We start from the raw sequence: 42,329 nt of genomic DNA, 5'->3' as shown, positions 1-42,329 counted from the left end.
GTTGTGCATCAACCTTTTCATCGCCGGGGCGGCGGATGGTGCCCGCCAGTGCCTCGCTAAAGAGGTGGCTCCCTTCCCGGCGATAGAGCCGCTCGGGGGAGCAGGCGATAAAGGCCTGCTCAGGGGAGAATTGAAAACCGAAGTGGAAGCAGTCCTGAGCGTGGCGGGCCCACTGGTCGAGCATGGCCCAGGGGTTGATATCTGCATCATGGTTTGGACTGGTCAGTATGCTCTCCCGCGACAGCACCACCTTGGGGGTGTGCGCCTGAAAATCAGGGGCGGTGACGCGCTCTACCAGCGTCTGCCACTGGGCGGGGCCGGGGCAATCCTGGCGCTGCCACGGCTGTTTTTGCAGGGCGGGCAGCGGGGCTTCTGGTTGCAGGGCGTCGAGGGCGGCTTCGGCCGCCTGCAGTTCGGCCTCGAGATTGTCGTCATCCAGCCAGAGGTTGAGGCAGAGGCTGACGCACTCGCCACGGCGCACCAGCTCGATGCGGGGCAGTACGAAACGGCAGGGGCCAAACCCTTGCCAGCCGGATTGGGCCGGATCGAACGCCAGTCCGCCATAGTAGCGGGGGCTGTCGTCGTTGGATTGGGCGGTGTTGGTGCAGACTTGGCGTATCTCTTCCGGCGCGGCTAGCTCGTGAATGGCTCCTAGCGCGACATATTCGGGACTCTGCTGGCCACGAGCGTGCCAATAGATGCGGGGATAGAGGGGTTGCGCGGCGAGCCAGCCTAGAAAAGAGTGGACTTCGAGCGCCACTCGTAGCCGCACAAAACCGCTGATCTCGCTGTGACGCAGGGCGTCCAGTTGTTGCTTGATATGAGTCGGAGCCAACATGGATTCTTATCTGAGCCGAATAGTAACGACCGATCCGGGAGGGATTGCGTAGGATTACGCTGATACCTGCGCCGGTTTCAGTGGGTTGATGCCAAAGAACGTTGATTTCCTATATATTGCTGGCCATTCATCCGTGCAAATCGTCTAGGGTGCCGCTCTCTTTGGAGGGCGATTATACCGAAATACCTTTCGATAACCCTTAACCCGATCAAGATCTGATTGTTTGGCCATCACAATATGAAAAATATCCTCGCTATTTGGTTGCTGGCTGCGCGTTTACGAACATTGCCGCTGGCCTGCTCTTCCATTTTGCTCGGCACTGGCTTGGCCGCCAGCCGCGGTGCCTTTGATGGCACCATTATGGCGCTCTCGCTACTGACCGCTATCTTGCTGCAGATCCTCTCCAATCTGGCCAACGATTACGGCGATGCGGTCTCCGGTGCCGACAACGGTGCGCGGATCGGCCCGCAGCGGGCGGTGGTATCCGGCCTTATCAGCAAGCAGCAGATGTGCGTGGCGATGGCGCTGACCGCGCTGGCGGCGGTAGCCAGCGGCCTACTGTTGCTTGGCTATGCTTTCGGTGGCCAGTGGCTGCAGATTTTGGCATTTGTGGCGCTAGGTGGCGCGGCCATCGTCGCGGCGGTGACCTATACCGTTGGCCAGACTCCGTACGGCTATCGCGGGTTTGGCGATATCTCGGTGTTTCTGTTCTTCGGCCTGCTCGGGGTACTCGGCTCCTACTATCTGTTTACCCATGCGTTGGCGTGGGATCTGCTGCTGCCTGCCACCGCCTGTGGTTTGCTGGCGACCGCTGTACTCAATATCAATAATGTGCGCGACATCGAGACCGATGCCGCCAGCGGTAAGATCACCCTGGCGGTGCGTTTTGGCCGCCGCCGTGCCATCGCCTATCACTGGGTCCTGCTGGGCACGGCGTTATTGGTCACCATTATTTTCATTTTGTTGCAGCCAGCCAGCGTCTGGTTGTGGATCTTTTTACCCGCAATCAAGCCGTTGACCGATGCGGCCCGCACCTTGCGCGAGAACTACGATGGCGAGGTGCTGACCGGTGCCTTGAAGAAAACCTCCATCAGCGCGTTTCTGTTCAGCCTGCTGCTCTCCATCGGGTTGGCGCTCTCCTGATGAGCGGCCTGCCTGTTGTTATGTGAAACGGGTTCCCGAGTAGGGAGCCCTTCTTGTGTGCTAACGAGACGTCTTAGCACGAGATAGATAAGACGGGATTGCCACAATGCGTGAGTCGCTCAAACAAAAAATCATTCAGGTATGCCAGCAAAAAATCGCGCAGAAGGGGGGGGGCGGTCGGACTCTCGTTTTATGCTTTTTTTGCCAATCGTAATGACGATCCAGATTTGTTGATGGAGGCCGCGACTTGGTGGATCCAGACCCACAAGCTCGATCACTTCGAGAAGGCACATAGGATTCTTCTGTTAGTCGATAAAGAATGAAAATAGGTGAGATTTATTTGAACGAATCGTTTTTCGTGTTGTTCCCCATCGTCTTTAGCCTGTTGTAAACCACCTATTATGATCAGCTTGGATTTCTAAGCATCGTGCTAAGGGGTCGATAAGGGCTGAAAGAGGTGGTGGGTGGCTGAGTAGGATAGTTTGCTAAAAGAAGGAGAGATTCAGGTTGTTGCTGATGGTTTTGCTGACCCACGACACACTCTTTTTGCTGGAAAATAGACGTGTTCGTGGGTTGTTACACCGATTGCGTTGATTGGCTCAACTAATCGCGGTTATTGCCACCTTGGTTATCATCATAGCGGTTTGTTGCGCCATGAGGGCGTGGCGTCATGGCGACTCTTGGCTTGCGTGCCCGCTGAGCATTAAGGGCAGTGCGACCACTGTGCATGGCGATGGTTGAGATTTTTGCTTTGTACACTAACTGCTGATTGCCATGGGCATCGGTGAGTAGGACGCTGTATTGATCGAAACCACTGATGGTCCCTTCTAGCTTGATCCCACTGACCAGAAAGATCGCAACCTGACTGTGATTTTTGCGTAACCAGTTGAGGGCTGCATCTTGGCCATTCCCGAGGGAGAAGGCTTGCTCAATCGTCGAGTAGCTTGGGGATTCAGTTGTCATAAATTATTGTCCCGCGGAGAAAAGTGGCGTTTGATTGTGCTAAATGACTACCTAGTTGTCAAAGTCATTCTCGTTGACTGGCCGCTTGTGAGAAGATGGAGGCTGGCCGCTGACTGCGACTACTGTAATAATTGTCGCGTCATGCTCTCGACGGGCCTCATTTAGGAATTTGACCTTGCATCCGGTTTCATCCGAACAGCACACCTTTTATACCCATGATGCCACCGCCTGCGAAGAGTGCGATCTGCTTATCCCTGCTACCGCGTTGGCAGTTGGTCAAGATAGCTGCTGTCCTCGCTGTGGCCACACCTTAAGTCGTCATCTCGCTCACCCTGAAAGGCAACCTATCGCGTATGGGATTGCGGCACTGATTATGTTTGTGCTCGCCAACAGCTTTACGTTTATGTCCTTTTCCACCAAAGGGGTGGGGCAGGAGATGAGTTTCATCCAATGTATCTCGACCTTGGTTGACCAAGGTTATCTGTTTCTTGGGGCACTATTAAGTCTGACCCTGATTGGGTTGCCGCTGGTCTATATCGGCTCGATCATGCTGGTATTGTGGCGGGTAGATAAAGAGCTCCACAGCCATGCTTTGCGCTCCCTCGGTCGGCTGTTGTGTCGTATTAAGCCGTGGCTAATGGTGGATGTGTTTCTGGTTGGCGTGTTGATTTCACTGGTCAAGCTTATGAGCATGGCAGATATCAAGATGGGGCTCTCATTTTGGGCATTTGTTGGTTATACCCTGATGCTTATTAAGATGATGGCCTCCTTGGATCGAATGTGGCTGTGGCAGCGTTTGTTTGGCCCAACCCCTGCTCGTGAAGTAACCTCAGATGCCAGCGCCATGGCGTGCGGTTTAGTCGGCTGTCATGTGTGTGGGGCCTTGAGTGACGCGCACGAGCACCTTTGCTCTCGCTGTGGTAGCCACTTACATAGCCGTAAGCCCGGCGGTCTTAATCGCACTTGGGCGCTACTACTCACCGCCAGTATTCTTTATATTCCAGCCAATCTTTATCCGATCATGGACACCGTGTTTCTCGGTGATGACAGCCCTTCCACTATCCTCGGTGGGGTAGTTCTACTGTGGGCCATGGGCTCCTATCCCATTGCTGCAGTTATCTTTTTTGCCAGTGTCGTGGTGCCGCTGGTAAAGATAATGGCGTTATTTTGGCTCTGTTACATGGTGCAGCGTAACCATATCGACTCCCCGCTTGGTAAGCTCAAATTGTACCGAATGACCGAGTTTGTCGGTCGTTGGTCAATGATCGATGTTTTTGTCGTGGCCATACTAGCCGGTCTGATCCGACTCGATAATCTCATGACCATTTATCCCGGCCCTGCTGCGGTAGCCTTCGCCGGTGTCGTATTAATCACCATGATAGCTGCCATGACTTTTGACCCCCGCTTGATCTGGGATCTACAACAAGGAGAACGCGAACGTGAGTGAGCGCAAAAAAAGGTGGAAACCCGGTTCTGATTTTCTGAGCTCGGCTGCCGCAATCTGGATGGTGCCATTGTTAGCATTGTTCATCGGCATCTGGATGCTGTTCCAACACTGGTATTCTCAAGGCCCCAGCTTCACTCTGACCGTCAATACTGCCGAGGGGATTGTGGCTGGCAAAACGGCTATCCGCTCCAGAGAGGTTGACGTCGGCCGTATCGAAACCGTTGAGCTAAGCGATGATTACAGCCATGCGGTACTGCGTGGGCGCCTGACTAACGGTGCTGCCGATATGCTCAAGAGCGATAGTCAATTTTGGGTGGTAAAGCCAAGAGTCGGGCGGGAAGGGGTATCGGGGCTCGGGACGCTGCTCTCTGGTGCCTACATTGAGCTGTCGCCAGGTAAAAAGGGCAAGGCTCGTGACCAGTACACCATGCTGGATAAGCCCCCTCTTGCCTCTTTAGATGCCAAAGGTATTCGACTGGTACTCTCAAGCCATGAGACCCGAGCGCTCGGGGAGGGGGCTCCCATTCACTATCAGGGCTATACCATTGGCCAAATAGAAGAGGCTAAGTTTCTCCCAGAAAAAAGTGAAATGCGCTATCAGGTCTTCATCAAGGCTCCTTATGACATGCTGGTGAATACTAACTCCCGTTTTTGGTTAACCCCTGGGATTGAGGTTTCCATGAGCAGCGAGGGGATGAAAGTGAAGATGGATTCACTAGAGAGCCTGATCGATGGCGGTATTTCAATGGGGCTGCCCCCCGGCTGGTCACCAGGTGAATCGGTCAAGCAGCAAGAAGAATTTACCCTGTTTGAAGATGAGGCGAGCGTGCTCGCGGGTAGCCTTGATCAGTTCATTGATTATGTCTTTTTATTCGATGACAACGTAGCGGGCCTCCATCCTGGGGCTGCGGTGCAATATCGGGGGATTCGCGTTGGGACTGTGATCTCGGCCCCTTATCTTATTGAGGAGAAGAGTGTTCGGGTCTTTCAGAATCGGCAAATCCCGGTGCTAGCGCGTATCGAAGTGCAGCGTCTCTCCCATCGTTACGCGAAAGCGGAAAAAGAGCAGTGGCGCACCCTGTTTAGCAAGCAGTTTAAAGAGGGGCTAAGGGCCAGTCTGAAGACCTCTAGCCTGTTAACTGGGGGCAAGATTATCGATCTGAACTTCTACCCACAGGCACCACAAGCTGAGCTCACTAAGTTAGCGGGTTATCAAGTGTTTCCCACCGTACAAGCCGGTCTCGATCAGATTGAACGCAAGGTCAATATGATCCTCGATAAGTTTGTCGACATGGATATCGCCACGACCCTGAGTAAAGTGAACAGCTCACTGTCCACTTTGGATGGTACGTTGAAGAACATCAGTGCGGTCAGTGCCAACCTGAGTAAATTGACGGGTAACAGTGCGACTCAGCAGTTGCCCACGTCTCTTCATCAGAGCCTCAAGCAACTACAAGAGACGCTGCAAAGCTATGACGAACAGTCACAAACGAATCAGGAATTGCGTCAATCGGTGCAGACCCTTAATCAACTGATGCGTGAGTTACAGCCGCTGGTGCAGTCTCTTAACGAGCAACCCAGCTCGTTAATTTTCGATCGGGCGCATCCTCTTGACCCAGAACCCAAACGAGGCAAACCATGAAAAAACAGCTCTTAAATCTGGGCCTACTGTTGCTGTTGGTCGGTTGTAGCAGTCAGCCGAGCCTGCATTACTATTCGTTAGAGGCAGATAATGCGGTGAGTCATCACTTACCGTTGCAGCCACAGCACCAATTGGTTTTAAAACCAATAAGTCTCTCCGGACAGCTTGATCGCATTAGTCTGGTCTATCAGCTGGAAGGAAAAGAGCTCCATTTCGCGGAATACCATCGCTGGGCCGGTTCGCTGGATGGTCAACTCAATCAACTGACCCTAAATGGGCTATCTAACCGATTGCCGGGCTGGGTTGTACGTCAAGACAGTGCCCGCGAGGGGCCAGTGTTATCCATTCAGGTAACCCAATTCCAAGGGCGCCATGATGGTCGAGCAGTAATCAGTGGGCGCTGGCGACTACAGGATCAAAACGGGGCGGTATTGCGGGATGTCCCTTTCCAGCTGGTGCGGGTCTTGCCTGACGATGGCTATAACGTGTTGGTCAGTGAGCTTGGTCAAGGGTGGCAACAGCTGTTGGAGCAAATCACCGCTGAGCTACTCCGTTTGTCGTGATGGCGGGCATCGGCAACAAGGTTGCCAACGTTCTTAGGTCTCGTTGCTGCGTTAGATTGATCAATCGCAGTGGGTGAAATCAGCATGTTGTGCTGATTTCACCCACTATCTCCTCATCCAGCCACCGCCGTGATAGCTGCTGCACAGGCTTATTGCTGGCGTGACGGGTTAGGGTTCTATTTGGGTTGGGTTGGGTTGGGTTGGGTTGGGTTGGGCAGTGGTTTATTTGCTACACACCTTGCTGAGATAGCAGCGTACCGATGGCGATAACAAGATCGCGAGGTGAAGTGAGATAATCACAGCCTGAGAGGCTTACGGCGTACGGACTAGCGATGGCTGATGTGACCCAAGCTTCTCCTTAATCCGAGAGGTAATTGCAATTAGCGTTTTGCTAACCATTGACTCGGGTTGATAGCTTCGCCTTGGTAGCGAATTTCGAAATAGAGGCCCGGCTTATCTTGGCCACCCGAGTCACCCACTAAGGCAACCGGTTCTCCTTGTTCTACGTTTTGGCCAACTTGGCGTAGCAGTGACTGGTTATGGCCATAGAGGCTCATATAACCACGGCCATGATCGATCACCAGCAACATACCAAAACCATCTAGCCAGTCCGCATACACAATTTGTCCTGGAGCCACCGCCTTGACTTGCGCCCCTTCGCTGGCGCCAATCAGGGTGCCTTTCCATTTGAGCTGAGCCGTGCGTGGCGAACCGTAGGCGATCAAGATCGGTCCCTGCACTGGCCAGCGGAGGTTGCTCGTGGTCTTCAACCCCCGATAACGACCAGTAGTCGTCGTTGCGTCGCGATCGGATTGGCTGCGTGAACCTTCTGATTGGTTTGCCTGCTGTTGGCGCTGCTGTTCCGCTCGGCGCTGGGCCAATTGCTGCTGTCGTGCTTGCTCGGCTTTAAGCTTGGCCAGTCGCGCCCGCTCGCGGCGCTCTTGTTCTTCCCGTTGGCGGCGCAGCTCCTCCAGTCTGGCTTTTAACGCTTGCTCTGCTTTGACCAGCAGGGTCAATTTTTGTTCGTCATTTTGTACCGACAGCTGCAACAGACTGCGCACCTTGGTTCTGCTCTGCTGGCTTGCGAGTAACGTTTGGTGTTGTGCTTGTTGCTCAGTCAGCAGTGTCTGCAACTCATCTTCGGCTTTTTTGGTGGCTTGCTGGTTCTGGGTGAGTTTATGACGGGTTGCCCGCATCGTCTCAATGGCTGCTATGCGCGCCTTGTTAAGGTAGTCGTAGTAATCAAGAGCGCGGCTCAGCTTGGCCGGATCTTGCTGATTGAGCAGTAGCTTGAGGTAGTCATGGTGGCCGGTTTGAAAGGCGCTCTCGGCCTGCTTGGCTAGCAACTGCTTCTGATGGCTAGCTTGTTGTTCCAGCGTCAGCTTGTCTTGTTGCAAGGTCGCCAGCGTCTGCTGGTTTTGCTTGAACTGCTGCTTGGTTTGCTGGAGTTTAGCGGCGGCGGCAGAAATTGCTTGTTCGTCCGTTTTGAGTTGAGCATTGAGCTTGGCCAACTCCTGCTTGCTGAGTTTGATGGTCTGCTGTTGCTCTTTGATCTGGGATTGCATGGCGCCCAGTTGCTGATTGGCAGCAACGACTGGTGTGGCAGTAAATGACAGGCAAAAAAACAGCGCGCCGGCCAACAGGCCGACGCGACTGGTTTTGTGTGAAATAACTTCGCATCCCCGCATGGGGCAGAATTATTTCAGAATCATCAGGGGCTTACCAGTCATTTCCGGCGGCACCGGCAGACCCATCAGGGTCAACATAGTGGGGGCCAGATCGGACAGTTTGCCACCGTCAACTACCTTGGCTTTACGACCGACATAGATGAGGGGCACTGGCAGATTGGTGTGGGCGGTGTGGGCCTGACCAGTCTCTTCGTCCAGCATCTTCTCGGCGTTGCCGTGGTCGGCAGTGATCAGACACTCGCCACCCACGTCGCGCAGCGCATCGGTGACCTGACCGATGCAGTGGTCAACCGCTTCACAGGCTTTGACGGCAGCATCGAACACACCGGTGTGACCAACCATGTCGCCATTCGGGTAGTTACAGATGATGACGTCGTACTTGCCGCTCTTGATGGCTGCAACCAGCTTGTCGGTCAGCTCTTCGGAGCTCATTTCCGGCTGCAAGTCATAGGTCGCCACTTTCGGGCTGGCCACGATCTCGCGATCTTCGCCGGTGAAGCAGGACTCTTCGCCGCCGTTGAAGAAGAAGGTGACGTGCGCGTACTTCTCGGTTTCGGAGATGCGCAGCTGGGTCTTGCCCTGCTTGGCCAGCCACTCACCCAGGGTGTTGACCAGAGCGGTCGGCGGGTAGGCACAGGCAGTTTTGATGTCGGCCGCGTATTCGGTCAGCATCACGAAGTTCAGCTTAGGCTCAACTGCACGAGCGAAGCCGGTGAAGTCGGTGTCAACGAAGGCGCGGGTGATTTCACGGGCACGGTCAGCACGGAAGTTCATGAAAATCAGCGCATCGCCATCAACCATTGGGGCCGCTTCGCCGATACGGGTGGCCTTAACGAACTCGTCATTCTCCTCGCGGGCATAGGCGGCAGCCAGTGCTTCGCTGGCGCTGTTGGCGGTGAACTCGCCCTTGCCCTGAGTCATCAGGTCATAGGCTTGCTGCACGCGATCCCAGCGGTTGTCACGGTCCATGGCGAAGTAACGGCCGATCATGGAGGCGAAACGACCCTTGCCCAGCTTGGCGAACAGGGCATCGAACAGCTCGATAGAGGATTGAGCGGAGCGCGGCGGCACGTCACGGCCATCTAGGAAGGCGTGCAGGTAGATCTTCTCGGCACCACGCTTGGCGGCCATTTCGATCATGCCCATGATGTGCTCTTCGTGGCTGTGGACGCCACCCGGGGACATCAGGCCCATGATGTGAACGGCTTTGCCGTTGCTCACAGCAGCGTCAACAGCCTTGGCCAGCTCGACGTTCTGGAAGAATTCGCCATCCTGGATGTCTTTGGAGATGCGAGTCAGCTCCTGATAGACGATGCGACCAGCACCGATGTTGACGTGGCCCACTTCGGAGTTACCCATCTGACCATCCGGCAGACCGACGTCTAAGCCGGAGCCTGAGATCAGGGTGCTGGTGTAGTCACGGGCCAGACGATCGAGATTGGGAGTCTTGGCGGCAGCGACGGCGTTGTGCTCTTGCTTGGTGCTGTAGCCCCAACCGTCCATGATCACCAGAACCAACGGTTTTTTAGCTGTTGACATAAGGCTATGTCCTCTTGGAGTGGAAGAATGCGGGAAGCGAAACTCGCGTAATATTACTACATCTGTCGTAATAGTCACCTGATCGCCTTGTTTGTGTCAGTCCGTGAGGGGCAATTTTTAGCAACCACAGAACAGGTTGCGACGGTGTGTGCATTTTCTCGATTTGCTGCGATCCCGTTCGCGCTTTACCGCCAAGATGGCTGATTTTCTTACCCCCCCCATGTATACTCTGCCCCTCTTTCGATCTCTGGATTATTGACGAAAATGCAAGAATATATCGATTTTGCGGCGCGTAACCCGCTGCTTAGCGCTGCTTGGTTTGGTTTGGCGGGTGCCCTCATTTACACCACAGTACGTGCACGTTTGTCTCCGGTGAAGTCGGTAAATAACCACGCAGCAACCCTGTTGATTAACCGTGAAAGTGCCGTCGTGCTGGATATTCGCAGTCAGGAAGAGTACGCCAAAGGTCATCTGGCCGGCGCTCAGCATCTGCCGTTTACCCAGATCCAGAGCAATAATCTGGGCACAGTTGAAAAGCACAAAGACGCCCCCATCATAGTGGTATGCGAGTCGGGGATGACGGCTGGTGGAGCGGGTCGCCACCTGAGTAAAGCCGGTTTCAAACAGGTTTATACCCTCAGTGGCGGCATGGCCCAATGGCGTGCAGATAATCTGCCGGTGACCAAAAAGCGCTGATGAAGGGCCTGCGCCCACATACTTTTTTAATTAAAGGAATCAAAGAAATGGCTGACGAAATCAACAACCAAGACGTACAACCAGAGTTTCATATCCAGCGTGTTTATACCAAAGATGTCTCTTTCGAAGCGCCTAATACCCCGCACGTTTTTCAGAAAGAGTGGCAACCAGACATTAAACTGGACATGGACACCAAGACCAATGTGTTGGCGGACAGTGTTTATGAAGTGGTGCTGACCCTAACCGTGACTTGCAAACTGGAAACCGAAACCGCCTTCCTGTGTGAAGTACAGCAAGCCGGTATCTTCACGATCGGTAACCTGCCGGAGCCGCAACTGGCTCACTGCTTGGCTGCCTTCTGCCCGAACATCCTGTTCCCGTATGCCCGCGAAGCCGTGGCCAGCATGGTGAGCAAAGGTTCGTTCCCACAGCTAAACCTAGCACCGGTCAACTTCGATGCCCTGTTTGCCCAGCACATGGCGCAAGCACAGGCCCAGCAGGCGACTGCGGACGCCTGATAATGGCTGATCAGATCGCTATCTCGGTCTTGGGGGCGGGGTCTTATGGCTCCGCTCTTGCCATTTCTCTGGCGCGCAACGGTCATCCGACCCTGCTGTGGGGTCACGACCCCACCCATGTTGCCGAGCTGGAACAAGATCGTTGCAACAAGGCATTTTTGCCTGATGTCCCTTTTCCTGCCGATCTGCAGCTGACTGCGGATCTGCAACGGGCGGTACAAGCTGCCCCCGTGCTGCTGCTGGTCGTGCCGAGCCATGTATTTGGCGATGTGCTGACTCGGATCAAGCCTTTCCTGCGCCCCGATACCCGTATCGCCTGGGCGACCAAGGGTCTGGAGCCGGACAGTGGTCGTCTGCTGCAGGATGTGGCCCGTGAAGTGCTGGGTGACGAGATGCCGCTGGCGGTGATCTCCGGCCCCACTTTTGCCAAGGAACTGGCTGCCGGTCTGCCGACCGCCATCTCGGTAGCTTCCACCCACGACCAGTTTGCCGACGATCTCTCCCATCTGCTGCACTGCGGCCGCTCGTTCCGGGTCTATACCAATCCGGATTTCGTCGGCCTGCAGCTGGGCGGTGCAGTGAAGAACGTCATCGCCATTGGTGCCGGTCTCTCCGATGGGCTCGGCTTTGGCGCCAACGCCAGAACCGCGCTGATCACTCGGGGTCTGGTGGAGATGCAGCGTCTGGGGGCCGCCCTTGGTGCCGATGCCAAAACCTTTATGGGGATGGCGGGGCTTGGGGATCTGGTGCTCACCTGTACCGACAATCAGTCGCGTAACCGTCGTTTTGGGCTCGCGCTGGGCGCAGGTAAGAATGTGAACACCGCCATGACCGAGATAGGTCAAGTGGTGGAGGGGTATCGCAACACCAAAGAGGTGCATCTGCTGGCGGCCCGCTACGGTGTCGAGATGCCCATCTGCGAGCAGATCTTCAAGGTGCTGTACGAGGGGAAGAACCCAAAAGAAGCGGCCATCACCCTGCTGTCGCGAGACAAGAAGGACGAGTAATCGACCGATTGCCCATGCAAAAGGCCCCGCCAGATGGCGGGGCCTTTTCTTTGCTGCAATAGCAACCAATCAGTAGTAGGAGTGGTCGCCGCGCTGGTGCTCGGTAGCGTCTTTCACGCCGTTGAGCTCGCCTGGGAATTTCTCCAGCAGCTGCTTCTCAATCCCCTCTTTCAGGGTGTAATCGACCATTGAGCAACCATTACAGCCACCGCCAAATTGTAAAATTGCGAGCTTGTCGTCGGTTAGCTCGACCAAAGTGACCTTGCCACCGTGACCGGCCAGCATGGGGTTCACTTCGGACATCAACACGTACTCGATACGATCGATCAGCGGTGCATCGTCTGCGACTTTGCGCATTTTGGCGTTTGGCGCTTTCAGAGTGAGCTGGGACCCCATCTGGTCGGTAACGAAATCGATGGTGGCATCGATCAGAAAAGGCGCACTGAGCGGATCAACCAGACAATCGAAGCCACTGAAAGGCAGGTGTTGATCTTCCGGATCGACCGCATCGGGTGGGCAATATGATACGCCGCACTCGGCATTCTGGGTTCCCGGATTGACCACAAACACCCGGATGTTGGTGCCATCAGGCTGTTTTTCCAGCAGTTTACGGAAATGGGCTTGGGCGGCGTCGGAAATGCTGATCATCACTATCCTCATAAACCTGAGTGTACGACTAGGGTATTTATGATAACGCGGTTATTGCTTATTGGGTAGCGCGCCGGCGGTTACTTAGTACGTGCCTGTGTGCGACATACCGCCCACACTTGTACCTTGGCGATGCCGCTCTGGTGAAGTAAGCGGCTGAGTTGACCTGCGGTGGCTCCAGTGGTCACCACATCGTCGAGCAAGGCGACGTGTTGGTAATGATTAGGCTTGATTTGAAACGCTCCCCGGAGATTTTTTCGTCGTTGGCCTGCGTTAAGCTGCGTTTGTTGCGGCGTCGCTCTGATTCGACGGAGTAACTGGTTATCACAGGGAACGCCGATAATATCGCTCAACGCTTGCGCTAAGGCTTGTGCTTGATTGAAACCACGGCGCCACTGACGCCACCAATGTAGTGGCACCGGAATAATCGCTTCAGGTATATCATCCTTATCCAAGTGATCCGCCAGCAATTGGGCAAGCAGCGGAGCTAGTAACACTTGACCTGCGTATTTTAACTGGGGGATCAGCACGGTATAAGGCTGTTGGTAATCGCCGATCACCTGTAAGCGTTGCCAAGGAGGCGTTTTCCGCTGGCAGGCGCCACACACCGACTGTTGCTCTTGTTCTGGCAGTGGCACAGCACAGAGTCTGCATCTGTGCTGGGATTGGTGTAACGCCTGCTGGCACCAATGGCACAATAGCGGCTTGGCGTCACAGGCTTGCTGACAGAGTAAACAGCTACCTTGCCAATCAGCGCGGCTTCCTAGGATCAAACTTGCTTTGCCGAGTAACCGCTTTAACATGCTGATTTCCATAAAGTGAACAGCGGATCTTCAGTCTAGATGAGAGTAGCGGTAGAGCGATTGGGCCAAGGTCCTGACTTAGTTTTGTTACATGGGTGGGGGATGAATAGCGCAGTGTGGCACGGTATCGCCCCCACGTTAGCGGCTAGTTATAGACTGCATCTCATTGATTTGCCGGGGTTTGGCGATAGTTCATTACCAGAGGATGTCAGTTATACCCTGCCTTGGTTAGCACAGCAGGTCATGGCGGTGATGCCTGAACAATCGCATTTGCTTGGGTGGTCGCTCGGTGGGCTGGTAGCTAGCCAGCTGGCATTGCATCAACCTGAGCGGGTTACATCGCTCATCACCATCGCCAGTTCCCCTTGTTTTATGGCTCGTGAACTATGGCCAGGGATAGCGCCCAAGGTATTGGTTGGGTTCAGTGAGATGCTGAAGGGGGATTTTCAGCAAACAATTGAGCGCTTTTTGGCTATCCAAGCGATGGGTAGCGAACATGCTCGCGATGATATTCGGCAGTTACGTCACATGCTGGCTATGCGCCCCGCACCTCAAATCGCCGCATTAGAGGCTGGACTGCGCCTACTGGCTGAAGTTGATCAGCGTGATGCGCTACGAACTCTCCCCCAGCCTTGGCTACGGATCTATGGTCGATTGGATTCGCTGGTGCCTAAAGCGGTGATTCCGCAACTTGATGCGCTCTATCCTTCTAGCCACAGTGAGACTTTGAGTAAGGCCTCACATGCACCTTTTATCTCACATCCTGACAAAATAATTGAAATGATTAAGCATTTTATTGGTTGAAAAATAACCTTTTTGCTTCATAAATGCGTTGGACTGATGGATAATTAGACAGTCTTAAGAGGAGTAATATCATGCGTATTGATTCTGCCTTTAACGCTGGTGTGCAGGGTTTTCAACGTGCGGAGAATATGGCGGATAGTGCATCCAACCAGATAGCTCAACTTGGCACATCGAATGGCAGCAAGGTGCAAGTGACCGATGAGTTGGTTAACTTGAAGGTGGCGGAGATACAGTCCGGCGCAGCCGCCAAGGTAATACAAACAGCCGGTGATATGATGGGAACACTGATCGATATTCGGGTCTGAAATGAGCATCAACGTTACGCTCCCCCCACTGATCCCCAATCAGCTTCATCCGCAGGTAGAGGCGGCGAGGCGTGAGAATAAACAAGCTGAGTTAATCCCACAACCTAGCCAAGGGCAGTCGAGCAGCGGGGAATCACAAATCGGAGCGCAACAAGATAGGCCAAGAGCTAGCGAATGGTTATTTATGGCTCCCCATGCTCAAGCATCGAGTAAGAGCCATTCCTCGTTAGTTGATAGTGCAGAAAAAGATAAGCAGCGCAAGAAGCAACAAGAGTCAAATCAGCAGGGGCAATCTAAAAAACACGGAAGGTCACGTCAGTCATCGTGGGGGCCGGATAATGAGCAATATTCTTTTAATCCTCGTGCGCTATCCCAGCGACAAGACGGCATATACAGTGATGGCTTAGCGGCGCAAGCAGCTGACCCTGTTTTATCGGACAACGCGGTTCTAGTGACTGCGGCCTCTGGGGCGCTATTTCAGGATGCAACATTAGAGTCTGGAACCGAGCGAAATCTAACCGCCAGCATGGGTCAGCCCCCCTCCTCTGACGATCAGCAATCTACGGCATCTAATGTGATGAATGAGGGGATGATTAGTGCATACATGCAGTTACGTAATACGGCTATCTCGACCCGCTATCAACAGAAGGCCCAATCGATAGATGTCCCTCAGTTAAACCTGATCGCCTAACATATCATTTGCCAACCCTGCCCCCTTAAAATCTAACATTCTCGAAATAATCGCCTCCCTTTTTTAAGATCGCCCTGTTACCATCTCTATAAAGCCGTCAATTGTTTCAAGCTATTGACTTGAAACGACTAAGCTTGGATTAAATACAATAAATTGCGCAACCATGGCGGGGTCTGTATGGGCGCATCAAAACAGATGGATTTGACACAAGTGGCACCTCAAGATTTGCCTGTCCAGACCAAGGACGGAAACCATCAGCGCAAGCGTAGATCTTGGTGGCGCTGGCTATTCTGTTTTCTCTTTTTATTATGTTTGGCGGCGGTTATTGCCTTGGTTGGCTACGAGATGAAAACCTCGACCCTGCAGTCGCGGGAAATTTCACGCTATGCTGCCAAGCTGACTTATCAGGTGGAAACTGGGCCTAGTAAACAGATCACCTTCCCTGATGATGGCCCTTTCGATAAGCGGCTTGGCTATGTGCAGCTGCCAATGATGCAGGAGCGCCTATTACAACGAGGCTACCAAATCAGTCAACAAGCCCATTTCTCGGATGAGCTTTATGATTATGCCCGCCGTGGGTTCTTCGTGCCTTATACCGAAAAAGTGCAAGCGGGTCTTACCCTACATGACTGCCGTGCAGAGCCTTTCTATCAATTTAAATACCCGACCCACTACTACCCTGATTTCAGCGCTATTCCCCCATTAGTGATGCAATCACTGTTATTCATTGAGAACCGTGATTTGCTCAGTAATGAAGAGCCCCTTGCTAATCCTGCGGTCGACTGGCCCCGCTTTGCCAAAGCGGCATTGTCACAAGTTGGCAAAGCATTGGATATGCAAGATCAATCTGCTGGTGGTAGCACCTTGGCTACACAGGTTGAAAAGTATCGTCACTCTCCCGATGGGTTAACGCTCTCTCCGACGGAAAAAATTCGCCAAATGGCGTCAGCCAGTGTGCGAGCCTACCGACTTGGCCCTGAAACGTTAGCCGCACGTAAGCTAGTTGCGTGGGCGTACCTCAACTCAGTGCCGCTTTCAGCTGCGCCCGGATACGGTGAAGTGCATGGTTTAGGTGATGGCCTGTGGGTTTGGTTTGGCGCGAATTTCGATGAGGTTAATCGCCTGTTAGATCCGGCCCGGAATCTAAGCACTCCTCTTGCCGAGCAGGGTTTGGCATTACGGCAAGTCGTTTCGCTGATGATTGCGCACCGTCGCCCCTCATACTATTTGGCACAAGGCCGTGATGCGCTGGCAACCTTAACTGATAGCTATCTACGGCTATTTGTGCAGGAGGGGATGATCACCCCACACCTGATGGAAGCGGCCCTTAAGGCTAAAATCAACTTCCGTGATTTTCTACAGTCACCCGCCATCACTAAAGTAAATAATAACAAAGGATTACAGGTCGCCCGCACCCGTCTTAGCAGGCAATTGGGTATCCAACTATATGACTTGGATCGGATGGATTTGACCGCTAACACTAGTCTTAATATGCCACTGCAAAACGAGATCTCACGCTACTTACAGCAGCTAGCAGATCCGACATTTGCCGCTCAGGTTGGGTTATTTGGTGAGCGCTTATTGTCGCCAGAAAAGACGGCTGACGTTCGTTACAGTTTCACGCTTTTCGAAAAATCACCGACTGGTTTCAAAGTCCGAGTGCAGACGGATAATACCGACCAACCTTTCGATATCAATGAAGGTTCTAAATTGGAGTTGGGCTCCACCGCTAAGCTGCGGGTGTTGACCACCTATCTGGAAATAGTTGCGGAGCTGCATGATCGATACGCCCTGATGCCGATTGAAAAACTCCGCCAAATGGCGGCTGCGGCTCAGGACAACTTAACTTCATGGGCTATCGCCTACTTGATGAGGAGCGGTGATAAGAGCTTGCCACTGATGCTAGAGGCTGCACTCGATCGCCAGTATTCGGCCAGCCCCGGTGAGGCCTTCTTCACCGGTGGCGGCATGCACACCTTTAATAACTTTCGAAGAGAGGATAATGGCCGCGTGCCGACGCTAAGAGACTCACTACGTGAGTCAATCAACCTGCCCTTTGTTCGGCTGATGCGCGATATCGTCCGCTATAGCCTGTACAAAGAGGGGAATCGCGCCCAGCTGCTCAAAGATGATAAAGACCCGCGCCGCAAGGAGTACCTAGCCAAGTTTGCAGACAAAGAGGGGCAAACTTACTTACTGCGTTTTTGGCGTAAATATCAGGGCAAGACAGCCGAAGAGCAGCTCGATACGTTTTTTGATGGGCTAAAACCCACTGCAGTCAGGCTTGCTGCCGTGCATCGCTACCTCATGCCTGATGCAGATGAAGCAACGTTTGCCGCGTTTCTTGCCGAACGTTTGCCTCGGGACACCCTCAGCAGTAAGCGGATAAGCCAGCTCTATGACAGCTATGGTCCTGGTAAATATTCACTGCCTGATCAAGGCTATATTGCTCGGGTGCATCCACTGGAATTATGGCTACTCGCCTACTTGAAAGAGTTTGATAAGGCAACCTTCGCCGATGCGGTCGCCGCTAGCCGCGATGAGCGACAAGAAGTCTACAGCTGGTTATTCAAAACGCGGCATCGCAGTGCCCGTGACAACCGGATCCGCACCATGCTGGAGGTCGAGGCGTTCCTCGATATTCATCAACGGTGGGCCCGACTCGGTTACCCCTTTGATCACTTGGTGCCCTCTTTAGCGACGGCGTTAGGAAGCTCAGGAGATCGCCCCGCAGCACTGGCCGAGCTAATGGGGATTATTCAAAATGGCGGGGTGCGTAGTCCCACTCTACGTATTGAGCAGCTCTCGTTTGCCAAAGGCACACCCTTTGAAACCGAATTTGAGCCACTACGCAGCGAAGGCACACGGGTTATGCCGGCCGAAGTCGCGGCAGCCTTGCGCAATGCCCTATCTAAAGTCGTGGAAGGGGGAACTGCGAGACGTCTGGCAGGTATTTTCACTTTGCCAGATGGCACTGTGCTTCAAATGGGCGGAAAAACCGGAACGGGGGATAACCGTATAGAGACCGTTGGCCGTTATGGCAATGTGACGAGTTCCCTTGCTCGTAACCGCACAGCCACCTTTGTCTTCTATCTCGGTGACGACCATTTTGGAACCCTGACCGCCTATGTACCGGGTAGTCAGTCCGATAAGTTCCGCTTCACGTCGGCATTACCCGTTCAGGTGCTAAAAGGCATGGCGCCGTTGCTAATGCCCTATTTGCAGCAGGGAGCCCATACCCAGTGTCTCGCCACGCAATAAACCCGCCATAGCATGATCAGAGTTAGGTCTGCTCGGTACTAAACAAGAAAGAGGGAAGCTCACACGCTTCCCTCTTTCTATGCTGATCCCAGCAAGGCCACTCAGGCATTCAATACAAACTGTTCGATCACTTGGGCTACCCCATCCTCATCATTGCGGGCCGTGATGTGCTGGGCCAGCGCCTTGATTTCATCGGTCGCGTTGCCCATTGCGACCCCAAGCCCAGCATATTCGATCATATGGCGGTCGTTTCCTGCATCACCCACCGCAATCACTTGTGCAGCGCAGATCCCTAAGTGCTCAGCAAGTGCCGCAACACCGGTCCCCTTATTGCTCTGTTTATTCATGAACTCAAGGAAAAATGGTGCGCTCTGCACCACGGTATAACGTTGATATAACTCGGCTGGTAACAGCGAGATGGCGCGGGATAGCGTGCTGGGCTCATCGATCATCATCACCTTCAGGATCTGCTCATCAGCGGCCAAGGTAGCAAAATCCACGAGTTTGATGGGCATCCCGATGAGGCGTGATTCGTGTTCGGTATATGGGCTGATACGGGGGCTGATCAGGCCCTGCGTGACCGAGAAACCGTGGACGTTGACGACGAGTTCATCGGCTAGGCGAGCGAGCGCACTGGCATCTGCACCGGTCAGTAACTGGCTACGAATGATGCGTTGGTCAGCAACCTGTTGCACTAATGCACCGTTGTAGCAAATGACATAATCGTCTCTGCTGATCAGGTCAAGCTCGGCCAGATAACGGGTCATGCCCTCCAGTGGTCGGCCCGAGGCTAATACAACAGTGACGCCTTTGGCGCGGGCAGCGCGGATCGCGGCGTGGGTGCGGGGGGAAATCTGGCCCTGATGATCGAGTAGGGTGCCGTCCATATCCAATGCAATCAGCTTATACATCGCTTGCTACCTGAGGTGTGGCTGGCCCGCCCAATGGGGCCAAGGTGAGGCGAGTGTATCCAAAATTGGCATAAGGATCACGGTTGACCAGCAGGGGCCGTTTTGCTGCTGCTAATAAAACGCCGGTCTATCGCGACCGGCGTGGTTATTGTGGCTTGGTATGCCACGCTATTGCGCAGTGGCTGCAATTATAGGTTGTGCAGTTTTTCTGCCGGTAAGGCCAGCTCATCGTTGTGGTTGATGCCCACCCCTCGATCTAACACTGAGCGGGCAATCGCGTGGGCCTCTTCGAGTGAATGCATGCTGTAGGTGCCGCACTGATATTCGTTAAGTTCCGGAATTTTTCCCTGTTCTTGTACGGCGAGCACATCACTCATGGCAGCCTGCCAAGCTGCACCGACGCGGGCTTCATCCGGTGCGCCAATGAGACTCATATAAAAACCTGTACGGCACCCCATCGGGGAGATGTCGATGATCTCAACCCCGTTGCCGTTCAGATGGTCACGCATAAAACCGGCAAACAGGTGCTCTAGGGTATGGATACCGCGCTCGGAGAGGATCTCCTGATTCGGCACACAAAAACGCAGGTCAAACACGGTAATAGTGTCTTTATTTGGAGTCTGCATGGTTTTTGCAATACGCACAGCCGGTGCGGCCATACGGGTATGATCAACGGTAAAACTGTCCAATAACGGCATTTCTGACTCCTGATTGGGTTACCAGAACCAGCCCCCACGAGCGAGCTGATCCTTGCATTGTCGATACTGGGCGCCGTAGCGTTGGGCGCGAGCCTCTACCTTACGGGAGGTCTTCATCAACCACCCCTTATTGCGGTAAGAGCCGCGCCGATAGCCACCCCACCCTTCGTGATAGTTGAGATATTGGCCATAGGCATCCCACTTAGAGGTGCCGTTGAGCCGTTGAGCCTTATGAGTGTACCAGCCCATGAAGTCGATGGCGTCGGCAAAGTCGTCGCGATCGCTCCAGCTATTGCCCGTCTCACGTTGGTAATCAGCCCAAGTTTCATCTTTCACCTGAGCATAGCCATAGGCTGAACTGGCACGCCCAGTTGGGATGAACAGAAAATACTGCATCGGTGGCTGGGCATCGTGCACAAAAGAGGACTCCTGATACATCATGGCCATCACCACTTGCACTGGGGTGCCCCACTGCTCGTTCATCTTGAGCGCCGCCTTGTGCCAATCGGGCTTCTCGCGAAAGATCTGGCACAGGTTGTCTGGTTGCGCAGGGGGACGGGTACTACAAGCCGTGATACCCAGTAGTAGCACCAATACGACGACCGCGCGTTGCCACGCGCAGGAGGTGAAAACGCGCCGCAATGGGGGATGACGAGGTTGTTGCATCCGGTTAAATCGCGTCTTCGTTCTCTTCGCCGGTACGGATACGGATGACCCGTTCTACCTCACAGACGAAAATCTTGCCATCTCCGATCTTACCGGTGCGGGCGGTGTTCTGAATCGCCTCCAAACACGCGTCAAGGTCTTCGTCCTGCACCACCAGTTCCAGCTTCACTTTGGGCAGGAAATCCACCATGTACTCGGCACCGCGATAGAGTTCGGTGTGGCCCTTCTGGCGGCCAAAGCCTTTGACTTCCGATACCGTCATACCGTTGATACCGATCTCGGCGAGTGCTTCGCGCACATCGTCCAACTTGAACGGTTTGATGATGGCTTCAATTTTCTTCATGGTGACTCCTTACCAGTTCTGTTTACCGAACCCAGAGGTAATAGGGTAGCGGCGATCCTTACCAAAGTTACGGGCTGTGATGCGGGGCCCGACAGCTGCCTGACGACGTTTATATTCATTGAGATCCACCAGTCGGATCACCTTACGTACTACCACCTCTTCAAAGCCTTCAGCCACCAATTCCGCGACCGAGGCATCCTCTTCGACATAGCGCTTGAGGATGGCATCCAAGATGTCGTAGGGGGGGAGGCTGTCCTGATCCACTTGGTCAGGGGCCAGCTCTGCCGAAGGAGGGCGGTCGATCACCCGCTGCGGGATCACATAATCGAGCGAGTTACGGTATTCACACAGTTTGAAGACTAAGGTTTTGGGCACATCTTTGAGTACATCAAAGCCACCGGCCATGTCACCATACAGGGTGGCATAGCCCACCGCCATCTCACTCTTGTTGCCCGTCGTTAGCACGATGCGGCGACGTTTGTTAGACAGTGCCATCAACAGCACTCCGCGGCAGCGGGCTTGCAGGTTCTCTTCGGTGGTATCGCGGGCAGTCCCTGCAAACAGCGGTGCCAGCTGGGCCATGAAGCCTTCGAACATGGGCTCGATGGAGATGATGTTGAACTCCACGCCCATTCGCTGTGCCTGCTCTTTAGCATCTTCTACGCTCATCTGAGCGGTGTAGCGAAATGGCATCATCACTGCCTGCACTTTGTCGGCGCCGATGGCATCGGCCGCGATGGCGAGGGTTAGTGCCGAGTCGATGCCGCCGGAGAGGCCCAGAACGGCACCTTGGAAACCGTTCTTGGTGACGTAATCGCGCACTGCCAGCACCAGCGCCTGATACGTTTCCGCCAGTGGTTCGAGTTGAGCCGCGGGTTCACGCTCTTTTACCGGTTGGCCATCGACAAAGCGCACCAACCCTAGCTCTTCGGCAAATGGAGCCAGCTTATGGGTCAGTTCACCTTGGCTGTTGAAAACCTTGGAGCAGCCATCAAAAATCAGCTCATCCTGGCCCCCTACCTGATTGAGATAGACCAGTGGCAAACCGGTTTGATCGCAGCGGGTGGTCAGTAACTCGCGGCGAATGCACGGTTTTTGTTGATCGTAAGGGGAGGCGTTGAGGGTGAGCAGTAGCTCAGCCCCCGCAGCCTTGGCGGCCAGCGCTGGGCCGGGTTGCCACAAGTCTTCACAGATGAGCAGCCCCAGCTGATGGCCACGAAATGGCACCACGCAGCTCATTGTCGCGGCGCTGAAGTAACGCTGTTCATCAAATACCCCGTAGTTGGGCAAATCCTGCTTGAAGTAGCGGGCGATCAGCCTGCCTTGCTCATAGAGCGAGGCGGCGTTGTAGAGCGCACCCGCTTCACGCCAAGGGTGACCCACCAGAATGGCGCAGTTCCCTTGCCATGCGGCAATGCGAGTCAGCGCGGCATCGACTCGGATCATCAGATCGGCACGTAGCAGCAGATCTTCTGGTGGATAGCCGGTCAGCGTCAGTTCGGAGCAGACCAGCAGGTCGGCACCTTGCTGCTCAGCCTGCGTAGCCGCAGCCAATACCTTGTCACAGTTTTCTTCGATGGCGCCTACCGTCAGGTTTAACTGGGCAAGCATCAGAGAGAGGGCTTTTGCCATGGCGATGGATCTTAAACTCGAAAATGATGGGGAATGATAAAGAAAAGGGGGGCAATCTGCCAGTTTAAGGACTGTTTGCACATTGAGTGGTGCACGGTGGCTTAGATAAATAACCCATATTCAAGAAATGGCCATCGTGACCAATACGGCCGTAGCGTGGTTGAGGCGATACGATGAAGTTGGCGTTTGAGGTTCGGGAGGGATAACACGACAGAGGACGCCTCACTAGGCGTCCTCTGAATGAGACTGACTATTAGCGGGCGTGCGCTACGTTGGCAGCTCGACGGGAGAAAAAGAGGGTATCAGCCAACCCGATCAGCACCATCGAGAGGCCCACTAGGGGAAACACTATGCCAAGTAGGATCAGGACCGTGAGCGCTCCCGCCATGGGGGGGCGAGTGGCAGGCAATGGTGGTGCAGCGAGTCTGCCCTGTGGGCGGCGTTGCCACCAGATCCACAAGCCGCTTACGGCGCTGGCCAGCACCATCAGGCAGATGATCAGCATGGCGAGCTGATGGGGCCAGCCGTAGAGCTTGCCCATGTGCAGCATGACGCCGCTCTCCACCGTCTTGGCGACCGGGCCATAATCCTGCCAGCGCACATCGGCCAGCACCTTGCCGCTGTATTGATCGATATGCAAGGTGGCGTCGTTGCGTGGATCGTCGGCAAACAGGGCGATGGTGTAGACACCGCTGTCGCCGACCGGCGGGGTGATGCTGTAACCCGGTTGGACGCCTCGTTCATTGGCGATCTCGACCACCTGCTGCAGCGCAATACGGTGGCTTGCCATCACCATTCCCTGATGTTCGCCGTGGTTCATGGCACCATGATCGTGCCCCTCATCGACCGGCTGCGAGCTGGGCATGGGGGTGTTCTCCACCGCCCAGGGGACGGTCTGCTCGTGTGCCTGATTCAGGCTACGGGCCAGCGGTGCCGATTTGGGCACCTCGTTCCACATGGCAACGGGGAAGCGGTTCCAGACTGCGGCAAATTGATCGCCCCAGAAACCGGTCCAAGTCATGCCGCTTAGCAACAATAGCAGCAGAAAAGCGGCGCCCCAGAAGCCGACAACGGCGTGCAGATCCCGCCACCAGAGGCGTCCGCGCTGGTTCACTCTGGGCCAGAGGATGCCGCCCACCCCGGGCCCCTTGCGTGGCCACCAGAGGTAGAGGCCGCTTAGTAGCAACACCAGCCCCCAACCTGCGGCCAGCTCGATCAGCCGATCCCCCGTGGTGCCGAGCAGCAACTCGGCGTGCAGGGAGCGGGCTACCGCTTGCAGATTCCATTTGTTGTCCATGGTGCCGAGCAGGGTGCCGGTGGCGGGGTCCATAAACAGTGTGAGCTCATCGCCATGATAGGTGACAACGAATTGGGCGCTGTCATCAGGTGCGGCTGGTGGCAGGTATTTACGCAGGCTGGCATGAGGCATGGCGATCATCGCCTCGGCCAGCAACTGATCGGCACTGAGTGGCTGGTGGACGGGCTCAACCTTCATTAACGCTGAGTACATCAGGTTGTCGAGCTGGGGTTTGAACAGATAGACGATCCCAGTTAGCGACAGCATGATCAAAAACGGTGCCACAAACAGGCCAGCATAGAAGTGCCAGCGCCAGATCCGTTGATAGTAACTTGCTTCCTTTTTGTTCATCTAGGCCCCTTACCGCTGGATAACGTTACTGTTGGTGGAATGTTGCTGAGCGGCGCGGATGATAGCAGTAACGTTTTGTTAACCGCAATCATCCAGCGGGCAGGAATCGAGGGGCAAGGCGATAGAAAAATCGTCGCTAAAAAGCGAAAAATTGGTGCTAAATGCTGCCATATCTCATTATTTTGCTAAAAAAGTTAATGAGAATTGATCTCGGGTAAACGATTAACGATCGCGCCAAGCGGCGATATCTGAACCATCACAGCGTGATCTACTTGGCAATTTTGCGCAAAAGTGAGGGGGCAGATCGTGGTTATTGGTAGTGAGCATTGTCGTAATAGGCTGATTGCTATAGAGATGTAGCCGATTTTATTAAAATATGTATAAAAACGGCGGAACACATGATGGACAAACTGAGAAAACATCTCGGCTGGTGGTTAATGGCGCTGATAGGCGCCTTCTCCCTTGGCTACATTGCCCTCAATCGGGGCGAACAAATCAATGCGTTGTGGATCGTGGTGGCGGCGGTGTGTGTCTATTTGATCGCATATCGCTATTACGGTCTGTTTATCGCACATCGGGTATTGGGGGTCGATGGCACCCGCATGACCCCTGCGGTGCGTCATAACGATGGATTGGACTATGTGCCGACCGATAAAAAAGTGCTATTTGGTCACCATTTTGCCGCTATTGCCGGGGCGGGTCCGTTAGTTGGACCGGTACTTGCGGCCCAGATGGGCTACCTGCCAGGGATGCTCTGGCTGCTGGCTGGCGTGGTTTTAGCTGGGGCCGTGCAAGATTTCATGGTGCTGTTTGTGTCTACTCGCCGTGATGGTCGCTCCATCGGTGAGTTGGTTAAATCGGAGATGGGCAATGTGGCTGGGGTGATCGCGTTGATCGCCACGTTCATTATCATGGTCATCATCCTAGCGGTATTGGCGATGATTGTGGTCAAGGCGCTGACTCACAGTCCGTGGGGCACTTACACCGTCGCCTTCACCATTCCGCTGGCACTGTTTATGGGGATCTATACCCGTTATTTGCGGCCAGGGCGGATCGGTGAAGTGTCGATCATCGGGCTGGTGATGCTGCTGTTTGCTATTGTCTCCGGCGGTTGGGTGGCAGAGAGTGCAACGTGGGCCCCTTATTTTGATTTCGATGGGGTGCAGCTGACCTGGATGCTGGTGGGTTATGGCTTTGTCGCGTCGGTGTTGCCAGTGTGGTTGCTATTGGCTCCCCGTGATTACCTCTCTACCTTCCTTAAAATCGGCACTATTGTTGGGCTTGCTATCGGGATCCTAGTCACCCAGCCGACCTTGCAGATGCCTGCGCTGACTCAGTTTATTGATGGGACTGGTCCTGTTTGGGCTGGGGATCTCTTCCCGTTTCTCTTTATCACTATCGCCTGTGGTGCGGTGTCTGGTTTCCATGCCCTGATCTCTTCTGGCACCACGCCTAAGATGCTGGCCAATGAAGATCAGGCTTGCTTCATCGGCTACGGTGGCATGTTGATGGAATCCTTTGTCGCCATCATGGCGCTGGTTGCGGCCTGTGTTATCGATCCGGGTGTCTACTTTGCCATGAACAGCCCGTTAGCGGTGTTGGCGCCGGCAGGCACTGCGGATGTGGTGGCCTCTGCCGCGGCAGTGGTGAGCGGCTGGGGTTTCCAGATCACCCCAGAGACCTTGACGCGCATCGCGACCGAGGTGGGCGAGCAGAGCATTATTGCCCGTGCTGGTGGGGCGCCGACTTTGGCGGTGGGGATGGCCTACATCCTGCACGGCGCCCTAGGTGGGCTGATGAACGTAGCCTTCTGGTATCACTTCGCCATCTTGTTTGAAGCCTTGTTTATCCTCACCGCGGTGGATGCTGGTACTCGGGCTGCCCGTTTTATGCTGCAAGACCTGCTGGGGGTCATCTCACCCTCCCTCAAACGCACCGACTCTCTGCCGGCTAACTTGTTGGCAACGGCGCTGTGCGTGCTAGCGTGGGGTTACTTCCTCCACCAAGGGGTGGTCGATCCGCTCGGCGGCATCAATACCCTGTGGCCGCTATTTGGGATTGCCAACCAGATGCTGGCTGGGATGGCGCTGATGCTCTGTGCCGTGGTGTTGTTTAAGATGAAGCGTCATGCGTACGCGTGGGTGGCGTTGTTACCGACCTCTTGGTTACTGTTGTGCACCATGACGGCAGGGTGGCAGAAGGTGTTTAGCGATAACCCGAAACTGGGTTTCCTCGCCATTGCTAACAAATTTCAGGGAATGATCGACAGTGGCGCCATCCCGCCCCAGTATACCGAGTCGCAATTGGCCCAACTGGTGTTCAATAACCGGCTCGATGCTGGTCTCACTCTGTTCTTTATGGTGGTGGTCGTGGTGCTGGCGCTGTTCTCTCTGAAGACCGCACTCAAGGCGTTACGCCATGAGCAACCGACCGCTAACGAGACACCTTATCAGCCGATGCCCAGTCACCTCGACGCAGGCGCAGCGCCGACGCGAGCCCATTAATCGGTATGGGCCCCGCCAAGGCGGGGCCCTGTTGGAGGCATTATGTTTGATACTCTCGCCAAGGCGGGCAAATATCTGGGGCAGGCCGCCAAGCTGATGGTCGGTGTGCCCGATTACGACAACTATGTGCAGCACATGCGGTTGACTCATCCCGAGCAATCCCCCATGAGCTACGAAGCATTTTTCCGCGAACGCCAAGATGCCCGCTATGGCGGCAAGAATGGCGGGCGCTGCTGCTAGATAGGAATCATCATGACAGAGGCGATAGCGGTCACCCTGTTGACCGGTTTTCTTGGCGCCGGTAAAACCACGCTGCTCAACTATTTTCTGCGCCATCATCGGGGGGCGCCGCTGGCGATCTTGGAAAATGAATTTGGCGGCGCCAATATCGATGGCGCGCTGATTGAGGGCGGGGAAGGGGTCAGCGTGGTTGAGCTTGGCAACGGCTGTGTCTGTTGCAGCGTGCGGGGGGAGTTTGCCACGGCACTCAGTGATCTACTGGATCGCCGCGCGCAGGGTGAGATTGCCTTTGAGCGGATCATCATCGAGGCGACCGGGTTGGCCGATCCCGGCCCCATTATCCAGACCTTTTTTGTTGATGAGCGGCTGCGCGAGGCGCTGCGTCTTGATGCGGTGATCACTCTGGCTGATTGCCAGCACATCGGTCAGCAGCTTGACGAGCACCCCGTGGCGGCGGCCCAACTGGGTTTTGCCGACCGGATTTTACTCAGTAAATGCGATCGGGTGGATGATGCGACCCGAGAGGCGGTGGTAGCTCGCCTGCAACAGATCAACCACAAGGCGGAGATCCTCGATGTTCTGCATGGGGAGTGCCCGTCATCCCTGTGGCTCGATCTGGCCGCGTTTACCCTCAGTGACGAGCTCCCCGTTTATCGCGGGTTGCGCATCGTGCGTGCCAGTGGCAGCGTATTTGCCCCCTTATCGGGACAAGCGCGCTCTTGGCATGACACTATCACCGCGCATCTGCTGGAGGGGGGATTGCTGGATCTCAAACAGATTGGTGCCTTTATGGAGCAGTGTATCGATCAGCATGGCAACGACATGCTGCGCTACAAGGGGATACTGGCCATTGCTGGTGAGCCGCGTCGTCTGATCGTGCAGGGAGTGCATAAGGTGGTGGGGTTTGATTATGGCTCGCCCTGGGGCGATCAAACGCCTCGCTCCACGCTGGTGATCATCGGTCGGCATCTGCCGCTTGCCAACTTGCGCGCCGAGTTTGCTGCGACCGAGGTGGACATCAAGATTAGCTTAACGTGATTAACCAGCGCTCTCGCTCATCAAGGCAATCGGGCTCACCCATTTCAAATTCGCGGCAGATCAGGGGCCGCACTTCATAGATGCGGCACATCATGGTGTTGCGGTCGAGCGCCGCACACCAACCATCGTCTAAGCGGCGCATCACTGGCACCTCGCCTTCCCGCTCTTCGATGTAACGGTCTGGTACGCCGGTATCGGTAAACAGCATCACTTCTAGGCGACAACAGCAGGCCTCGCAGTTCTGGCAGCTGGCGGTAGTATCAATGGGTTGAGTCATAGGACCTATCTTGCCGGTTGGCTGGGGTTGATCAGGTAAAGAGAGCCTGTTGGCTGTGCTGGACATAATAATGAGACGTTACCTTCCCGTCGCGATGTTACTGGGTGATGCTGCATAGCAGGGTGGTAGCCAAATCACGCTCTTGCCACAGGGTTGGATATTGCACTAACTGCTCTTTAAATGCTTTAGGTTGTCGTTTGAGCTGATATTCCAAGCGCAAGGCGGTACGCTGGTCACTCACCTGCTGTTGCCAGACCAATTGTAGCGGCCCTTTACCCCGCAAAGCACGGGCCCCTTTGCCGCGCTGATGCTGACCGAGCCGCCGCATGGGATCAGTACTGATCCCGGTGTAAAGCAGGCCTGTAGCGGTGCGTACCATGTAGATAAACCAAGGGCGCAGTAACGTAACAGTCACATTTTCTGACGTCGATTTTCTCATTCGATGTGGATGTGCCAAACTCAAAAACAGGCCAAGGGGGTGCAATGAACGTTTGGTGCGCTTTGCTTATTTACTGTCTATTGTCATCCTGTGTCTCGGCACAGACGCTGCGGCTATACGACTACCATCAACATCCCCCCTTCAATACTGATGATAATACCGGCCTTAGCCATGATTTAGTTGCCTATCTTAATGAAAAATTGCAAGGAGAACCGCGGCTAGAGCTGTGGCTAGTCAATCGCGCCAGATTAGCGCAGGAGATGGCTGATCCGGTATTTAATGGCATGGTGGCTTGGGTCAACCCAGCATGGGTTGGCGATCCTGCTGGTGAGCGCTTTTTATGGAGCCGTCCAATCATGCACGATACGAATGAGCTACTCTCGGGATTGGCCACCCCCATTACTTATCACGGGCCAGAGTCCCTTAAAGGCAAGTCATTCGGTGGGATCGAAGGCTATCGCTACCAAGGTATTGATGAGGCCGTTGCCCAAGGCACCCTCGTCCGGCATGACGCTAAAAAGGTGAAAACTAACCTCAATCTATTAATGCGAGGGCGGATTGATGCCACCTCCGTCAACGGCTCAGCCTTAGGTTTTTTCATTAGCTCAGCCCCCTATCAAGGTGCATTTTTTGTCTCACCCCTCCCACAGTCCCGCTTTACCCGCCATCTATTGCTCGCTAAATCCCATGCAACCTTGCAGGCACGCTTAAACATCATTGCGGATCGCATGGAGAGTGATCCTGTATGGCAGGCCATTTTGGCCAAATATCACATCACACCGTAACTGTGGTTTTAAAGCGATGCAGCGGCAGTAAACTAGCCAGCAACCCTGCCCATACGAAGAGGAATCCCACCGATTTTATTGGGTCCACCACTTCGCCGAACCAATAAATCGCCAGTAAGAATGCAAGGCTTGGTTCTATATATTGCAGCAAGCCCACGGTACTCATTCTGGTTCTGACCACCCCATAACAGAACAGGGCTACTGGCAGCAGGGTCACTGGCGCGCTCCCTATTAGTAGCCATTTATCGTGTGCATCACCATTGATAAACAGTCCTTCGCCATGCCATGCAAGCCAACCAATCAGTAACAATGCTACCGGCAGCTGGATCAGTGTTTCGAGATAGAGACTGGTGCCGGTGTCATAGTGAATCTTCTTTTTGAGCAAGCCATAGCAGGCAAAGTTAGCCCCTAAAATCAGCGAGAACCAAGGGAGTTGGCCGTAGGAACATAGCATGTAAGCCAGACCCACTAAGGCTAATACCACGGCTACGTATTTTTGTGGTGTGAGTTTTTCACGCAGGAAGAGCAGGGCGAAGACAATGTTGAACAATGGCGTCATGAAAAAAGCCAGGCTCGTTGCCAGCACTTGGCCTGTGGTTAAGCACCAAGTGAACATACACCAGCTGATGGACATAATGGGGCCAGCTAGTAGGATCAGGCCGAGCTGATAGGGCTCACTACGTAGACGATCCCAAGGCAGATGACGGCCCAGCAGCATGAACATGCCGCCAAGCAGCACGGCTGACCAGAGTATCCGCTGGGAGAGCAGCTCCCACATGTTGACCTCAGGCATGAACTGGTAATAAAGAGGCAACATCCCCCACAGCACGAATGAGAGGGCTGCGCTGCTTGTGCCCATCCAGTTCTTCATCTTTGATCGTTTACTACATTAAACATCTGTGGCCGCATCATAAGTATCTGTGCCTTCTTTCACAAGCGAGAACAGAGGGCACTTCTGTTACCATTGTGTGGATGAACCGACTTGATTGTTTATTTGCGCAAATCCGCGCTTGTCGTCTGTGTGAGGCGAATTTACCACTTGGGCCTCGTCCGATTATTCGCGGTTCGGAGAGTGCTCGCCTGCTTATTATTGGGCAGGCGCCAGGGACGCGGGTTCATGCTAGCGGGATTCCTTGGGATGATCCTTCCGGTGAGCGGCTGCGGCGGTGGCTTGGGGTGGATAGCGACACCTTCTACGACTCATCTCGCATTGCCATTATGCCGATGGGGCTTTGCTATCCCGGCCGGGGTAAGTCGGGTGATCTCCCACCTCGGTTGGAATGTGCGTCGACTTGGCATAATCGGGTGTTGATGCTGCTGCCTAAGATAGAGCTGACCCTGCTTATCGGCCAGTATGCGCAAGCTTACTACCTGCGCGCCGCGGCTAAGAAGTCGCTCACCGAAACGGTACGCTACTGGGCTGATTACGGCCCCAGTTGGTTGCCGCTGCCTCATCCTTCCCCACGTAACACGCTATGGCTCAATAAGAATCCATGGTTCGCGCAGGACGTTGTCCCCGCATTACAGCAACGTGTAGCCCTTTTACTGGCCAAACCCTAACCCTGTCATTTACCAACACCGCGCTGACGTGACCAGATGCTTAACCTATTCGCTGAGACGGGCCGAGGGGCTCGGTGCTAAAGGCTGCGGGCAAGATGTCGAGCAGGCGCACCATGATGTTAAAAACGCCAGTCACGCTTTTTTGAACTGGCTCAAGATAAATAGGCAGGTCGCACAAACCACCACGGATGGGCCTGCAGGGGTGTCTTGATACCAAGAGAGCGCTAGCCCACTTAGCACGGCAAGACAGCCAATCAGCGCGGCAAAGCCGGCCATCTGCTCAGGTGTTTGGCTGAAGCGACGTGCGGTCGCAGCGGGGATGATCAGCAAGGATGTAATGATCAGCGCTCCGACAAACTTCATTGCCACGGCAATCACTAAGCCAATCAATAGCATTAATACGCAGCGCAGCACATCGACGCGCACCCCTTCGACGCGAGCTAACTCTTCTGAGATGGTCATGGAGAGCAGAGGGTCCCACAGTCGCCATAGGGTCAGCATGACCAGTGCACCGCCACCGTAGATCCAGAGCAGATCCATCGGTTGCACGGAAAGCAGGTCGCCAAACAGATAGGTCATCAGGTCTACCCGCACGTTATCCATAAAACTCAATGCGACCAGACCCAGTGAGAGGGCGCTGTGGGCCAGAATGCCAAGTAAGGTATCGGTGGCCACCTGCTGGTTGCCGCTCATGATCACCAACAGCATCGCCATGGCGAGACAGCAGACGACTACCGCCAAGGTGAGATCAACTTGTAGCAGAATGCCGAGGGCTATACCGAGGAGGCAAGCGTGAGAGAGAGTATCGCCAAAATAGGCCATCTTGCGCCATACCACGAAGCTGCCAAGGGGGCCTGCTAACAGGGCAATGCCAAGGCCTGCCGCTAGGGCGTATAACAGAAAACTGTCCACTTAAATGTCCTGTTGTTTGCGCTATTCGCTGTGAGCGTTGTTGCGAGCAGGCAGGCGAATGATCGGGGCCTGCTGTTCGTGATGATGGTGTTCACCGTTACAGTGGTGATGATGGGTATAGACCGCCAAGACTTCTTGTTCTGGTCGCCCAAACAGGCGGGCAAATTCGGGGTGGCGGGCCACGCTCTCTGGGGCACCGTGACAGCAGATGTGGCGATTGAGGCAGATCACCTCATGGGTGCTGGCCATCACCAGATGTAGGTCATGTGAGACCATCAATACCGCGCAGTTGAGCTCAGCCGCCAGCTGACTGATGAGTGTATAGAGCTCGATTTGGCCATTGATATCGACGCCTTGTACTGGCTCATCCAACACCAATAATTCGGGCTTTACCAGCAGCGCGCGGGCTAATAATACCCGCTGCATCTCACCACCGGAGAGCTTCTGCATCCGATTTTCCAGTAATCCCTCAGCACCTACTCGAGCAAGCGCTTCTTCGATGGATAGCCGGCCATTTTTACCTAGTTGTAGGAAGCGACGCACTGTCAGCGGCAAGGTGGGATCAAGATAGAGGCGCTGAGGTACATATCCTATTCGTAGATCTCGGTTGCGGATGATGTGGCCTGAATCTGGGGTGAGCAGGCCTAACACCAACTTACTCAGGGTGCTTTTACCTGCACCATTCGGCCCGACTAGTGTGGTGATTTTGCCTTTATTGAGGGTAAAGGAGACCTTTTCGAGCACAGATAGCCCGTCAAATGACAGACAGATCTCTTTTAGCTCCACCAGTTGGGTCATGACAGCTCCGAGGTTTACAGACTGTGGCAGTTATAATATAAGGGCGTTGTTTTGTTATATTATCACACACACAATGACTTTCTGACGAGACCTCTATGCGAATTCTTACCCTGATCGCGGCACTGCTGGCAATGAGCTCACCGGTCCGCGCCCTAGAGGTGTTAACCACCTTTAAACCCATCGGTTTTATCGCAGCAGCAATGACAGATGGCGTAAGCGAGCCTAGCGTATTACTGCCAACTGGGGCATCGCCGCACGACTTTTCCCTGCGTCCTTCTGATATTCGTCATATCAATAAAGCAGACCTAGTAGTGTGGATCGGCCCTGAGCTAGAAGCCTTTATGGTCAAGCCATTGGCGACTCATCCTCATGTGCTGACCCTCACCCAGATTGATGGAATGCCGCTATATAACTACGCAACGAATAAGACCCATGATGACCATCAGCATGATCAACACAGTAATGGGCATGACGAACATCTCCATGAAGGGGTGGACCCGCATATTTGGCTCGGGCCCAGCCAAGCCAAAGTAATAGCCAGCGCTATTGCCAACCAGTTGGGTAAGCAGGACCCTGCTAATCATGCTCGGTATCAGGCTAATTTAGCGGCGTTTAATACCAAAGTTGATGCCAAGGATAAGCAGATTGCTGAGCAAATGAAGATTGTGAATCAAAAGGGCTATTTCGTGTTTCATGAGGCGTATGGATACTGGGAGCGTCATTATGGGATGAGTTCAAAAGGGCATTTTACGGTGAGCCCAGAGCGTAGACCCGGCGCTAAGACGCTGATTGATATTCGTAACGCGTTGAATGAGAAACAAGCTCGTTGTATTTATGTTGAGCCACAGTTTTCTCCTGCCGTCATCGAGTCGGTGGCCCGTAATACGGGGGCCAAAGTGCTGCTGCTAGATGAAGTGGGAGAATATGTATCAGTGGGGCCTGACAGCTATATCCAATTTATGCAGCAGCTCGCGGATGGTTTTGCTCAGTGTAAATGAGGCGCTCAGATTGTTCGATTAATAAGCAGTGGCCAACTATACTGAATTGACGTTCCAAATCTGGAGTATTCAGTATGAAATGGTTGCTGATACCTAGCTGTGCCCTCGCGCTCTTCTGTGCCAGTGCCCATGCTTCTCGCCTCTCTGAATACATTGCTAGCCCTGCACTACAAACCAAATTACAAGAGGTTTATGGTGGCAGGGCTATTCAACGTGCAGAAGCTTTTGCACGCATGCTATCGCCCAGAGCGGGTACGACAGACCAGCAGAAAATAGAGCTGGTGAACAATTATTTTAATAATCTGACTTACAGTGAAGATAAAAAGTTATGGGGAGATGATGATTATTGGGCTAACCCGTTAGAATTTATCGGTGCCAGAGGGGGGGATTGTGAAGACTACAGCATCTCCAAGTACTACACCTTGATGGAACTGGGAGTCGACGAGAAAAAACTGAGATTGGCATATGTAAAAGCAGTGAAATACAATCAATTTCATATGGTTACCCTTTATTTCCCCACTCAAAAGTCAGATCCCCTCGTGCTCGATAACATCAATAATCGTATCTTACCGGGTAGTAAACGAACCGATTTGATCCCCGTGTATAGTTTTGATGCCAAAAGTATTTGGATAATGAAATCCCGTCGTGAAGGAACGCTAGCGGGTAGTGCTGATCGATTAGCGCAATGGACATCCATGAAAACTCGTTTTTCAAGTGAGCAATTACGCCAGCCACGTCGCCAGCTATGATGTCGACATTTACTCTCAAGATAACGGGCCCCTACAAGGATCATATAGGTCATCCGTTGGTGAGAAGGTGATCTTATAGCCCTATCGCAGTAGGGCTATTTTATTTGCTACGTTGGTTCTGCGTAAAGCTCGAAATCCTCATTTACTCCTAACTTAGGTTGCACTTGTTGTACGGGTTCTCTGTATGAGCTCTTGATGGGGTGGGCTCTTATTCGTTGGTGGATGCCACACTTTGGATTTCATCAGAAATAAAAAATCCCAGCAAAACATCGCTTGCTGGGATTTCATTACAACCAATTGAGTCACTACATCCTAGAACGGGATATCGTCATCAAAATCCATCGGAGGTTCGTTGTATACAGGAGGAGCGGATTGTGGTTGTGGTGCAGGACGACCATATCCACCTTGCTGCTGCATGTTTTGCTGCGCTACAGGTGACGGGCGCTGTTGAGTCATCGGCTGCGGGCTAGCTGCTGGTTGCATGGTCTGCTGTGGCTGGCCCCAGTTCCCTTGTGCTTGAGGTTGCCCCATGCCTTGTGCCCCTTGTGGGCGTCCACCAAGCATTTGCATTACCCCAGTAAAACTGTCTACCAGCACTTCTGTGGTATAGCGCTCTTGACCACTCTGGTCCTGCCATTTACGGGTTTGTAGTTTACCTTCTACATATACCTGAGAACCCTTTCTCAGATATTCCCCAGCAAATTCAGCTAGTTTGCCCATGAAGACCACGCGATGCCATTCAGTTTTCTCTTTCTGTTCACCAGTCTGTTTATCACGCCAAGTTTCAGAGGTGGCCAGTGTAATATTGGTCACCGCGCCACCACTAGGCATGTAACGTACTTCAGGGTCTTGTCCTAGGTTACCGATCAGAATGACTTTATTGATGCCTCGACTGGCCATAATCTCTCTTCCACCTTAAATGAGCTGGCCAAGAATGGTGCTGGCCAAATAATAATACTGTTGCGATCTGCGACGTTAGGAGCGCGCAGATGGATGCTTGGTATATTAACAGCTGTGTGGCTGATTGGCAGCCCTCTTGCTCTGCGTGACGGCTCAATAATCCGCCTAGTGATCTGATGGCTTTGAATGGTAACGCTTCTTTTTTTGAGCAACACAAGATAATTGCCGTCTAGCCTTGCAAAACAGGCGCTGTTGGGAAGAAGCAAAAAAATAGGCCAATGCAGGATGGATTGGCCTTGCGGTGTTCGCTAATTAATTAGGCGGAAGGTTTAGGTCTGACCCCTAAGGTGTGGCAGATGGCATAGGTCAGCTCGGAGCGATTGAGGGTGTAGAAATGGAAATCTTTTACTCCCTCTTGGCTTAGCACTCGAACTTGGTCGATGGCAATACTGGCTCCGACCAGATTACGCGTCATTTGGTCGTTATCCAGCCCCTCGAAGCGCTGGTGCATCCAACGGGGGATCTTCACATTGGTAAAGCCAGCAAATTTAGCCAAGGTTTGATAATTCGATACTGGCAAGATGCCGGGGATGATCTCGGCGTCGATACCGATAGCAGCGCAGCGATCTCGGAAACGCAGATACGTTTCAACATCAAAGAAAAACTGAGTAATGGCGCGGTTCGCACCGGCATCGATCTTACGCTTGAGATTGAGTAGGTCAGACTGAGCACTTTTCGCCTCAGGGTGCCCCTCTGGGTAGGCAGCCACCGAAATATCGAAATCGGCTTCAGATTTGAGCAAAGCAACTAAATCTGTAGCATACATATCTGGCTTGTCTAAGCCTTGAGGCAAATCGCCACGCAGTGCCACGATATGGCGAATCCCACTATTCCAGTAATCGCGGGCGATGGTGCGCAGTTCATCACGGCTGGCGTCGATACAGGTGAGATGAGGTGCGGCGATAAGGCCGGTCCGCTCTTTGATATCTTTGATCACCTTGTGGGTCCGGTCGCGAGTACCGGAGTTAGCGCCATAGGTCACAGAGACAAACTTGGGCTCCAGCACTTTCAGGCGTTCAATCGATTGCCACAGGGTATTTTCCATTCCCTCGCTGTTAGGCGGAAAAAACTCGAAGCTGACTGATATATCGCCATTTAAATCCGCCAAGCTCTGATTGAGTGCCTCAACCTGACGCGCGCTGTGAAATCCCATCTGTTCTCTCCCTGTTCTTCCACCATTTGCCTACGTCAAAACGGATGTTTGGACGTCTAAACGTCTCTATATTTATGAATAAAGGGCATGAAAGTCAACAAGGATTTACGGTTTGCATACTAACGCCCTCCATATTTACAAAATTAACGATAAGTCTCTCTTGTACCCATCCCAAAATTACCACGCTCGCGTTATCATGAAGTCGGATCGTCCTAGACGTTCTGAATCTGCGTGTGATTGTTTGGCCGGAGCTTGCTCCGGCCCTTTTTTTATCTATGCCCAAACCAGTGCTATGTGGTGTTGCAACAGGCTCTTTTCTTGATGAAACTGGCTTTATCTTTACAAGGTTGCGTATTTTGACTGCTGTTGCGACGTAAGCAGCCGTCATCGATAACAAGCATTATCATCTCTTGATGAATGAATATGTAAAATATCAGCTCGTTTCATCGGCTTTGGTCCTGTTATTGGTTCAATAGCTGCTGCCAAACCATGCTCACGTGCTGCCGTTCCGCCATTAACTGGTGGTCACTGACCTTGCGGGAGATCTCCGAGAGGTTAAGACGGTGACCGAGGTTGCGGATCTCCAGATAGGCCTGCTTCAGCCCCTCCGCCTGCTCCAGCGTTAGTACCCCTGCCATCACGCACTCATCGAAGATGCGCACGTTATCAGACCAGCGGGTGAGGGCGTCGGGTTCGCCGCAGGCGTGGGCCAGCACCAGATACTGGGCGATAAACTCGATATCCACCATGCCGCCGGGGGATTGCTTGAGGTCGAACTCGCCAGCGCCCGCTTTCAGCAGGTGGTCCCGCATCTTCTGGCGCATCTCGCGCACCTCGCGGGCCAGGGTCGGCAGTTCCCGTTCCTTAGCCAGCACATCGCGGCGGATGCGGGCAAATTCGGCAATGATGGCGTCATCGCCATAGATGGGGCGGGCCCGCACCAGCGCCTGATGCTCCCAGGTCCACGCCTCATTTTGCTGGTACTGCTCGTAGGCCGACAGCGACGAGACCAGCAGCCCAGCGTCACCGGAGGGGCGCAGCCGCATATCGATCTCGTAGAGGATGCCGGACGGGGTGCGGGTGCTGAACAGGTGCAGGATCCGCTGGGCGAGGCGCAGGTAGAACTGGCGGCTGTCGATGGGTTTGCGCCCGTCGGTGTAGCTGTTGGGATCGCCGCCGTGCAGGAACACCAGATCGAGATCCGAGCCGTAACCCAGCTCGATGCCACCCAGCTTGCCGTAGGCCACCACCGCAAAGCCGCGCTGGCCGCTGGTTGCCACCTCGGGTGGCACTCCGTAGCGTTCGCTCATCTGGGCCCACGCCTGATTGACCACCTCCTCGGTGATCGCCTCCGCCAGCCAGGTGAGGTGGTCGCTCACCTTCATCAGCGGCAGGGCGCCGGCGATGTCGGCCGCCACGATGCGCAGCAACTGCACCTGCTTGAACTGGCGCAGCGCCTCCATCTGCTGCTCCACGTCCTCTTCGGGGATGCGCAGCAGGAACTGGCGCAGCTGGGGCTTGTACTGATCGAGCGGGGTGGGGTGGTAGAGGTGCTGGGGGTCGAGCAGCTCATCGCGCAAAATCGGGTAGCGGGCCAGCTGCTCGCTCACCAAACCACTCTCATCACACAGCCGCACCAACTGGCGCAGGGCGCCCGGGTTTTCCGCCAGCAGTTGCAGATAGGCGCTGCGGGTGAAGATGCGGGTCAGCAGCTCGCAGACCCGCTCGAACAGGCGGGCGGGTTGCTCACTGGCCACCACCAGCCGTAGCAGCTCCGGCATCAGCCAATCCAGTGCGATGCGCCCCTGCGGCCCCACCTGACGGCGCTTGTACTCCTCCTTGAAGCGCAGCAGGGCGGCGCAGAGCGGGGTGGACTCGGCCACCCCCTGTGTGGTTAGCAGTTTTTCCAGCTCGGCGGCGTCGAGCTCGGTACGCCAGAGATCGAGCCAGAGTTGCTCCAAATGGGCGGGGGCCTCTTTCTCTTCCCCCACCACGGCGGCGAACTCCTGATGGACGGCGGCCATTTCCTCATCCAGATGAGCCATAAAGGCGCCCCAGTCAGCAAAGCCGAGGGCTGCGATCAGCCGCTGGCGATCCCGCTCTTCGGTGGGCAGGGTCTGGGTCTGTTGATCGCCGATCTCCTGCAGAATATTCTCCACCCGGCGCAGGAAGCGATAGGCCTCCAGCAAGCGGTCACAATGGGCGGATTCAAGAGCACCGCACTGGGCGATGGCGGCCAGCGCCTGGGGCAGGTGGCGCACCCGCAGCGCAGGTTCACGACCGCCGCGGATAAGTTGCAGCGCCTGGGCGATAAACTCCACCTCGCGAATACCGCCAGCCCCCAGCTTGATGTTGCCCTCCAGCCCCTTGCGGCGCACCTCGGCGGCGATCATCGCCTTCATCTGGCGCAGGCCGTCGATAACGCCGAAGTCGATATAGCGGCGAAATACGAAGGGGCGCAGCATCTCGGCCAGCTCCACTGCGTGCTCGCACTGGGGGCCCAGTACCCGCGCCTTGACCATGGCGTAGCGCTCCCAGTTGCGGCCGTGGTGCTGGTAGTAATCCTCCATGGCGGCAAACGAGATGGCGAGCGGCCCCGCATCGCCAAAGGGGCGTAAGCGCATATCGACCCGAAACACTTGGCCATCCTGAGTGGGCTGGTGGAGGGCGTTGATCAGCCGCTGCCCCAGCTTGATGAAGAACTGTTGGTTGGCGAGCTCGCGCCGCCCGCCGACCGTGTAGCCGTTCTCGGGGAAGGTGAAGATAAGGTCGATGTCCGAGGAGAAGTTCAGCTCGCCACCGCCGAGCTTGCCCATGCCGATGATCAGCAGCGGCTGTGGGTTGCCATCGCCATCCATCGGGGTACCCAGCTCGCTGCACTGCTTGCAATAGAGCCAGTCGCGGGTGGAGCAGATCAGGGCATCCGCCAGCTTGGTGAGGTGGATAAAGCTCTCTTCCACTGCGGCGTGGCCCAGCAGCTCGCGCCAGGCGATCACCAGCATGCGGCTGCGGCGGAACTGGCGCAGGATGCGCTTGAGCGCCTCTTCATCGCTTACCTCGGCCAGCAGGGAGCTGAGGTCACTCTGGTAGGCGGGCCAGCGTTCGGCGCGATCCAGATCACCGGAGGCGAGCAGCTCGGTCAGCAACTCGGGCTGTTTGAAGAGGGAGTCGGCGACAAAATCGGAGAGGCCAAGCAGGGTCAGCAAGGTCTGGCGCACCGGCTCGGGCAAATCGCCATAAGCGGGGGCCAGCTCGACCAGCCGCTGCCACTGGCGCTTTGCCTGTTCTTGCAGCAAGGGCGGCCAAGAGGTGATAGATGGGGAGATGGATGCGGAGATTGATGCTGAGGGAGAAACAAAATGCTGGGCCACGGTTGCCGTCCTTGTGGTTCACGACAGGTGGTTAACGACACGGGGTTAACGAAACTGCCAGTTCAAAATAGTGGCTGCCAATCTAGCACTGTCAGGCCCCTGCGTCACAGCGCAGGAGCAAGAAGCATGACCCAGCGGGCATTATCGGCAGCTAGTGGTTTAGGTGCGCTGGTAGATGGCCGGATTGTAGATCTCCATCAGGCTGCTTGGGCTGGCGGGCGGCGCAAAGCCAAAACCGGCATAGAGACTGTGGGCATCTGAGGTGGCGAGGGCGAGGCGGCGCAGCCCCTGCAACGCGGGATGGTCAACGATGGCGGTCATCAGCGCCTTGCTGTAGCCGCGGCCGCGATACTCGGGTAGCACGAAGACATCGGCCAGATAGCCAAAGGTGGCGTGGTCGGTGATGACGCGGGCAAATGCGACTTGCTGGCCGCTGAGGTAGCCGCCAAAGCACAGCGAATGGTTGATGGCCCGCTGCACTGTCGCAAGTGGAATCTCTCTGCACCAGTAGGCCTCCTCGGATAAAAAACGGTGGATCAGCGGCACATCGAGCCGCCCCTTGTCGTCACTGATGGCTAATGGGGGGAAGGGGGTGTGATGCGGCATATTAGCTCCTGCTTGGCGGATGACAAAAAAGAGAGGCCCAGTGAAGGGCCCCTAATTGTTAACCCCTCAATGTCGGTTCAGGGGGGATCTTCGGCAATCTGTTGTGAGTTTATTAGGCTCGCTATTTTTTATTGTTTCGGACGAAATACATTAATTACGGTCGAGTTACATTCGAGATAAGGGCCATTCATTAAGTCGATACAATATGGAATCGCGGGAAAGACGGCATCAAGGCACTCTCGAATCGATTTAGGTTTACCCGGTAAATTAACGATCAGGGTGCTACCACGAAGTCCCGCTGTTTGCCGAGACAAGATAGCTGTCGGTACAAACTTAAGAGATTCAGCGCGCATCAGTTCGCCAAAACCTGGCATCATGCGATCACAAACAGCCTCAGTCGCTTCCGGCGTGACATCCCGCTTGGCTGGACCGGTACCTCCGGTGGTAACGATCAAACTACACTGCTCGTCATCAGCCAACTGAATTAACGTGCTTTCAATATGATGCTGCTCATCTGCGATGACTCGATAGGTCGGCTCCCATGGGGAAGTTAAATATGCATTGAGGGTGTCGATGATGGCTTTACCAGAGAGATCCTCATAGATGCCAGCACTGGCACGATCACTGACGGTAACAATTCCTATTTTTGCCTTGTTCATGAGCTGCTCTTTACGGTCTTGAATATCTGACAATGAAAATAACATAATCAGTCAGATATGTTAACGCGTTGGGAGTATTAACTACTGCGGTGATAACCCAAAATTTGGGGATTTTTAGGCAATAGTTAATATTTAGAAAATGAGCCATTATAAATAAGAAAATGATACTGAACGCGCTAACAATTCATTGATATTTATACGAAATAAAAAATTCACCACGTCAATCTTGGCAAATTAACTGTCATTGTTCATGCTTACTCTGCAAGGTCAATTAATTCACTCGGTATAATGTTTTGTTTGAGCCTGATACAGGCAACGATGCACCAATACGACGTCCCATTTCTGCATGGTTGGAGGGCATATGGACTTGCCTGATTTTGATACCTTAAAAGCATTAGCAATAACAGAACCCGCTCAGCTTGATGCCATCTTACAACAACAGCTTGCCCAATTGATGGCACGAGCAGACCCTGAACACAAACGGCGCTTATTAGGCGTCCAGTTTCAGATAGATTGTCAGCGTAAACTAGCCAAAAATAATATGGATAGCTGCATTCGTATTATTAGCATGATGCGCGAGTCGTTTGATTTAATGCGCAGCGAGATGAACCACTTCACTGACCAAGAAAATAATTTCATTCCTGCCGAAAAGAAGAATGAAGGAAATATTGTTTTACTGAGTCAACCTAATACAAGTCGGCCATAGCTGAAAATCAACAATATTAATAAAATGCCCCGCGTGGGTAATGCCGATCAGTTAAGGATCCATTGACCGATCCTTCTGTTGTGTGAAAATCCGAAACCTGTTGATTGGTTTCGGATTTTT

Annotated in this window: 41 protein-coding genes and 1 pseudogene; 20 read left to right on the top strand and 22 right to left on the bottom strand. The window is 54.2% G+C overall.

Translation table 11 applies throughout. The annotated features are described in order from the left end of the window. The coding region (locus CUC53_RS10835) for a chorismate-binding protein (RefSeq protein ID WP_201796751.1) at window positions 1-838 on the bottom strand (838 nt) is incomplete at its 3' end. Window positions 839-1,075: 237 nt separating this feature from the next. On the opposite strand from CUC53_RS10835, the gene CUC53_RS10830 reads away from it, so the two are divergent. Together CUC53_RS10830 and CUC53_RS19255 are read left to right on the top strand one after the other, a co-directional pair. Further along, the gene (locus CUC53_RS10830) at window positions 1,076-1,981 is read left to right on the top strand and encodes a 1,4-dihydroxy-2-naphthoate polyprenyltransferase (RefSeq protein WP_167386738.1); all 906 of its coding nucleotides are present in this window, start codon (window positions 1,076-1,078) and stop codon (window positions 1,979-1,981) included. A 106-nt stretch (window positions 1,982-2,087) separates the two neighbouring features. Then, window positions 2,088-2,304 (top strand): annotated as a pseudogene (locus CUC53_RS19255) (DUF6500 family protein). A 280-nt stretch (window positions 2,305-2,584) separates the two neighbouring features. On the opposite strand, the gene hfq reads toward CUC53_RS19255, so the two are convergent. Next, the gene (hfq, locus tag CUC53_RS10820; RefSeq protein WP_100294176.1) at window positions 2,585-2,944 is read right to left on the bottom strand and encodes an RNA chaperone Hfq; all 360 of its coding nucleotides are present in this window, start codon (window positions 2,942-2,944) and stop codon (window positions 2,585-2,587) included. Window positions 2,945-3,119: 175 nt separating this feature from the next. On the opposite strand from hfq, the gene CUC53_RS10815 reads away from it, so the two are divergent. The 3 genes from CUC53_RS10815 to CUC53_RS10805 are packed head-to-tail and all read left to right on the top strand — an operon-like array spanning window position 3,120 to window position 6,596. Next, the gene (locus tag CUC53_RS10815) at window positions 3,120-4,391 is read left to right on the top strand and encodes a paraquat-inducible protein A (RefSeq protein WP_100294175.1); all 1,272 of its coding nucleotides are present in this window, start codon (window positions 3,120-3,122) and stop codon (window positions 4,389-4,391) included. Continuing rightward, window positions 4,384-6,033: an intermembrane transport protein PqiB gene (gene pqiB, locus CUC53_RS10810; RefSeq protein WP_100294174.1), complete on the top strand. Its 1,650-nt coding sequence runs from the start codon at window positions 4,384-4,386 to the stop codon at window positions 6,031-6,033. The genes CUC53_RS10815 and pqiB overlap by 8 nt, the downstream gene beginning before the upstream one ends. Further along, the gene (locus CUC53_RS10805; RefSeq protein WP_100294173.1) at window positions 6,030-6,596 is read left to right on the top strand and encodes a PqiC family protein; all 567 of its coding nucleotides are present in this window, start codon (window positions 6,030-6,032) and stop codon (window positions 6,594-6,596) included. Before pqiB ends, CUC53_RS10805 begins: the two co-directional genes overlap by 4 nt. A 380-nt stretch (window positions 6,597-6,976) precedes the next feature. Here the strand turns inward: CUC53_RS10805 and envC are convergent, their stop codons facing one another. After that, window positions 6,977-8,284, bottom strand: a complete 1,308-nt coding sequence (envC, locus tag CUC53_RS10800; RefSeq protein WP_100294172.1) for a murein hydrolase activator EnvC — start codon at window positions 8,282-8,284, stop codon at window positions 6,977-6,979. Window positions 8,285-8,293: 9 nt separating this feature from the next. Beyond that, window positions 8,294-9,823, bottom strand: coding sequence for a 2,3-bisphosphoglycerate-independent phosphoglycerate mutase (gene gpmM, locus CUC53_RS10795; protein ID WP_100294171.1), 1,530 nt, complete (start codon window positions 9,821-9,823; stop codon window positions 8,294-8,296). Between the two features lie 264 nt (window positions 9,824-10,087). On the opposite strand from gpmM, the gene CUC53_RS10790 reads away from it, so the two are divergent. The 3 genes from CUC53_RS10790 to gpsA are packed head-to-tail and all read left to right on the top strand — an operon-like array spanning window position 10,088 to window position 12,044. Beyond that, a complete protein-coding gene (locus CUC53_RS10790; RefSeq protein ID WP_100294170.1) occupies window positions 10,088-10,519 on the top strand; it encodes a rhodanese-like domain-containing protein in 432 nt (143 codons plus the stop codon). 47 nt (window positions 10,520-10,566) lie between these two features. Continuing rightward, window positions 10,567-11,037 carry a protein-export chaperone SecB gene (gene secB, locus CUC53_RS10785; protein WP_100294169.1) on the top strand — a complete coding sequence of 157 codons (471 nt, stop codon included), beginning with the start codon at window positions 10,567-10,569 and terminating at the stop codon, window positions 11,035-11,037. Between the two features lie 2 nt (window positions 11,038-11,039). After that, the gene (gpsA, locus tag CUC53_RS10780) at window positions 11,040-12,044 is read left to right on the top strand and encodes an NAD(P)H-dependent glycerol-3-phosphate dehydrogenase (RefSeq protein WP_100294168.1); all 1,005 of its coding nucleotides are present in this window, start codon (window positions 11,040-11,042) and stop codon (window positions 12,042-12,044) included. A gap of 69 nt (window positions 12,045-12,113) precedes the next feature. Here the strand turns inward: gpsA and nfuA are convergent, their stop codons facing one another. Both nfuA and CUC53_RS10770 read right to left on the bottom strand, forming a co-directional pair. Beyond that, on the bottom strand, window positions 12,114-12,692 hold the full coding sequence (nfuA, locus tag CUC53_RS10775; protein ID WP_100294167.1) for a Fe-S biogenesis protein NfuA: 579 nt from the start codon (window positions 12,690-12,692) through the stop codon (window positions 12,114-12,116). Between the two features lie 80 nt (window positions 12,693-12,772). Continuing rightward, window positions 12,773-13,495: an amidophosphoribosyltransferase gene (locus tag CUC53_RS10770; RefSeq protein WP_100294166.1), complete on the bottom strand. Its 723-nt coding sequence runs from the start codon at window positions 13,493-13,495 to the stop codon at window positions 12,773-12,775. A 39-nt stretch (window positions 13,496-13,534) separates the two neighbouring features. Here CUC53_RS10770 and bioH point away from each other — a divergent pair, with 39 nt between their 5' ends. From bioH to CUC53_RS10750, 4 genes are all read left to right on the top strand, one after another. After that, the gene (gene bioH / locus CUC53_RS10765) at window positions 13,535-14,299 is read left to right on the top strand and encodes a pimeloyl-ACP methyl ester esterase BioH (RefSeq protein WP_100294165.1); all 765 of its coding nucleotides are present in this window, start codon (window positions 13,535-13,537) and stop codon (window positions 14,297-14,299) included. Between the two features lie 71 nt (window positions 14,300-14,370). Next, window positions 14,371-14,604 (top strand): flagellar basal body rod C-terminal domain-containing protein, encoded by a 234-nt coding sequence (locus CUC53_RS10760; RefSeq protein ID WP_100294164.1) that lies wholly within the window; start codon window positions 14,371-14,373, stop codon window positions 14,602-14,604. A gap of 1 nt (window position 14,605) precedes the next feature. Further along, window positions 14,606-15,295, top strand: a complete 690-nt coding sequence (locus CUC53_RS10755; RefSeq protein WP_100294163.1) for a hypothetical protein — start codon at window positions 14,606-14,608, stop codon at window positions 15,293-15,295. Between the two features lie 177 nt (window positions 15,296-15,472). Beyond that, window positions 15,473-18,556, top strand: a complete 3,084-nt coding sequence (locus tag CUC53_RS10750; protein ID WP_100294162.1) for a transglycosylase domain-containing protein — start codon at window positions 15,473-15,475, stop codon at window positions 18,554-18,556. Between the two features lie 101 nt (window positions 18,557-18,657). Here CUC53_RS10750 and yidA read toward each other — a convergent pair whose 3' ends face one another. From yidA to CUC53_RS10720, 6 genes are all read right to left on the bottom strand, one after another. After that, complete coding sequence (gene yidA / locus CUC53_RS10745; protein ID WP_100294161.1) at window positions 18,658-19,467, bottom strand: sugar-phosphatase; 810 nt, start codon at window positions 19,465-19,467, stop codon at window positions 18,658-18,660. Between the two features lie 188 nt (window positions 19,468-19,655). Then, window positions 19,656-20,165: an S-ribosylhomocysteine lyase gene (gene luxS / locus CUC53_RS10740; protein WP_100294160.1), complete on the bottom strand. Its 510-nt coding sequence runs from the start codon at window positions 20,163-20,165 to the stop codon at window positions 19,656-19,658. Between the two features lie 18 nt (window positions 20,166-20,183). Continuing rightward, window positions 20,184-20,831: a transglycosylase SLT domain-containing protein gene (locus tag CUC53_RS10735; protein ID WP_236757906.1), complete on the bottom strand. Its 648-nt coding sequence runs from the start codon at window positions 20,829-20,831 to the stop codon at window positions 20,184-20,186. A 4-nt stretch (window positions 20,832-20,835) separates the two neighbouring features. After that, window positions 20,836-21,174, bottom strand: coding sequence for a nitrogen regulatory protein P-II (gene glnB / locus CUC53_RS10730; RefSeq protein ID WP_100294159.1), 339 nt, complete (start codon window positions 21,172-21,174; stop codon window positions 20,836-20,838). 9 nt (window positions 21,175-21,183) lie between these two features. Further along, window positions 21,184-22,806, bottom strand: a complete 1,623-nt coding sequence (locus CUC53_RS10725) for an NAD+ synthase (protein ID WP_100294158.1) — start codon at window positions 22,804-22,806, stop codon at window positions 21,184-21,186. Between the two features lie 253 nt (window positions 22,807-23,059). After that, window positions 23,060-24,454 (bottom strand): PepSY-associated TM helix domain-containing protein, encoded by a 1,395-nt coding sequence (locus CUC53_RS10720; protein ID WP_100294157.1) that lies wholly within the window; start codon window positions 24,452-24,454, stop codon window positions 23,060-23,062. A 401-nt stretch (window positions 24,455-24,855) separates the two neighbouring features. Between CUC53_RS10720 and cstA the strand changes: the two genes are divergently transcribed. Genes cstA through CUC53_RS10705 form a run of 3 tightly spaced genes read left to right on the top strand, consistent with a single transcriptional unit; the run spans window position 24,856 to window position 28,236 of the window. Then, window positions 24,856-26,958, top strand: a complete 2,103-nt coding sequence (gene cstA / locus CUC53_RS10715) for a pyruvate/proton symporter CstA (protein WP_100294179.1) — start codon at window positions 24,856-24,858, stop codon at window positions 26,956-26,958. A gap of 42 nt (window positions 26,959-27,000) precedes the next feature. After that, the gene (locus CUC53_RS10710) at window positions 27,001-27,198 is read left to right on the top strand and encodes a YbdD/YjiX family protein (RefSeq protein ID WP_100294156.1); all 198 of its coding nucleotides are present in this window, start codon (window positions 27,001-27,003) and stop codon (window positions 27,196-27,198) included. Between the two features lie 12 nt (window positions 27,199-27,210). Next, complete coding sequence (locus CUC53_RS10705) at window positions 27,211-28,236, top strand: CobW family GTP-binding protein (RefSeq protein ID WP_100294155.1); 1,026 nt, start codon at window positions 27,211-27,213, stop codon at window positions 28,234-28,236. Here CUC53_RS10705 and CUC53_RS10700 read toward each other — a convergent pair. Both CUC53_RS10700 and CUC53_RS10695 read right to left on the bottom strand, forming a co-directional pair. Beyond that, on the bottom strand, window positions 28,223-28,513 hold the full coding sequence (locus CUC53_RS10700; protein WP_100294154.1) for a YkgJ family cysteine cluster protein: 291 nt from the start codon (window positions 28,511-28,513) through the stop codon (window positions 28,223-28,225). The genes CUC53_RS10705 and CUC53_RS10700 overlap by 14 nt on opposite strands. Before the next feature lie 97 nt (window positions 28,514-28,610). Then, window positions 28,611-28,952 (bottom strand): GIY-YIG nuclease family protein, encoded by a 342-nt coding sequence (locus tag CUC53_RS10695; protein ID WP_100294153.1) that lies wholly within the window; start codon window positions 28,950-28,952, stop codon window positions 28,611-28,613. A gap of 44 nt (window positions 28,953-28,996) precedes the next feature. Between CUC53_RS10695 and CUC53_RS10690 the strand changes: the two genes are divergently transcribed. After that, window positions 28,997-29,737 (top strand): substrate-binding periplasmic protein, encoded by a 741-nt coding sequence (locus CUC53_RS10690; protein ID WP_100294152.1) that lies wholly within the window; start codon window positions 28,997-28,999, stop codon window positions 29,735-29,737. Here the strand turns inward: CUC53_RS10690 and rarD are convergent. Beyond that, window positions 29,727-30,608 carry an EamA family transporter RarD gene (gene rarD, locus CUC53_RS10685; RefSeq protein ID WP_100294151.1) on the bottom strand — a complete coding sequence of 294 codons (882 nt, stop codon included), beginning with the start codon at window positions 30,606-30,608 and terminating at the stop codon, window positions 29,727-29,729. The genes CUC53_RS10690 and rarD overlap by 11 nt on opposite strands. Before the next feature lie 101 nt (window positions 30,609-30,709). Between rarD and CUC53_RS10680 the strand changes: the two genes are divergently transcribed. Beyond that, the gene (locus CUC53_RS10680) at window positions 30,710-31,297 is read left to right on the top strand and encodes a uracil-DNA glycosylase family protein (protein ID WP_100294150.1); all 588 of its coding nucleotides are present in this window, start codon (window positions 30,710-30,712) and stop codon (window positions 31,295-31,297) included. A 132-nt stretch (window positions 31,298-31,429) separates the two neighbouring features. On the opposite strand, the gene znuB is transcribed toward CUC53_RS10680, so the two are convergent. Further along, complete coding sequence (gene znuB, locus CUC53_RS10675) at window positions 31,430-32,209, bottom strand: zinc ABC transporter permease subunit ZnuB (protein ID WP_100294149.1); 780 nt, start codon at window positions 32,207-32,209, stop codon at window positions 31,430-31,432. A gap of 21 nt (window positions 32,210-32,230) precedes the next feature. Beyond that, entirely contained in the window at window positions 32,231-33,007 is a 777-nt protein-coding gene (gene znuC, locus CUC53_RS10670; protein ID WP_100294148.1) for a zinc ABC transporter ATP-binding protein ZnuC, read from the bottom strand. Window positions 33,008-33,102: 95 nt separating this feature from the next. Between znuC and znuA the strand changes: the two genes are divergently transcribed. Together znuA and CUC53_RS10660 are read left to right on the top strand one after the other, a co-directional pair. Next, window positions 33,103-34,005, top strand: coding sequence for a zinc ABC transporter substrate-binding protein ZnuA (znuA, locus tag CUC53_RS10665; RefSeq protein ID WP_100294147.1), 903 nt, complete (start codon window positions 33,103-33,105; stop codon window positions 34,003-34,005). A gap of 74 nt (window positions 34,006-34,079) precedes the next feature. Next, a complete protein-coding gene (locus CUC53_RS10660) occupies window positions 34,080-34,754 on the top strand; it encodes a transglutaminase-like cysteine peptidase (RefSeq protein ID WP_100294146.1) in 675 nt (224 codons plus the stop codon). A gap of 312 nt (window positions 34,755-35,066) precedes the next feature. Here CUC53_RS10660 and CUC53_RS10655 read toward each other — a convergent pair whose 3' ends face one another. From CUC53_RS10655 to mog, 5 genes are all read right to left on the bottom strand, one after another. Next, entirely contained in the window at window positions 35,067-35,654 is a 588-nt protein-coding gene (locus CUC53_RS10655) for a single-stranded DNA-binding protein (RefSeq protein ID WP_100294145.1), read from the bottom strand. A gap of 316 nt (window positions 35,655-35,970) precedes the next feature. After that, window positions 35,971-36,867: a methylenetetrahydrofolate reductase gene (gene metF, locus CUC53_RS10650; RefSeq protein WP_100294144.1), complete on the bottom strand. Its 897-nt coding sequence runs from the start codon at window positions 36,865-36,867 to the stop codon at window positions 35,971-35,973. A 461-nt stretch (window positions 36,868-37,328) separates the two neighbouring features. After that, window positions 37,329-40,238, bottom strand: a complete 2,910-nt coding sequence (gene glnE / locus CUC53_RS10645; RefSeq protein ID WP_420808059.1) for a bifunctional [glutamate--ammonia ligase]-adenylyl-L-tyrosine phosphorylase/[glutamate--ammonia-ligase] adenylyltransferase — start codon at window positions 40,236-40,238, stop codon at window positions 37,329-37,331. Between the two features lie 159 nt (window positions 40,239-40,397). After that, window positions 40,398-40,844, bottom strand: a complete 447-nt coding sequence (locus tag CUC53_RS10640) for a GNAT family N-acetyltransferase (protein WP_100294143.1) — start codon at window positions 40,842-40,844, stop codon at window positions 40,398-40,400. Window positions 40,845-40,972: 128 nt separating this feature from the next. Continuing rightward, window positions 40,973-41,503, bottom strand: coding sequence for a molybdopterin adenylyltransferase (mog, locus tag CUC53_RS10635; protein ID WP_100294142.1), 531 nt, complete (start codon window positions 41,501-41,503; stop codon window positions 40,973-40,975). Window positions 41,504-41,864: 361 nt separating this feature from the next. Here mog and CUC53_RS10630 point away from each other — a divergent pair, with 361 nt between their 5' ends. After that, a complete protein-coding gene (locus CUC53_RS10630; RefSeq protein WP_100294141.1) occupies window positions 41,865-42,209 on the top strand; it encodes a DUF3135 domain-containing protein in 345 nt (114 codons plus the stop codon). Window positions 42,210-42,329 lie beyond the last annotated feature (120 nt).

Source organism: Aeromonas cavernicola, assembly GCF_002795305.1.
GTDB lineage: Bacteria > Pseudomonadota > Gammaproteobacteria > Enterobacterales > Aeromonadaceae > Aeromonas > Aeromonas cavernicola.
This window is presented reverse-complemented; position numbering and strand designations above follow the sequence as displayed.

Excerpts from the sequence above, each read along its gene's own strand:
- CUC53_RS10830 (WP_167386738.1), top strand. The coding sequence starts at position 1,076 with ATGAAAAATATCCTCGCTATTTGGTTGCTGGCTGCGCGTTTACGAACA.
- hfq (WP_100294176.1), bottom strand. The coding sequence starts at position 2,944 with ATGACAACTGAATCCCCAAGCTACTCGACGATTGAGCAAGCCTTCTCC.
- CUC53_RS10805 (WP_100294173.1), top strand. The coding sequence starts at position 6,030 with ATGAAAAAACAGCTCTTAAATCTGGGCCTACTGTTGCTGTTGGTCGGT.
- envC (WP_100294172.1), bottom strand. The coding sequence starts at position 8,284 with ATGCGGGGATGCGAAGTTATTTCACACAAAACCAGTCGCGTCGGCCTG.
- gpmM (WP_100294171.1), bottom strand. The coding sequence starts at position 9,823 with ATGTCAACAGCTAAAAAACCGTTGGTTCTGGTGATCATGGACGGTTGG.
- CUC53_RS10790 (WP_100294170.1), top strand. The coding sequence starts at position 10,088 with ATGCAAGAATATATCGATTTTGCGGCGCGTAACCCGCTGCTTAGCGCT.
- secB (WP_100294169.1), top strand. The coding sequence starts at position 10,567 with ATGGCTGACGAAATCAACAACCAAGACGTACAACCAGAGTTTCATATC.
- gpsA (WP_100294168.1), top strand. The coding sequence starts at position 11,040 with ATGGCTGATCAGATCGCTATCTCGGTCTTGGGGGCGGGGTCTTATGGC.
- nfuA (WP_100294167.1), bottom strand. The coding sequence starts at position 12,692 with ATGATCAGCATTTCCGACGCCGCCCAAGCCCATTTCCGTAAACTGCTG.
- CUC53_RS10770 (WP_100294166.1), bottom strand. The coding sequence starts at position 13,495 with ATGTTAAAGCGGTTACTCGGCAAAGCAAGTTTGATCCTAGGAAGCCGC.
- bioH (WP_100294165.1), top strand. The coding sequence starts at position 13,535 with ATGAGAGTAGCGGTAGAGCGATTGGGCCAAGGTCCTGACTTAGTTTTG.
- CUC53_RS10760 (WP_100294164.1), top strand. The coding sequence starts at position 14,371 with ATGCGTATTGATTCTGCCTTTAACGCTGGTGTGCAGGGTTTTCAACGT.
- CUC53_RS10755 (WP_100294163.1), top strand. The coding sequence starts at position 14,606 with ATGAGCATCAACGTTACGCTCCCCCCACTGATCCCCAATCAGCTTCAT.
- CUC53_RS10750 (WP_100294162.1), top strand. The coding sequence starts at position 15,473 with ATGGGCGCATCAAAACAGATGGATTTGACACAAGTGGCACCTCAAGAT.
- yidA (WP_100294161.1), bottom strand. The coding sequence starts at position 19,467 with ATGTATAAGCTGATTGCATTGGATATGGACGGCACCCTACTCGATCAT.
- luxS (WP_100294160.1), bottom strand. The coding sequence starts at position 20,165 with ATGCCGTTATTGGACAGTTTTACCGTTGATCATACCCGTATGGCCGCA.
- CUC53_RS10735 (WP_236757906.1), bottom strand. The coding sequence starts at position 20,831 with ATGCAACAACCTCGTCATCCCCCATTGCGGCGCGTTTTCACCTCCTGC.
- glnB (WP_100294159.1), bottom strand. The coding sequence starts at position 21,174 with ATGAAGAAAATTGAAGCCATCATCAAACCGTTCAAGTTGGACGATGTG.
- CUC53_RS10725 (WP_100294158.1), bottom strand. The coding sequence starts at position 22,806 with ATGGCAAAAGCCCTCTCTCTGATGCTTGCCCAGTTAAACCTGACGGTA.
- CUC53_RS10720 (WP_100294157.1), bottom strand. The coding sequence starts at position 24,454 with ATGAACAAAAAGGAAGCAAGTTACTATCAACGGATCTGGCGCTGGCAC.
- cstA (WP_100294179.1), top strand. The coding sequence starts at position 24,856 with ATGGACAAACTGAGAAAACATCTCGGCTGGTGGTTAATGGCGCTGATA.
- CUC53_RS10710 (WP_100294156.1), top strand. The coding sequence starts at position 27,001 with ATGTTTGATACTCTCGCCAAGGCGGGCAAATATCTGGGGCAGGCCGCC.
- CUC53_RS10705 (WP_100294155.1), top strand. The coding sequence starts at position 27,211 with ATGACAGAGGCGATAGCGGTCACCCTGTTGACCGGTTTTCTTGGCGCC.
- CUC53_RS10700 (WP_100294154.1), bottom strand. The coding sequence starts at position 28,513 with ATGACTCAACCCATTGATACTACCGCCAGCTGCCAGAACTGCGAGGCC.
- CUC53_RS10695 (WP_100294153.1), bottom strand. The coding sequence starts at position 28,952 with ATGAGAAAATCGACGTCAGAAAATGTGACTGTTACGTTACTGCGCCCT.
- CUC53_RS10690 (WP_100294152.1), top strand. The coding sequence starts at position 28,997 with ATGAACGTTTGGTGCGCTTTGCTTATTTACTGTCTATTGTCATCCTGT.
- rarD (WP_100294151.1), bottom strand. The coding sequence starts at position 30,608 with ATGAAGAACTGGATGGGCACAAGCAGCGCAGCCCTCTCATTCGTGCTG.
- CUC53_RS10680 (WP_100294150.1), top strand. The coding sequence starts at position 30,710 with ATGAACCGACTTGATTGTTTATTTGCGCAAATCCGCGCTTGTCGTCTG.
- znuC (WP_100294148.1), bottom strand. The coding sequence starts at position 33,007 with ATGACCCAACTGGTGGAGCTAAAAGAGATCTGTCTGTCATTTGACGGG.
- znuA (WP_100294147.1), top strand. The coding sequence starts at position 33,103 with ATGCGAATTCTTACCCTGATCGCGGCACTGCTGGCAATGAGCTCACCG.
- CUC53_RS10660 (WP_100294146.1), top strand. The coding sequence starts at position 34,080 with ATGAAATGGTTGCTGATACCTAGCTGTGCCCTCGCGCTCTTCTGTGCC.
- CUC53_RS10655 (WP_100294145.1), bottom strand. The coding sequence starts at position 35,654 with ATGGCCAGTCGAGGCATCAATAAAGTCATTCTGATCGGTAACCTAGGA.
- metF (WP_100294144.1), bottom strand. The coding sequence starts at position 36,867 with ATGGGATTTCACAGCGCGCGTCAGGTTGAGGCACTCAATCAGAGCTTG.
- CUC53_RS10640 (WP_100294143.1), bottom strand. The coding sequence starts at position 40,844 with ATGCCGCATCACACCCCCTTCCCCCCATTAGCCATCAGTGACGACAAG.
- mog (WP_100294142.1), bottom strand. The coding sequence starts at position 41,503 with ATGAACAAGGCAAAAATAGGAATTGTTACCGTCAGTGATCGTGCCAGT.
- CUC53_RS10630 (WP_100294141.1), top strand. The coding sequence starts at position 41,865 with ATGGACTTGCCTGATTTTGATACCTTAAAAGCATTAGCAATAACAGAA.